Source organism: Pseudomonas sp. KB_15 (assembly GCF_052114525.1).
GTDB lineage: Bacteria > Pseudomonadota > Gammaproteobacteria > Pseudomonadales > Pseudomonadaceae > Aquipseudomonas.
The window spans coordinates 57,672-112,090 of record NZ_JBFREX010000005.1 but is presented as its reverse complement, the minus strand read 5'-3'; the positions used below and the strand labels follow the sequence as shown (position 1 = coordinate 112,090).

General features: G+C 57.2%; 59 protein-coding genes, 2 tRNA genes and 4 pseudogenes (1 of these 65 only partly in view). 44 read left to right on the top strand and 21 right to left on the bottom strand.

The features are described from left to right. Positions 1-303, top strand: partial view of a c-type cytochrome gene (locus tag AB4Z35_RS08755; RefSeq protein WP_442096692.1) — the final stretch only. 936 nt of this gene lie to the left of the window's left edge; 303 of the gene's 1,239 nt are visible here — the last part of the coding sequence; its start codon lies off the left edge, out of view; the stop codon is at positions 301-303. A 1-nt stretch (position 304) separates the two neighbouring features. Next, positions 305-1,276 carry an XdhC family protein gene (locus tag AB4Z35_RS08750; protein WP_442096691.1) on the top strand — a complete coding sequence of 324 codons (972 nt, stop codon included), beginning with the start codon at positions 305-307 and terminating at the stop codon, positions 1,274-1,276. 132 nt (positions 1,277-1,408) lie between these two features. Here AB4Z35_RS08750 and AB4Z35_RS08745 read toward each other — a convergent pair whose 3' ends face one another. Continuing rightward, complete coding sequence (locus AB4Z35_RS08745; RefSeq protein ID WP_007995106.1) at positions 1,409-2,692, bottom strand: NAD(P)/FAD-dependent oxidoreductase; 1,284 nt, start codon at positions 2,690-2,692, stop codon at positions 1,409-1,411. Between the two features lie 184 nt (positions 2,693-2,876). Between AB4Z35_RS08745 and AB4Z35_RS08740 the strand changes: the two genes are divergently transcribed. Then, positions 2,877-2,953: transfer RNA gene (locus AB4Z35_RS08740), tRNA-Val, on the top strand. A 91-nt stretch (positions 2,954-3,044) separates the two neighbouring features. Here AB4Z35_RS08740 and AB4Z35_RS08735 read toward each other — a convergent pair. Beyond that, positions 3,045-3,224, bottom strand: a complete 180-nt coding sequence (locus AB4Z35_RS08735; protein WP_442096785.1) for a hypothetical protein — start codon at positions 3,222-3,224, stop codon at positions 3,045-3,047. Between AB4Z35_RS08735 and AB4Z35_RS08730 the strand changes: the two genes are divergently transcribed. The 3 genes and pseudogenes from AB4Z35_RS08730 to AB4Z35_RS08720 all read left to right on the top strand — a co-directional run bounded on the left by AB4Z35_RS08730 (position 3,165) and on the right by AB4Z35_RS08720 (position 4,183). Next, positions 3,165-3,545 carry a tail fiber assembly protein gene (locus AB4Z35_RS08730; RefSeq protein ID WP_442096781.1) on the top strand — a complete coding sequence of 127 codons (381 nt, stop codon included), beginning with the start codon at positions 3,165-3,167 and terminating at the stop codon, positions 3,543-3,545. The two genes, AB4Z35_RS08735 and AB4Z35_RS08730, sit on opposite strands and share 60 nt — an antisense overlap. Beyond that, positions 3,455-3,805: pseudogene (locus tag AB4Z35_RS08725) on the top strand (glycoside hydrolase family 19 protein); the annotation flags it as partial. The gene AB4Z35_RS08730 and the pseudogene AB4Z35_RS08725, both read left to right, overlap by 91 nt. Positions 3,806-3,865: 60 nt before the next feature. Further along, positions 3,866-4,183 (top strand): DUF2514 family protein, encoded by a 318-nt coding sequence (locus tag AB4Z35_RS08720; protein WP_442096690.1) that lies wholly within the window; start codon positions 3,866-3,868, stop codon positions 4,181-4,183. A gap of 174 nt (positions 4,184-4,357) precedes the next feature. Here AB4Z35_RS08720 and AB4Z35_RS08715 read toward each other — a convergent pair whose 3' ends face one another. Then, the gene (locus AB4Z35_RS08715; protein WP_442096689.1) at positions 4,358-6,412 is read right to left on the bottom strand and encodes an acyltransferase family protein; all 2,055 of its coding nucleotides are present in this window, start codon (positions 6,410-6,412) and stop codon (positions 4,358-4,360) included. 67 nt (positions 6,413-6,479) lie between these two features. On the opposite strand from AB4Z35_RS08715, the pseudogene AB4Z35_RS08710 reads away from it, so the two are divergent. Then, a pseudogene (locus AB4Z35_RS08710) lies at positions 6,480-6,802 on the top strand (lysis protein); the annotation flags it as partial. Positions 6,803-6,833: 31 nt separating this feature from the next. Here the strand turns inward: AB4Z35_RS08710 and AB4Z35_RS08705 are convergent. Both AB4Z35_RS08705 and AB4Z35_RS08700 read right to left on the bottom strand, forming a co-directional pair. After that, the gene (locus AB4Z35_RS08705) at positions 6,834-7,241 is read right to left on the bottom strand and encodes a hypothetical protein (protein WP_442096688.1); all 408 of its coding nucleotides are present in this window, start codon (positions 7,239-7,241) and stop codon (positions 6,834-6,836) included. A 127-nt stretch (positions 7,242-7,368) separates the two neighbouring features. Beyond that, positions 7,369-7,551 (bottom strand): hypothetical protein, encoded by a 183-nt coding sequence (locus AB4Z35_RS08700; RefSeq protein WP_081501640.1) that lies wholly within the window; start codon positions 7,549-7,551, stop codon positions 7,369-7,371. A gap of 955 nt (positions 7,552-8,506) precedes the next feature. Here AB4Z35_RS08700 and AB4Z35_RS08695 point away from each other — a divergent pair. Then, complete coding sequence (locus AB4Z35_RS08695) at positions 8,507-9,163, top strand: serine protease (RefSeq protein WP_442096687.1); 657 nt, start codon at positions 8,507-8,509, stop codon at positions 9,161-9,163. Positions 9,164-9,324: 161 nt separating this feature from the next. On the opposite strand, the gene AB4Z35_RS08690 is transcribed toward AB4Z35_RS08695, so the two are convergent. Continuing rightward, complete coding sequence (locus tag AB4Z35_RS08690; RefSeq protein WP_442096780.1) at positions 9,325-9,528, bottom strand: DUF1254 domain-containing protein; 204 nt, start codon at positions 9,526-9,528, stop codon at positions 9,325-9,327. 571 nt (positions 9,529-10,099) lie between these two features. Further along, positions 10,100-10,306 (bottom strand): hypothetical protein, encoded by a 207-nt coding sequence (locus AB4Z35_RS08685; protein WP_007993362.1) that lies wholly within the window; start codon positions 10,304-10,306, stop codon positions 10,100-10,102. 251 nt (positions 10,307-10,557) lie between these two features. Between AB4Z35_RS08685 and AB4Z35_RS08680 the strand changes: the two genes are divergently transcribed. After that, entirely contained in the window at positions 10,558-10,752 is a 195-nt protein-coding gene (locus AB4Z35_RS08680; RefSeq protein WP_007993363.1) for a hypothetical protein, read from the top strand. 75 nt (positions 10,753-10,827) lie between these two features. On the opposite strand, the gene AB4Z35_RS08675 is transcribed toward AB4Z35_RS08680, so the two are convergent. Beyond that, positions 10,828-11,580: a carbonic anhydrase gene (locus AB4Z35_RS08675; protein WP_442096686.1), complete on the bottom strand. Its 753-nt coding sequence runs from the start codon at positions 11,578-11,580 to the stop codon at positions 10,828-10,830. A gap of 203 nt (positions 11,581-11,783) precedes the next feature. On the opposite strand from AB4Z35_RS08675, the gene AB4Z35_RS08670 reads away from it, so the two are divergent. Next, the gene (locus AB4Z35_RS08670; RefSeq protein ID WP_442096685.1) at positions 11,784-12,239 is read left to right on the top strand and encodes a DUF2214 family protein; all 456 of its coding nucleotides are present in this window, start codon (positions 11,784-11,786) and stop codon (positions 12,237-12,239) included. Positions 12,240-12,424: 185 nt separating this feature from the next. Here the strand turns inward: AB4Z35_RS08670 and csrA are convergent, their stop codons facing one another. Further along, positions 12,425-12,616 carry a carbon storage regulator CsrA gene (csrA, locus tag AB4Z35_RS08665; RefSeq protein ID WP_007975691.1) on the bottom strand — a complete coding sequence of 64 codons (192 nt, stop codon included), beginning with the start codon at positions 12,614-12,616 and terminating at the stop codon, positions 12,425-12,427. 250 nt (positions 12,617-12,866) lie between these two features. On the opposite strand from csrA, the gene AB4Z35_RS08660 reads away from it, so the two are divergent. Further along, positions 12,867-13,232, top strand: coding sequence for a hypothetical protein (locus AB4Z35_RS08660; protein ID WP_007993368.1), 366 nt, complete (start codon positions 12,867-12,869; stop codon positions 13,230-13,232). Positions 13,233-13,313: 81 nt separating this feature from the next. Here the strand turns inward: AB4Z35_RS08660 and AB4Z35_RS08655 are convergent, their stop codons facing one another. The 3 genes from AB4Z35_RS08655 to AB4Z35_RS08645 all read right to left on the bottom strand — a co-directional run bounded on the left by AB4Z35_RS08655 (position 13,314) and on the right by AB4Z35_RS08645 (position 15,547). After that, positions 13,314-14,003, bottom strand: coding sequence for an endonuclease (locus tag AB4Z35_RS08655; RefSeq protein WP_442096684.1), 690 nt, complete (start codon positions 14,001-14,003; stop codon positions 13,314-13,316). A 4-nt stretch (positions 14,004-14,007) separates the two neighbouring features. Continuing rightward, a complete protein-coding gene (locus AB4Z35_RS08650) occupies positions 14,008-14,277 on the bottom strand; it encodes a DUF1654 domain-containing protein (RefSeq protein WP_050548055.1) in 270 nt (89 codons plus the stop codon). A gap of 181 nt (positions 14,278-14,458) precedes the next feature. After that, positions 14,459-15,547, bottom strand: coding sequence for an asparaginase (locus AB4Z35_RS08645; RefSeq protein WP_442096683.1), 1,089 nt, complete (start codon positions 15,545-15,547; stop codon positions 14,459-14,461). A gap of 351 nt (positions 15,548-15,898) precedes the next feature. Here AB4Z35_RS08645 and AB4Z35_RS08640 point away from each other — a divergent pair, with 351 nt between their 5' ends. From AB4Z35_RS08640 to AB4Z35_RS08605, 8 genes are all read left to right on the top strand, one after another. Next, positions 15,899-16,360: a hypothetical protein gene (locus tag AB4Z35_RS08640; protein ID WP_442096682.1), complete on the top strand. Its 462-nt coding sequence runs from the start codon at positions 15,899-15,901 to the stop codon at positions 16,358-16,360. 190 nt (positions 16,361-16,550) lie between these two features. Then, entirely contained in the window at positions 16,551-17,507 is a 957-nt protein-coding gene (locus AB4Z35_RS08635) for a sugar ABC transporter substrate-binding protein (RefSeq protein ID WP_442096681.1), read from the top strand. A 54-nt stretch (positions 17,508-17,561) separates the two neighbouring features. Continuing rightward, a complete protein-coding gene (locus AB4Z35_RS08630; protein ID WP_442096680.1) occupies positions 17,562-19,115 on the top strand; it encodes a sugar ABC transporter ATP-binding protein in 1,554 nt (517 codons plus the stop codon). Beyond that, positions 19,112-20,089, top strand: coding sequence for an ABC transporter permease (locus AB4Z35_RS08625; RefSeq protein ID WP_007993379.1), 978 nt, complete (start codon positions 19,112-19,114; stop codon positions 20,087-20,089). The genes AB4Z35_RS08630 and AB4Z35_RS08625 overlap by 4 nt, the downstream gene beginning before the upstream one ends. Positions 20,090-20,092: 3 nt before the next feature. Next, positions 20,093-21,112, top strand: coding sequence for a LacI family DNA-binding transcriptional regulator (locus AB4Z35_RS08620; RefSeq protein WP_442096679.1), 1,020 nt, complete (start codon positions 20,093-20,095; stop codon positions 21,110-21,112). A gap of 76 nt (positions 21,113-21,188) precedes the next feature. Then, on the top strand, positions 21,189-22,106 hold the full coding sequence (gene rbsK / locus AB4Z35_RS08615) for a ribokinase (protein WP_442096678.1): 918 nt from the start codon (positions 21,189-21,191) through the stop codon (positions 22,104-22,106). After that, entirely contained in the window at positions 22,103-22,507 is a 405-nt protein-coding gene (gene rbsD / locus AB4Z35_RS08610; RefSeq protein ID WP_442096677.1) for a D-ribose pyranase, read from the top strand. The genes rbsK and rbsD overlap by 4 nt, the downstream gene beginning before the upstream one ends. A gap of 94 nt (positions 22,508-22,601) precedes the next feature. Continuing rightward, positions 22,602-23,579, top strand: a complete 978-nt coding sequence (locus AB4Z35_RS08605; RefSeq protein ID WP_442096676.1) for a nucleoside hydrolase — start codon at positions 22,602-22,604, stop codon at positions 23,577-23,579. Between the two features lie 21 nt (positions 23,580-23,600). On the opposite strand, the gene AB4Z35_RS08600 is transcribed toward AB4Z35_RS08605, so the two are convergent. Beyond that, a complete protein-coding gene (locus AB4Z35_RS08600) occupies positions 23,601-23,813 on the bottom strand; it encodes a hypothetical protein (protein WP_007993387.1) in 213 nt (70 codons plus the stop codon). Between the two features lie 132 nt (positions 23,814-23,945). Here AB4Z35_RS08600 and AB4Z35_RS08595 point away from each other — a divergent pair, with 132 nt between their 5' ends. Both AB4Z35_RS08595 and AB4Z35_RS08590 read left to right on the top strand, forming a co-directional pair. Further along, positions 23,946-24,251 carry a hypothetical protein gene (locus tag AB4Z35_RS08595; RefSeq protein WP_442096675.1) on the top strand — a complete coding sequence of 102 codons (306 nt, stop codon included), beginning with the start codon at positions 23,946-23,948 and terminating at the stop codon, positions 24,249-24,251. Positions 24,252-24,421: 170 nt separating this feature from the next. Continuing rightward, positions 24,422-24,742 (top strand): I78 family peptidase inhibitor, encoded by a 321-nt coding sequence (locus AB4Z35_RS08590; protein ID WP_442096674.1) that lies wholly within the window; start codon positions 24,422-24,424, stop codon positions 24,740-24,742. A gap of 71 nt (positions 24,743-24,813) precedes the next feature. Here the strand turns inward: AB4Z35_RS08590 and AB4Z35_RS08585 are convergent, their stop codons facing one another. Together AB4Z35_RS08585 and AB4Z35_RS08580 are read right to left on the bottom strand one after the other, a co-directional pair. Then, positions 24,814-25,026, bottom strand: coding sequence for a cold-shock protein (locus AB4Z35_RS08585; protein WP_003179963.1), 213 nt, complete (start codon positions 25,024-25,026; stop codon positions 24,814-24,816). A gap of 292 nt (positions 25,027-25,318) precedes the next feature. Next, positions 25,319-25,621, bottom strand: coding sequence for a hypothetical protein (locus tag AB4Z35_RS08580; protein ID WP_108229946.1), 303 nt, complete (start codon positions 25,619-25,621; stop codon positions 25,319-25,321). 367 nt (positions 25,622-25,988) lie between these two features. On the opposite strand from AB4Z35_RS08580, the gene thrS reads away from it, so the two are divergent. From thrS to AB4Z35_RS08535, 9 genes are all read left to right on the top strand, one after another. Continuing rightward, entirely contained in the window at positions 25,989-27,911 is a 1,923-nt protein-coding gene (gene thrS, locus AB4Z35_RS08575; RefSeq protein ID WP_442096673.1) for a threonine--tRNA ligase, read from the top strand. Continuing rightward, complete coding sequence (gene infC, locus AB4Z35_RS08570) at positions 27,911-28,462, top strand: translation initiation factor IF-3 (RefSeq protein ID WP_172435703.1); 552 nt, start codon at positions 27,911-27,913, stop codon at positions 28,460-28,462. Before thrS ends, infC begins: the two co-directional genes overlap by 1 nt. A 60-nt stretch (positions 28,463-28,522) precedes the next feature. Next, entirely contained in the window at positions 28,523-28,717 is a 195-nt protein-coding gene (rpmI, locus tag AB4Z35_RS08565; protein WP_002553160.1) for a 50S ribosomal protein L35, read from the top strand. A gap of 28 nt (positions 28,718-28,745) precedes the next feature. Next, positions 28,746-29,102 carry a 50S ribosomal protein L20 gene (gene rplT / locus AB4Z35_RS08560; protein ID WP_007905879.1) on the top strand — a complete coding sequence of 119 codons (357 nt, stop codon included), beginning with the start codon at positions 28,746-28,748 and terminating at the stop codon, positions 29,100-29,102. A gap of 109 nt (positions 29,103-29,211) precedes the next feature. Further along, on the top strand, positions 29,212-30,228 hold the full coding sequence (gene pheS, locus AB4Z35_RS08555; protein ID WP_007992477.1) for a phenylalanine--tRNA ligase subunit alpha: 1,017 nt from the start codon (positions 29,212-29,214) through the stop codon (positions 30,226-30,228). 26 nt (positions 30,229-30,254) lie between these two features. After that, entirely contained in the window at positions 30,255-32,633 is a 2,379-nt protein-coding gene (gene pheT, locus AB4Z35_RS08550) for a phenylalanine--tRNA ligase subunit beta (protein ID WP_442096672.1), read from the top strand. Between the two features lie 3 nt (positions 32,634-32,636). Next, a complete protein-coding gene (ihfA, locus tag AB4Z35_RS08545) occupies positions 32,637-32,939 on the top strand; it encodes an integration host factor subunit alpha (protein WP_002553164.1) in 303 nt (100 codons plus the stop codon). Further along, a complete protein-coding gene (locus AB4Z35_RS08540; RefSeq protein ID WP_003179985.1) occupies positions 32,920-33,276 on the top strand; it encodes a MerR family transcriptional regulator in 357 nt (118 codons plus the stop codon). The genes ihfA and AB4Z35_RS08540 overlap by 20 nt, the downstream gene beginning before the upstream one ends. Before the next feature lie 89 nt (positions 33,277-33,365). Then, positions 33,366-33,442 (top strand) — tRNA-Pro (locus AB4Z35_RS08535). Positions 33,443-33,524: 82 nt separating this feature from the next. Here the strand turns inward: AB4Z35_RS08535 and AB4Z35_RS08530 are convergent. Next, positions 33,525-34,554 (bottom strand): annotated as a pseudogene (locus AB4Z35_RS08530) (tyrosine-type recombinase/integrase); the annotation flags it as partial. 101 nt (positions 34,555-34,655) lie between these two features. Here AB4Z35_RS08530 and AB4Z35_RS08525 point away from each other — a divergent pair. Genes AB4Z35_RS08525 through AB4Z35_RS08515 form a run of 3 tightly spaced genes read left to right on the top strand, consistent with a single transcriptional unit; the run spans position 34,656 to position 38,238 of the window. Beyond that, positions 34,656-37,265 carry a hypothetical protein gene (locus AB4Z35_RS08525; RefSeq protein WP_442096671.1) on the top strand — a complete coding sequence of 870 codons (2,610 nt, stop codon included), beginning with the start codon at positions 34,656-34,658 and terminating at the stop codon, positions 37,263-37,265. Positions 37,266-37,321: 56 nt separating this feature from the next. Then, positions 37,322-37,747, top strand: a complete 426-nt coding sequence (locus AB4Z35_RS08520; protein ID WP_442096670.1) for a cell wall hydrolase — start codon at positions 37,322-37,324, stop codon at positions 37,745-37,747. Next, positions 37,747-38,238, top strand: a complete 492-nt coding sequence (locus AB4Z35_RS08515) for a lysis protein (protein WP_442096669.1) — start codon at positions 37,747-37,749, stop codon at positions 38,236-38,238. Before AB4Z35_RS08520 ends, AB4Z35_RS08515 begins: the two co-directional genes overlap by 1 nt. 69 nt (positions 38,239-38,307) lie before the next feature. Here the strand turns inward: AB4Z35_RS08515 and AB4Z35_RS08510 are convergent, their stop codons facing one another. From AB4Z35_RS08510 to AB4Z35_RS08500, 3 genes are all read right to left on the bottom strand, one after another. Continuing rightward, entirely contained in the window at positions 38,308-38,694 is a 387-nt protein-coding gene (locus AB4Z35_RS08510) for a hypothetical protein (RefSeq protein WP_442096668.1), read from the bottom strand. Positions 38,695-38,723: 29 nt separating this feature from the next. Continuing rightward, on the bottom strand, positions 38,724-39,068 hold the full coding sequence (locus AB4Z35_RS08505) for a hypothetical protein (RefSeq protein ID WP_442096667.1): 345 nt from the start codon (positions 39,066-39,068) through the stop codon (positions 38,724-38,726). Between the two features lie 473 nt (positions 39,069-39,541). After that, positions 39,542-39,751 (bottom strand): hypothetical protein, encoded by a 210-nt coding sequence (locus AB4Z35_RS08500; RefSeq protein WP_442096666.1) that lies wholly within the window; start codon positions 39,749-39,751, stop codon positions 39,542-39,544. A 625-nt stretch (positions 39,752-40,376) separates the two neighbouring features. Between AB4Z35_RS08500 and AB4Z35_RS08495 the strand changes: the two are divergent. The 5 genes and pseudogenes from AB4Z35_RS08495 to AB4Z35_RS08475 all read left to right on the top strand — a co-directional run. Then, positions 40,377-40,867, top strand: a pseudogene (locus tag AB4Z35_RS08495) (transposase); the annotation flags it as partial. Between the two features lie 491 nt (positions 40,868-41,358). Then, positions 41,359-42,183, top strand: a complete 825-nt coding sequence (locus AB4Z35_RS08490; protein ID WP_442096665.1) for an aspartate/glutamate racemase family protein — start codon at positions 41,359-41,361, stop codon at positions 42,181-42,183. Beyond that, complete coding sequence (locus tag AB4Z35_RS08485; RefSeq protein WP_442096664.1) at positions 42,180-43,559, top strand: FAD-dependent oxidoreductase; 1,380 nt, start codon at positions 42,180-42,182, stop codon at positions 43,557-43,559. The genes AB4Z35_RS08490 and AB4Z35_RS08485 overlap by 4 nt, the downstream gene beginning before the upstream one ends. Positions 43,560-43,561: 2 nt before the next feature. Beyond that, entirely contained in the window at positions 43,562-44,350 is a 789-nt protein-coding gene (locus AB4Z35_RS08480; RefSeq protein WP_442096663.1) for an electron transfer flavoprotein subunit beta/FixA family protein, read from the top strand. Then, positions 44,347-45,321 (top strand): electron transfer flavoprotein subunit alpha/FixB family protein, encoded by a 975-nt coding sequence (locus AB4Z35_RS08475; RefSeq protein ID WP_442096662.1) that lies wholly within the window; start codon positions 44,347-44,349, stop codon positions 45,319-45,321. The genes AB4Z35_RS08480 and AB4Z35_RS08475 overlap by 4 nt, the downstream gene beginning before the upstream one ends. A 76-nt stretch (positions 45,322-45,397) precedes the next feature. On the opposite strand, the gene AB4Z35_RS08470 is transcribed toward AB4Z35_RS08475, so the two are convergent. Beyond that, the gene (locus AB4Z35_RS08470; protein WP_008002741.1) at positions 45,398-46,348 is read right to left on the bottom strand and encodes a LysR family transcriptional regulator; all 951 of its coding nucleotides are present in this window, start codon (positions 46,346-46,348) and stop codon (positions 45,398-45,400) included. Positions 46,349-46,445: 97 nt separating this feature from the next. On the opposite strand from AB4Z35_RS08470, the gene AB4Z35_RS08465 reads away from it, so the two are divergent. The 3 genes from AB4Z35_RS08465 to AB4Z35_RS08455 are packed head-to-tail and all read left to right on the top strand — an operon-like array spanning position 46,446 to position 49,226. Next, positions 46,446-47,900 (top strand): FAD-dependent oxidoreductase, encoded by a 1,455-nt coding sequence (locus tag AB4Z35_RS08465; RefSeq protein ID WP_442096661.1) that lies wholly within the window; start codon positions 46,446-46,448, stop codon positions 47,898-47,900. After that, positions 47,897-48,628 (top strand): SDR family NAD(P)-dependent oxidoreductase, encoded by a 732-nt coding sequence (locus tag AB4Z35_RS08460; protein ID WP_442096660.1) that lies wholly within the window; start codon positions 47,897-47,899, stop codon positions 48,626-48,628. Before AB4Z35_RS08465 ends, AB4Z35_RS08460 begins: the two co-directional genes overlap by 4 nt. A 22-nt stretch (positions 48,629-48,650) precedes the next feature. Further along, on the top strand, positions 48,651-49,226 hold the full coding sequence (locus AB4Z35_RS08455) for a cysteine hydrolase family protein (RefSeq protein ID WP_442096659.1): 576 nt from the start codon (positions 48,651-48,653) through the stop codon (positions 49,224-49,226). A gap of 88 nt (positions 49,227-49,314) precedes the next feature. Here the strand turns inward: AB4Z35_RS08455 and AB4Z35_RS08450 are convergent, their stop codons facing one another. Next, a complete protein-coding gene (locus tag AB4Z35_RS08450) occupies positions 49,315-51,168 on the bottom strand; it encodes a sigma 54-interacting transcriptional regulator (RefSeq protein WP_442096658.1) in 1,854 nt (617 codons plus the stop codon). Positions 51,169-51,562: 394 nt separating this feature from the next. On the opposite strand from AB4Z35_RS08450, the gene AB4Z35_RS08445 reads away from it, so the two are divergent. From AB4Z35_RS08445 to AB4Z35_RS08435, 3 genes are all read left to right on the top strand, one after another. Further along, entirely contained in the window at positions 51,563-52,453 is an 891-nt protein-coding gene (locus AB4Z35_RS08445) for a VOC family protein (RefSeq protein WP_442096657.1), read from the top strand. An 81-nt stretch (positions 52,454-52,534) separates the two neighbouring features. After that, positions 52,535-53,071 carry a flavin reductase family protein gene (locus tag AB4Z35_RS08440; protein ID WP_442096656.1) on the top strand — a complete coding sequence of 179 codons (537 nt, stop codon included), beginning with the start codon at positions 52,535-52,537 and terminating at the stop codon, positions 53,069-53,071. Positions 53,072-53,126: 55 nt separating this feature from the next. After that, the gene (locus tag AB4Z35_RS08435) at positions 53,127-54,347 is read left to right on the top strand and encodes an acyl-CoA dehydrogenase family protein (RefSeq protein WP_442096655.1); all 1,221 of its coding nucleotides are present in this window, start codon (positions 53,127-53,129) and stop codon (positions 54,345-54,347) included. The last annotated feature ends 72 nt before the right edge of the window (positions 54,348-54,419 follow it).

The window sequence follows — 54,419 nt, the reverse complement described above, 5'->3', positions numbered from 1 at the left end:
GCTCCAGATGGCGAAGGCAAGCCGCACATCGCCGTGGCCATGCGTGGCAACACCACGTTGCGCCTGGAAGATCCGCGCAACCTGGTGCGGGTGATCGACGACGGTATCGGTGAGCAGAAGTTCTCCGGGTTCGAGCACATGCAACCGATGCCAGGGTTCGCCAGGAAATTGAGCGACGGGCAACTCACGGATCTGCTGAACTACCTGCGTCAGGGCTGGGGCGGTCAGCCGAATGATCTGGCGGTGAATGACGTGCAGAAGTTGCGGGCCGATGCGCCGCCGCTCGAGCACAAGGCCCACTGATATGCAGCATCTCGATCTGCAAGTGATACGCAGGGCGCTGGAGTGGTCGACGGCCGGTCAGCGCATCTGGCTGTGTACGGTGCTGGCCACTTACGGCTCGGCACCGCGCGCACCGGGGTCGCTATTGGCGGTGAACACGGATGGGCAATGGATTGGCTCGCTGTCTGGTGGCTGTGTCGAGGAAGACTTTCTCGAGCGAGTCGCCGAGGGCGCGTTTATGGAGCCGGTCAGCGTTGTTCGTTACGGTGAGGGCGACGATCCACGCTCCCGCGTCAGCCTGCCGTGTGGTGGGGTGCTGGATGTGCTGGTCGAGAAGCTTGACGCTGATTGCGAGGTGCAAGCGCATCTGCGGGAGCTGGAGTCGGCACTGTTAGGCCGGCGTCGGTTGATCCGCGAAGTTGATCTGCTCAGCGGTGCGCGCAGTCTGTTCGATGATCGTGAGCAGGGTGTGCGAATCGAGCGTGAAATCGACCGGGTGCGTGTGCGCGTCGGCGCGGCCCAGCGCTTGCTGCTGGCGGGGTATTCCAGTGTCGCTCAGGCCTGTGCGGAGTTTGCCGTGGGCCTGGGATTCGAGGTGATTCTGTGCGACCCGCGGGACGAAGTGCTGGAGGGCGTCGTGCTGGAAAACGTGGAGATTCGCCGCCAACTGCCGTCTGTGTTCATCGCTGATGGTGGTTGTCACAGCGATACGGCGGTAGTGGCGTTGACCCACGATCCACGTATCGATGACCTGGCGATGATGGAGGCGGTGCGCACCGAGGCGTTCTATATCGGTGTGATGGGCTCTATGCAGACCTCGCATAAGCGCTTCGAGCGCTTGCGGCGCATCGGTGGTCTGGGGGATGTCGAGTTGGGGCGGATCCATGCGCCAATCGGGCTGAACCTGGGCAGCAAGACACCAGCGGAAATTGCGTTGGCGGTGCTGGCCGACATACTGCGGATTCGCAGCGGTATCCCACGGGACCGGCTGTAACAGCACTCCCTTTGTGGGAGCGAGCCTGCTCCGGGCGGCGATCCGACGATGAGGCCGGCACGTCCAGCGTAGATGTCGCCTGCCAGTCCGCCATCGCGAGCAGGCTCGCTCCCACAATGTATTGCGTACTGCTTAGTACCCGAACCTGTCCCGCAATCCGTAATACCACGCACCCAATGCCGCAAACGGTGTGCGCAGCATTTGTCCGCCGGGGAACGGGTAGTGGGGCAGGTCGGCAAACGCGTCAAAACGCTCGGCCTGGCCGCGCAGCGCTTCGGCCAGCACCTTGCCCGCCAGGTGCGTGTAGGTCACGCCGTGGCCGCTGCAGCCCTGGGAGTAGTAAATGTTGTCGCCCAGGCGACCGACCTGAGGCAGACGCGACAGGGTCAGCAGGAAGTTGCCCGTCCACGCGTAATCGATCTTCACGTCCTTGAGCTGCGGGAAGGCCTTGAGCATCTTCGGCCGGATGATCGCTTCGATGTTCGCCGGATCCCGCGCGCCGTACACCACGCCACCACCGAAAATCAGGCGCTTGTCGCCGCTGAGGCGGTAGTAGTCGAGCAAGTAATTACAGTCTTCGACACAGTAATCCTGAGGCAGCAGGGTCTTCGCCAGTTCTTCGCCCAGTGGCTCCGTGGTAATCACTTGAGTGCCGCAAGGCATCGACTTGGCGGCCAGTTCCGGCACCAGATTGCCGAGGTACGCGTTGCCGGCGACGATGATGAACCTGGCTCTGACCTTGCCCTGTGGCGTGTGCACAACCGGGTTGGCGCCGCGTACGATGCGTACGGCCGGCGACTGCTCATAAATCGTCCCGCCCAGGGATTCAACGGCCGCCGCTTCACCCAGTGCCAGGTTGAGCGGATGAATGTGGCCTCCACTCATGTCCAGCATGCCGCCGACGTACTGATCACACGCCACCACTTCGCGGATGCGACGTTGATCCATCAGCTCGAGCTGGGTGTGCCCGAAACGCTCCCACAGGCGCTTCTGGGACTCGAGATGCCCCATCTGCTTGGCGGTCATCGCGGCAAACACGCCACCGTCCTTCAGATCGCACTGGATGTTGTACCTGGCGACCCGCTCACGAATGATCCGCCCACCCTCGAACGCCATCTGCCCCAGTAGTTGAGCCTGCTTGGGGCCGACCGTGCGTTCGATGACATCGATATCGCGGCTATAGCTGTTAACGATCTGGCCGCCATTACGTCCGGACGCCCCGAAACCCACCTTCGCGGCTTCGAGCACCGTGACCTTGAAGCCGTTCTCCAGCAGGAACAGGGCAGAGGACAGCCCCGTATAACCGGCGCCAATCACACAGACATCGGTCTCGACGTCATCCTGCAACGCCGGGCGCGGCGGCACCGCATTGGCCGATGCGGCGTAATAGGATTCTGGGTAGGGGGTGTTAGCCATCCTGCAGCCTCTGTTTAATATATTTTACGAGTGCGTTGATCCTACCCGAGTTGAAAATCGGCCGCCAGCCACCCGGAAAATCTTCTTTGTACCGCCAAAATTAAATATTTTGCATATTCATAGGGTTAGCTCGAAAAAAGGTGTTGACACCCCTCCGGAATTCCGTAGAATGCCGCCTCACAGCAGGCACGTAGCTCAGTTGGTTAGAGCACCACCTTGACATGGTGGGGGTCGTTGGTTCGAGTCCAATCGCGCCTACCAAACAAAATCCGCTCTGCTGGGCGGTCTGGAAGGGCTCACCGAAAGGTGGGCCCTTTTTTGTTGCCTCGTGTTTGGGCAAACAACCACCGCGCTACACCTTCAGGTCGGCTTTCACCTTCATGTAAACCACCGAGTCATCGCTGTGCCCTGCCTGGTAGTGCTCGGTCATCTTCACGTCCGCGTGACCGCCTTCCTCTATCCATTTTTTCAATTGTTGCAGACTCGGCTTGCAGCCGGCGTAACGCAGCTTCCTGTATTCGGCTGTGGACATACGACGGCACTGTTTTTGCCGCACCAGACCCCGTATCAGACACCGCCCGAGGAAATCGCCGCACTCAATGAAGCGCAGCGGCAGGCCTTTTTGGTCGCGGCCTCCCAAGCCATGGCGCCCATTCTTGTCTCGTTGCAATTGGGCGACGCCACGGATGACGAAACTCTCAACGCAAAGGCTTGGCAGGCGTATTACCGCGAGCTGAAGTTGGTTGATGTCACCGTTGCCAAACCAAGTACGACACCGGGTCGCTGGCCAAACGCCTGGGCAACACGCCGGAGGCTGACGGTGCCGGCCAGAAGTATCGCGGGCGCAGCCTGATCCAAATCACCGGGCACGACAATGACTTAGCCGGCAGCAAGGCGCTGTTTGGCGATGACCGGCTGTTGCGCACTCCTGAATTGTTGGAACTGGCCGAGTGGGCGGCCAAGTCGGCGGCGTGGTTCTGGAATTCTCGAAATCTGAACGCTTTGGCCGACGCCAAAGACTTCAACGGGATCACCCGGCGTATCAATGGCGGCCTGAACGGGTATGCCGAGCGGCTGGCCTTCTACAACATTGCGCTGAAGGTGCTGACATGAACTCCATCCTGCTGCGAATCCTTCCTTGTATAAGCTGCACTGGCTCTGGTCGCCGGAGCGTTGTTCGGCGCATACCACCATGGCGTGACGGTCACGGATGAAAAGTGGCAGTCGGCATGGAATGCCCGTGACACTCGGGACGCCGAGGCGGGGGTGCTCAATGAGGCCGCCGAGCGCGCCCAAGAGCAAGCCTGCCAACAGTCAATCAACAAGGCGGTTCAAGATGGGCAACGTATCATCGATCAAGCAACGGCTGATGCTGCTGCCGCTCGTGCTTCTGCTGGCGGCGTGCAGCTCGCCGCCGACAACCTTGCCGACGTGTTCAAACGCGCTGACCAACGAGCGGGCGATCTGGCTGCGATTGCTGACCAAGCCTGAGCCCGGGGACTGACCTGTCAGCAGGCTTACATTTCACTCGGCGAACATCAAAATACCACTGGCGAATACGGATTGATCGCCTTGGCAGCCTGCCAGGCTTGCGTGCGTGAAGTGACGCAGAGGCCGACTCAATAGCCGGCTTCTGCGAGCCCATCCTGTATGTGTAGCCTTAATTTATTGTTCTAAAATCCCTGGTACGTTTTTTTCTGCCCACTTCACAAACAATTTTGCTAGCTCTGTACTCGCGTACTCGGAGTAATGACTATATTCATCTCTAAATAGAGGCATCCCGTTTCTTGTAAAAGAGCAGCCAAGAAAGTTGCAAAATAATTCATTCTGATCAAAAAACAGTACGGCTGGGTGTTTGCTTGAAACTTTGTCGACTAATGGTTTGAAGTCGTTGAATGCTGTTTCTCTTGCATGTGGACTAACGTCGCAAGAGGGTGGTCCACTTTTAAGTGGACGAGAAAAGCAGCCTTTTAGGTCATGATTTGCTTTAATGTGAGGAACAAAAACTATGACTTTAATTCCATTGCCTTCAAGATAGCTTATCCGTTCTACAGTTGTTGCAATTGCATTGTCGTCTGGCTTTGGGGCGAGGCCATCTAGAATTGCATATTTTATTGTTTTGTCTTTTTCAATGATGCTGTTGATCAGGAGCTTCTGATGGTAAGCCCGATAACCAGAGCACGGATCCATCGTCGTTGGCGTATTTACATCAGAAGGGTTGCCCATGTTCGGTGGGCAGGTACCAATAGAGAGAATGGATTGATTTTTTATTTTGTTTTCCGCCGCAAGCCCAGGATACAAATGGTTTGCGTAGCTGTTGCCTAATAAAAGCAGGGTTGGTTTTTCATCTCTATTTGTAATGCAAAACCACCAGCCATACGACTCTGCTTCTTTAAACTGGTATCGATTTATACACGTGTCGTTTTTGGTGAATTTCCATATCGGCCCTACAAATTGGCTATTGAACTCTTCCGCGCCTTTGACTGCCTCGCGTTCAGGCAGTCCACCAAGATTGAAAGTTGCAAAACCCACACCTCCGATGCTCGCCATCAGGATAGCAAGAATAGGTGTTTTTAACTTGCTTTGGTTATTTCGTAAAGGGCGCTCAAGAAAGCGATATGTCAGCCAAGCTAAAATGATAGCGGTGAACACGGCCGCAATTCTGATTTCTCGGGATGGTACATCGCTCTGAATGATGCGGGCGAATGCCAAAAGAGGCCAGTGCCACAGGTATAGCGGGAAGCTGATCAGGCCAACCCACACCATCAGTTTGTTGGAAAGTATCGAGCGATTGAGCCATGACCGCGAGCCGGCGGCGATAATCAACGCCGTACCGACCGTTGGGAAAATTGCGCGCCACCCGGGAAATTGGTCGTCCTTGGTGATGGTTGCCAGGCCGTAGGCAATGAGACCCAGCCCGATAAAGGACAGGACGTTTCTGATTGTCTGGCCGCTCTCTACCGGAATCGGCTTGAGAATGACCGCGGCTAAAAATTGGTCAACTGCCTTAAAGGCTTTATCAAATGCCGAGATTTTATAGAGCGACAGGTAGGCCAGCACGGAGCCGATCAACAGCTCCCAGCAACGGGTCTGAGGCATATAGAAGGTGAACGCAGGGTTTTCCCTGATGTACTCCATGTTCAGGGCGAACGACGCGCCGAGCAACAACACCGCGATGGTCAGCAGGTTTAACTGTTTTTTCCAGGCGGCCCACATGATCACCGGCCAGAAGATGTAGTACTGCTCTTCAATGCCCAATGACCATAGATGCAGGAACGGCTTTATCTCGGCCGACGTGTCGAAGTACCCGCTTTCGTTCCACAGAACCAGGTTGGATATAAAGGCAGAGCCGCCAGCAATGTGTTTGCCGAGCTGCTGGAACTCATCGGGGAACAGTGTCAGCCAACCGAACGCGTAGCTGGCGATCATCACCGTCAGCAGGGCGGGAAAGATTCGGTTGACGCGTCGGGTATAGAAGTCGGGGATGCTGAACGTTCCGCGTGCCAGGCCTTCAAGCAGAATCGTCGTGATCAGGTACCCGGAAATCACGAAGAAGATATCTACGCCGATAAAGCCGCCAGTCACCCAGGCGGGGAACGCATGAAACCCGACCACGGACAGGACGGCGATTGCGCGCAAACCATCGATATCCGGCCGGTATTTCGTACTGTGTTTATTTTTGGTCAATAGCGAACTGGCCGGTTCGGCGAGAGACGTCATTGTTGCTCGTGCTCCATATTTATTATCTCGCCGGTTGCTGGCGCGCGCGTATCCTACGCGACAAACGCTCGGACCCGAGCAGCGGCGGTCGGCCAGCGACCAAACCCGCCGCAAGGAACTGAGCGACATTCAAACCAATCAGTCTCGCTCGCGCGATCGCCTTGCCACTGCTGATCTGCGGCTGTCAGTCCTCCTTGGCGAAGGTTCAGTTGGTGGCAGTGAAATGCCAGGCGGTACCGAAACCGGCGGCGTGGTTCATGGTGCCGTACGAGCCCAACTTGACCCAGCGCATGCTCAACGAATTATCGCCATCACCGACACCGGCGACTGATTGCGTTGCAGGCGTGCCAGGCCTACGTCAATGCGCTCTCGCTTACACATTTCGAATGAGTTCGCGGAGATTGCCGGGCGGGAATGGAAATCAGCTGTTGATTGGCTGGTGAATCTCTGTAACCGATGTCTGTGCTGCTGCGGACTCGTCAGCCAAAAACTGAGTTGAGTCGGTATTGCCGAGCTGTGCTTTCTTATGACGAACTCGCTCCTTTGCGCGGAGTGTTGAAAGCACAGGGAAGAAAAGTATCAGGCTGACCGGCCAAGCCAATATTGCGCTAATGATGAGCAGGCTATGAGTGAACCTGTCACCGTAATTGAGGGCAAAAAAATCCAGTGCACGATCCAGAACCGGATTGTTCTGGATTGGATCAGCGCTATCGTTGATCCAGTTCCGACGAATTTGAAGAAGCTGGCAACAAACGCCGACGAACAAAGCGGCTAGCCAAGCCGCGCTCAGAACGCAGCTGATGATTGCGATGCTACGCATGACTTCCATCTCAATAATTCCCGATCGGTGGTTGATACGGTAATTCAGCGCAAATTTTTGTAACAGCTGCGGAAATTTAGCAGGCTTTTCCGAACTCGTCGCACTGGAAGTTAAAAAATTTTGCTTCTGTTGACGGTCACTCCGGAGCCATCATCACCGCAAGCGGGATCTTGATGAATTCCTCATTGCGATCGATTGCGACCAGGGCGCCGCGGACGTTGTCGGCGACATCGGCCGCTCCGCGCTGCTCGACCCGGTTCGAAAGCTCAAGGATGGCGGCTTCGAGGGTGAGCCGGTTTTCGTTGATCTTGAACAGCAGGGAAGGGAGTAGGTCTCGCGAATCCTCCGTGGAGTTTTCAGCGTAGCAGGGGCGAGCTGTGGGCTTGGAGTGCAGGTCGGCAGAACGCCGCAGAAGGGTGGTACTACTGTAGGAATATACAACGCTAAGTTATTGATTCTTATAGGGGGATATGGCGGATTTGAGAGTGTTGAAAAAAGCTTGTGTTCTCTTATGGATCAAAGCGTTATGACTGTTTAACGGTCACCTCGACAAGATCGCGACAGATTTGCAAGCACAGGCCGGCAGGGGAAAGCGTCAACGCCTGGTGCAGTTGCTGAATTCGCAGAGCCGGCAATACCGGCAACCGGCGCCGCAATCCTATGTAATGTCAAGGCAAACAAATAACACTTCGATGGTCTACGACCAGGCAGTGAGCACTAACTGCTATCAAGGAATAAGAGAAGTTCCTTGGTCGGGATCAACCGGACCTTTTGCATGTGGATTAATTTCAGCTGGTTGAATTGATCCGCAACCAGTCATATTTACCTAAAGTCAGGTTGATCCCGAGACAAAGTGTTTTCTGCAAAGTTTCCTTCAGCTGGATGAACCATGTCCTACCTGGCGGAATATCAAGCCAGTTGCAGCGCCGCTGCAGTGCAGGACGACTGGACTACCATCAGGCTTCTTTTCGCTCTTGTGGCTGACGGGTATAGCGATTGATTCAGCTGGCGCCACTGACGAAACAGTCTATAGAAACTCTTGATTTTCTTTCTCGTCTTTAACATTTTTCAGGCGCCAAAGATTTGAACTTCCGGAGTTGATCGAAAAGCGATTGGCTTTAGCGCGATTTATTCATACGCGTCATTACAATCTCAGCCATAAGTAAGAAAACGTCCAACTAGAACAAGCGGCGAGGAGTACTGCAACCTGACAATAGCCAAAATACTGACAACAAAAAACAGTCACATTCTCCCAATTAAGTCGGTGATATATCATGATCAAGATCATGGCCTACTTTTTAATTGGAGCTGTAACTGCAGGATGCAACGGCATCGTAAAACCCGACTTTTCGGGTCCTGCCAATGATTCATACTTTTTAGTCCATTCGGGGTTTCCCGCACCGTATCTATACATGGCCTCGGCCGTGCAATGGAACGATGACTATGCGGTAACCACCCGCCACACTCCGTTCATCCCCAACGTGAAGTACAGCTGCAGCACAGGCTGTGATCTCGTCTTCATCCTGCACAAGGCCAACGGCCGCTACCCATCATGGCGCGCACCGCGTGTGGGCGAGAGCATAACTGCCGTTGGGACGAGTCCTTACCTCATGACCACTACCGGGAAAGGCAAGGTGTATCCAACGCCTTTCATCAATACCGATGAACACAGCGGTGATCTCTATGCCATCCATGATGCCCCGCTGATCAAGGGCATGTCGGGTGGGCCGGTCCTCACCAGTGACGGCTGTATTGTCGGCATCAATATCGGTTTCTACTCAACCACTCTGAACGACGTGAGCAATCACTCCGGCGTAAAGGGGGCTGAGAGGATCAGCATCTTTATTCCTTACTCGATCATTCAGCGCGAGTGGGGGATATTGCAGGCAAAACTTGACGATCCACACGGCGCGAGGTATGTCGCGAAGTAACTTTTAGCTATCAGCCAATTTGCCATCGTGTCCAGGCAAACAAAATCCGCTCTGCCGGGCGGTCTGGAAGGGTTCACCGAAAGGTGAGCCCATTTTGTTGTCCTGGATTTCTTGCAGAGCGTTCATGACATCGTAAATGGATCTTTACCACCTTCGGCAGGTCAGTCGGGTTGAAGATCTGGGTGCGAAAGAGCGCGAAAGGGAATTGCGTGCCGGAGCGAAACACCTTCTTGATGCCTGCCGGGGGCGCGCCTGCCGATGTAACCGTAGTTGCGGGTGTTACCGTCGATGAGTTGCACCGAGTAGTAGCGCGGTTTCTGTACCGCCGGCACCGATAGCACGATTGGCTCCGCACGCAAGTCCATAAATAACATGGAATAGGGCGTATCACTGTTCGGTGTTTTTGTCTGCGGCGTAATCGTACATGATCGCGTAGTTCAAGCATCATCGTGCAGCCAACGGCTCTCGTTAGTAGGGTTTTCATGAGCATGCATCTCCATTCGTCAAGTCGGATGAGTGAGTTGGTCAACTAACTACTAATCAGGCATTAGCGTTTGCTCAAAACATGAGTTCGCATAACGCACTTTGATTTATCTGAAGATGCTCACTGCTACAGACAGCGCCTGCTGTAGTAGGGGGGGCTGGCTGTGGAGTTATGTTTTGTCTATGGATTTTCAATCCACAAGTAACTGCGTGTTGTTTGTTGAGTCTATGGTGTGATTCACGCTTCGGGGAGGCGATGCCAATGACCGAGGGCAAGACCTGTATGCGCATGGTGGGAGTATTCGGGGGGATGGTTCTGAGACGTTGTATGGCGCTCAAAGGGTGGAGTTCGAGGTTGCTCGGGCCATCAAGGCGCGACGATTGCTGAACGAATGCGGGACAACCAGGGGTTGCCGAGTAAATCGCTCAGATCGTCGCCTGCCTCAATAGGCGTCAGAGGGCAAAGGTCGCCGCAAGGCCATGGTGGCCATCCTGCGCTCCAGCGATCAGGTGCAGTGGAATGTTCTGGTGCGCATCAATGGACGGTACCTCGAAGCTTCCTACAATCTGGAGGTGTCGCTCGCTCAGTTCGGTCGACTCTGCTGCTTTTTCCTTGGCCATTCTCGCGTGGTTCATTGCGATTTCGTTGAGCGTTGACACGTTACATCTCCCGGTGACTGACCAAGCGTATCGCTGGAGTCCTTAAGCATTGATTGAATGGCTGCGGCGTCAGAGTTATGTCGTTCCGGCGCTGCTACGCGCGTACTTTGCAATCCTCAAGCCACGGATGCGAGTGATTTCTTCCTTGGATTTTCGCAGGCGACGAATGGCGGGCCGCTGTGGGTGATAGCCCGGTTTCTTTGTCATTCCGGCGTAAACTAGTAGTGCTGCCTCATTGAAAGGAGCCGCTTATGAACGCCGATCAAATCATCAAGCAGGCATCTGTGGACAAGACTGTTTGGGATCAATACTTCTGCGCTGCATTGATTGCCGAAAGCAATTTGACTGCCCCGGTTGTTGGCGGGGCTACCCACGAAGACAGGCAAAACCTGTTGATCGAGAGGGCCAAAACCCTTGCTGACAAAATGATGGAAAACCGAAGATAAACAGAGCCCAGCCACCGCGCTGGGCTCTTTGCATGCGGGGTTGTGCTCCGATGCGGGCGATGTGCGTATTGAGGTTCAGGCGATCAGCTCTACCTTGCCGCTTGCCAGGCGATAAATGCCTCCCACGATCTTCAACATGCCCTTGCTCTGCGCATCGGTCAGCAATGGTGAGGCCTGTTTCAGGCTGTTGACAGAATTTTTGACGTTCTGCACGGTGGCGTTTTCCATCAAGCTCCCGGGTTGCTTCAGTACTGTCTCGATTGCCGACTTGAGTGCGTCAGTCAGTTTCGGGATATGGCCGGGGAAAATCGTCTGATCCTTGACGGCCTTGATGCCTGCCTCGATGGCGCCACAGCTCTCATGACCGAGTACGAGAATCAGCGGTGCGCCCAGTACGGCAACCCCGTATTCAAGGCTGGCCAAGCCTTCCGGGGTCACGAAGTTGCCCGCGACACGGATGGAGAAAAGATCGCCTCGCGCGGTATCAAACGCATATTCCGGGGCGATCCGCGAGTCAGAGCAGCTCAGTACTGCCACGAACGGATTTTGACCGGACACCAGGGCCTCTCGCTCAGCTTTGAAGTCGTGTGTCGTGGAAGTACCGCTTATATATCGTTCATTGCCCTCCATCAGTCTTTTCAACGCCATATCGGGACTGATTACGTTTTGAGGTTTTGGTGGGGCTGACGCTTTTTCGGCTGCCTGGATGATCTGGCCGGGCAGTGTGCCGGTCAGCAGCAGGGCGCCTGCGCTCAATCCGGCAAATTGAAGAAAACGACGACGGCCTGTTGTGTTTGAAGCAGAGCTTGAATCACATGATTCACACATGATTTTGTTTACTCAGTTCAATGCGGTGAGAGTGAGTTGCTGTTGTGGCTGGTAATGTCATGGACGCTCAATACCAGCGCAGTGGAGTCTAGTTGGTCTGTCATATTGTGTTCCGGGCATTGTCAGCAGATGCCGTGCAAGCAGCCATTTCATGGGCTACTACTGACAGGCTCATACAACTTCGACCCGGCAGGAGTTTCTCGATGCTGACTCACTGGTTACTAGCGGCGGTTCATCTTCTGGCAGTTGCCTTGGGGTTTTGGGCGGTGTTGGTTCGAGGCAGCGCTTTTCGGCGTTTGGCCGATGGAGCAGCAGAAGTGCGCAGTGTTCTGATGGCGGACAATATCTGGGGTATTTCAGCTGTCGTCTTACTGATCAGCGGGGGGATGCGAGCCTTTGGCGGGTACGAGAAAGGCACGGACTATTACCTGCATCAGCCGCTGTTTCATCTGAAGATGACGCTGTTCGTCCTGATCTTGCTGCTGGAGATTGCGCCAATGGTGACGCTGATCAAATGGCGGATAGCGCTTGCCCGTAAAGAGGCGATCGATACAGGCCGTGCGAAGCTGTTTGCACGGATCAGTCATATCGAAGCGCTGCTGGTGCTGCTGATGGTGGTGGCGGCGACTGGCATGGCGCGTGGGGTGATGACTGGTTAACTACGAAGTGAGCGCGACCTTCCTTGGGGTAAACCAGAAAAGTCCGACAGCCAGAGCGTTGAGCTTGTCGCTAGTATCGACCCTTGGGGGCTGGTGTGGGAAAGCAGGCGGACGCGATGCGATGCTGAATCTTTAGCCAGCCGTGATTCCGGACTGAACGGGCTGGCTACTGACTGCAACAGAATTCAGGATTGCGGCTTTTCCGGGGCGGTCAGGCCGGCCTGAATGCGCTGATAAATTTCTTCACGATGCACTGCAACGTCCTTCGGAGCGTTGATGCCGATCCTGACTTGCTGGCCGCTTACGCCCAGGATGGTGATCGTAATGTCATCACCAATGTTTATGCTTTCACCGACTTTGCGGGTGAGTATCAGCATGGTCTTCTCCTTGATTGCTATGTGGGGCACCTGATTCGGACAGTGCAGAGGTCGGTGGTATGTATAGATTAGTGCGAAGTCTCACGGTTTGGGTGCCTCTTTCTGACGCGCAGATGTGGCATTAATTCCCAAGGCGTAACTATACAGAGGCCGCAACCATCATTCTCCTTGTTTTGAGCCCATTTTACGGCACTCGTGAAGTATTCATGGATGTTAAAATCGCCGCTTTATGCATTTAGAGGGAAGCGCCGTGCGCAAAATGGTTCTGGTAATCGCGATATTGGCACTGGCGGGATGTGGTGAGGGTAGCAGTGTGGATGCACCGAAGCCTAAACCGGCTATGGCCGCCATGCCCGCGCCAGTGTCTGGCCCGCAATGGGATCTTGAAGTGCGAGGTGAAACCCCTCAGGCAGTCAGCGATTTGAGTGGCTGGCTGATCGAGCACAGTTTCATGTCCAGCGTCGTCAAGGAAAATGGCAATACGCGAATCCTGATGGGGCCGTTCAATTCCAAAGCCGAGGCCGAAGCCAAGCAGGATGAAGTCCGTGCAGCGCTCACTCGCGCGAAGAAACAGAACATCGAATTGCTGGTGCTTGAGCGTCCGGCCGCTCAATAACATTCTGTAGCGACAGACAAACAAAAAAGGCCTCGGTTGTTTAGCTCCGAAGCCTTTTTTTGTTTCAGGTGTTGCCTGGGTTCAGCCGCAGGCCTTCATGTCTACCGGGCCGACGAACTCGTTGCCACGCCCCATGACGCACCCCACGCTCTGGTTGCGTTGCCGCTCCCAGGCCTGTACCGGATAGGTTTTGTCCCAGGCTTCGTACAGTTGCCGATCCTGTTTCGACAGGCGCAAACCATACTGCTTGCTCATGTAGAAGTAGGTCCGTGCGATCATGCCGCGAATGGAAGGGCGGGGCATGACTTTCCTGGCCTTGAAGTCGATCTGGGTCAGGCACGAACCATATTGCCCCGACTGCTCGGGCAGCCAGCCAAAGCTGAAGTTGCTGCGATCGCCATTGACCTCGCCAATGCTGGGCACCAGGTTGTGCAAATCAGCTTCGGCCTTCTGGTAAACCGGATCGTAGCGGGTGCAGTTCTTGCGGCCGCCCTCTTGCCAGCACTGGCGTTGATGACCGATTTGCCAGGCCGGAACAATATGCTCCCACTCGATGCGGGCTGCGCGTTTGGCATTCTTGCGTGGCACATAACCGCAAGCGGCAAGGTTCACCCGGTTGCCGGTGTACTTGCAGCCACAGTAAAACTCGGTGGATTGGGGAGCGTAGAGTTTCCACGCCACCTTTTTCGCTTCGGTGAAGGTGCGCGGAGCGTCGGCTTGCGCGCCCACGACAAAAAACAGGAACAACAAAGCAAGCCAGCGGACACTCATCGACTCAATCTTCCTTCGGCAAAACCCAGAAAATCTGCACGCCGCCATCGTCGCGATAGGCGAGGGTGACGTTGTCGTTCTCGTCGATTTCTTCCAGCAAGCGTTCCCATTCATCCACCGGCTCGTCAGGCAGGCGGAAGATCAGCGCTGCCCTGGCCTTTTGTGCGGTGGGAGAGTTGATGATTTTCTGAACGCGCAGGCCCATGCGTACATAGGTGTCAGGAGAGGCAGAGGTGGTGTCCACGGAATTATCCTTATTAAGCTGTACGTGCATACAGTATTTAACTGTAGGCCATTTCGCAACTGCTTAAAAATCAAGAAAATCCTCTGACAGCGGTTTGTTCCATTTGGCGTAAGGCGAAGTGAGTTTTTTTGTCAGATCCAGCGGCAGCCAATCGCCAAGGCTGGCGAATGGCGCCGGGGTGCCCGACCGGATCCGGTCGGGCGATGGCGAATCAGTATTCCCAGAACATCCGTTGCAGCTCTTTGCTGTCGTTGGTTTTGGTCAGCGCGACCATCGCCAGGATCCGGGCCTTTTGCGGGTTCAGATCGTGGGCCACGACCCAGTCGTATTTATCGTCAGGCTGTTCGGCGTTGCGCAATACAAAGCCGCCGGCATTGACATGGGAGGAGCGAATGATCTGCACGCCGTCCTTGCGCAGGGCTTGCAGGGTGGGGACCACCCGCGACGATACCGAGCCATTGCCGGTGCCGGCGTGGATGATGGCTTTGGCGCCAGATTGAGCGAGCGCCTTGTAGGCGGTATCGCTGACGTTGCCATAGGAATAGGCAATTTCGACGTCAGGCAGGTTCTTGATGGTCTTGATATCGAATTCGGAATCCATGGTGTGGCGCTTGGCTGGCAAGCGGAACCAGTAGGATTTGCCTTCCACTACCATGCCCAGCGGACCCCAGGCACTTTTAAACGCTTCGGTCTTGATGTTGATCATTTTACTGACGTCGCGACCCGACTGGATTTCATCGTTCATGGTCACCAGCACACCTTTGCCCCGCGCATCTTTGCTGCTGGCCACGGCCACCGCGTTGTACAGGTTCAGCATGCCATCGGCAGACATCGCGGTGCCTGGGCGCATGGAGCCCACGACGATGATCGGCTTTTCGGTTTTTTCCACCAGGTTCAGGAAGTACGCCGTTTCTTCCAGGGTGTCGGTGCCGTGGGTGATCACGATGCCATCAACGTCTTTGCTGTCGGCCAGCTCAGCTACGCGGCGACCCAGTTGCAGCAGGTTTTCGTTGGTGATGCTTTCGGAAGCGATTTGCATGACCTGTTCGCCGCGAACGTTAGCCAATTGGCTCAGTTCAGGAACGCCGGCGATCAACTGTTCAATGCCGACTTTCGCCGCTTGATAGGTCGCGCTGTTGGCGGCGCTGGCACCCGCGCCGGCAATGGTGCCGCCGGTGGCCAAAATCACCACGTTGGCCAGTTTCTGTTGGGTTTCGGCTTCTTTGGCCTGAAGGGCGGTGGGCAGAAGCAGCAGGAGGGCCAAGGCGCCCGGAATAAAGGTCTTGAGTGCAGATGTCATTATTTTTCTCTTCTAGTTGTGAGACGGTGCTGATGCAAGTTCATCTAGATACGCCCCAGGCGAATCTGAACGCTGGGGGTGCAAGGGGAAGAGCAGGATCCGTACCAGTAACACCTTGAATCGAAAAACACGCTTAACTTAATGATTTGTAACGGTATTGCTGTTTGTGTCCGGAATGGTTTCAGGTCCGGGCGTCCGGATTGCCGAACATGTTTAACTTTCGCGTTCGGCTCTCCGAAACGGATTGCAGTCATGTTTAAGATTTCAACGGGTCAAATCATCAGTAATGACTAAAGAAACGCGCGCGTCGGTCGATGCTCCTTCAAGGGATCTGTTTCTTCAGGAGTTCACATGTCGTTATCCGTTGGTATTCCAAACGCCTTCAGCATCACCATCGGTGGTAAATCGGCCACTACCCTTCGTGCTTTAGGTGACGAGACAACTGATGCGGCCACTCAAGCGCCGGGTGCAAAGGAAAGCGACGGTACCCAGGTCAAAACGGGCCCGGCAGGACTGGGAGAAAGTGCCGGCGCACAGGCCAAATCGGAAACTGGCGATAACACCAGCGTAACGGTGAAGGTCTTGCTCAAGCGTCTGAAGGAGCTGCAACAGCAATTGCGCGAGCAACAGCAGCAACTGGCGCAAGCCCAGGCGGCGTCCTATCCGACTCCGGAAGCCAAGACCACCGCGATAGCGGCCATTCAGGGGCAGGTTGCCGAAACCAACGGCGCCATCCTGCAAGTGAGCGCGAGTCTGATCAAAGAGCTGACCAAGGGTTCTGGCACCGGATCGGTGGTCAACACCACGGCATGAGCTGAATGCCGTTTTTCGCTGATCATCCGTGAAAGCACTTTTCCTGTCGTTGACAAATACCGGCAGGATTCGCATAGTTTGGCTCTCGCAAACGTTTGCGCGGCTCCAGTGATGACTCTTCATCGCAGGGCCGTGAAGCTTACGTCAGCGCAAGCGTTGCTCACAATAATCATAAGATCGGAGTGAACCCATGAAGCTGCCATTCGCTGGACGTCTTCTCGCTGTCGCTATGCTGGCTGCCGCATCCGCTGCACTGCCTGTCTCTTCGGCCTTTGCTGAATCCACTGACAAACCCAAAGTCGCGCTGGTCATGAAATCCCTGGCCAACGAGTTCTTCCTGACAATGGAAGACGGCGCCAAGGCCTACCAGAAAGATCACTCCGGCGAATTCGACCTCATCTCCAACGGCATCAAGGATGAAACCGACACCGCGGGCCAGACGCGCATCGTCGAGCAGATGATCCTGGCCAAGGTCAATGCACTGGTGATTGCGCCGGCGGACTCCAAAGCGATGGTTCCGGTGATCAAGAAAGCCATCGATGCCGGTATCACCGTGATCAACATCGATAACCAGCTGGACCCCGCCGTCGTCAAAAGCAAAAACATCGATGTTCCGTTCGTAGGCCCGGACAACCGCAAGGGCGCACGGCTGGTGGGCGACTACCTGGCCAGGCAGCTGAAGGCCGGTGACGAAGTCGGCATCATCGAAGGTGTGTCCACCACCACCAATGCGCAGCAGCGGACTGCGGGTTTCAAGGATGCGATGGAGGCGGCGCAGATCAAGGTCGTGTCCCTGCAATCCGGTGACTGGGAGATCGATAAAGGCAACAAGGTAGCCGCGTCGATTCTCAGTGAATACCCGCAAACCAAGGCCCTGTTGGCCGGCAACGACAGCATGGCGGTCGGCGCGGTGTCTGCCGTGCGCGCCGCGGGCAAGGCCGGCAAGGTACAAGTGGTTGGCTACGACAACATCAATGCCATCCAGCCAATGCTCAAGGATGGTCGCGTGCTGGCCACGGCGGACCAGTTCGCGGCCAGGCAGGCGGTGTTCGGCATCGAGACTGCGTTGAAAATTCTCAAGGGTGAAAAGGTCGACGGCGGCGCCAATGGCGTGATCGAAACACCGGTAGAACTGGTCACCAAGTAGCCCCTGGCGACACAGCGGCGCTCGTCCAGCCGGACGGGCGCATGGAGAGTTTTTATGTCAGTTTCCGTCCCGAACGCTGTCCTCTCGGTCGGTGGTATCGGCAAGACCTACGCCCAACCGGTGTTGACCGGCATCGACCTGACGCTCATGCGCGGTGAAGTGCTGGCGCTGACCGGCGAGAACGGGGCAGGCAAAAGCACGCTTTCCAAAATCATTGGCGGACTGGTGACGCCAACCACCGGTCAGATGCAGTTTCAGGGGCAGGACTATCGTCCCGGAAGCCGGGCTCAGGCTGAAGCGCTGGGTATCCGCATGGTCATGCAGGAGCTCAATCTGTTGCCGACCTTGTCGGTGGCGGAAAACCTGTTTCTTCACAACTTGCCCAACAACGGCGGCTGGATCAATCGCAAGCAGTTGCGCAAGGCTGCCATCGAGGCCATGGCTCAGGTCGGGCTCGACGCCATTGACCCGGATACCCTGGTCGGCGAACTGGGCATCGGCCATCAGCAAATGGTGGAGATCGCCCGCAACCTTATCGGCGATTGTCATGTGCTGATTCTCGATGAGCCGACCGCGATGCTTACTGCACGCGAAGTCGAAATGCTGTTCGAGCAGATCATCCGTCTGCAGGCTCGCGGCGTATCGATCATCTATATCTCTCATCGCCTCGAAGAGCTGGCGCGGGTCGCGCAGCGCATTGCCGTGCTGCGCGATGGCAACCTGGTCTGTGTCGAGCCGATGGCCAACTACAACAGCGAGCAACTGGTCACCTTGATGGTCGGGCGCGAGCTCGGCGAACACATCGATATGGGGGCGCGCAAGATTGGCGCTCCGGTATTGACGGTCAAGGGCCTGAGCCGTTCCGACAAGGTGCGCGACGTGTCGTTCGAAGTCCGTGCCGGCGAGATTTTCGGGATTTCCGGTTTGATCGGCGCGGGGCGCACCGAGTTGCTGCGTCTGATTTTCGGAGCTGATATCGCTGACAGCGGCACGATTGCCCTGGGGTCGCCGGCGCGGGTCGTCAGCATCCGTTCGCCGGTGGATGCGGTGGGTCATGGCATCGCGTTGATCACTGAAGATCGCAAGGGCGAAGGCCTTTTAATGACGCAGTCGATCGGCGCCAATATCGCCTTGGGCAACATGCCCGGCATCTCCAGTGCTGGCCTTGTCGACAATGATAACGAGAACGCCCTGGCCCAGCGTCAGATCGACGCCATGCGAATCCGCAGTTCCGGCCCGGCACAGTTGGTGTCCGAGCTGTCCGGCGGCAATCAGCAGAAAGTTGTCATTGGGCGCTGGCTGGAGCGCGATTGCTCGGTACTGCTGTTCGACGAGCCGACGCGCGGCATCGACGTCGGCGCCAAGTTCGATATCTACAACCTGCTCGGTGAGTTGACCCGCAAAGGCAAGGCGCTGGTGGTGGTTTCCAGCGACTTGCGCGAGCTGATGCTGATCTGTGACCGGATCGGTGTGCTGTCGGCGGGGCGTCTGATCGATACATTCGATCGCGACAGCTGGACCCAGGATGAGTTGCTCGCCGCTGCTTTCGCCGGCTACCAAAAACGTGATGCGCAGCTCTTTGAAGCCGCGCCTAGGGATCTTCCATGAAAACCGCTTCTTTCGCCGGCACTCGCAGTGGCAACTTCTACGGCCTGGGTACCTATCTGGGCCTGGCAGGTGCATTGTCGGCGATGATCGTGCTGTTCTCGATGCTGAGCAGTCATTTCCTGTCCTACGATACTTTCAGCACCCTGGCCAACCAGATTCCGGACCTGATGGTGCTGGCAGTCGGCATGACCTTTGTGTTGATCATTGGTGGCATCGACCTGTCGGTAGGCTCGGTGCTGGCGCTGGCAGCCTCGACCGTGAGCGTGGCGATTCTTGGCTGGGGCTGGGGCGTGCTGCCGGCGGCGCTGCTCGGCATGGCCATTGCGGCGCTCGCTGGTACCATCACCGGCTCGATCACGGTGGCGTGGCGGATACCGTCGTTCATCGTGTCCCTGGGTGTGCTGGAAATGGCTCGCGGGGTGGCGTACCAGATGACCGGTTCGCGCACGGCCTATATCGGCGATGCGTTCGCCTGGTTATCCAACCCGATTGCCTTCGGCATTTCACCGTCGTTCATCATTGCGTTGCTGATCATTTTCATCGCCCAGGCCGTGTTGACCCGCACGGTGTTCGGGCGCTACCTGATCGGTATCGGCACCAACGAAGAGGCCGTGCGGCTCGCGGGGATCAATCCGAAGCCTTACAAAATCCTGGTCTTCAGCCTGATGGGATTGCTCGCCGGTATTGCCGCGTTGTTCCAGATTTCTCGCCTGGAAGCTGCGGACCCGAATGCCGGTTCCGGTCTTGAGTTGCAGGTGATCGCAGCTGTCGTGATCGGCGGGACCAGCCTGATGGGCGGGCGTGGCTCGGTGATCAGCACGTTCTTTGGCGTCCTGATCATTTCCGTACTGGCCGCGGGGCTGGCGCAGATCGGCGCAACCGAGCCAACCAAACGCATCATTACCGGCGCGGTGATCGTGGTGGCGGTGGTGCTGGACACCTATCGCAGTCAACGCGCAAGCCGGCGGACCTGAGTCATGGCGACTATCAAAGATGTGGCAGCCCTTGCCGGCATTTCCTACACCACGGTTTCCCATGTGGTGAACAGGACCCGCCCGGTCAGTGAAGAAGTCCGGATCAAGGTCGAGGCTGCAATCCAGACCCTCGACTACGTCCCCAGCGCCGTGGCCCGTTCGCTCAAGGCCAAGACCACGGCGACCATCGGCCTGTTGGTGCCCAACAGCCTCAACCCGTATTTCGCCGAACTGGCCCGGGGTATCGAGGATTACTGCGAGCGAAACGGTTACTGCGTCATCCTGTGCAACTCCGACGACAATCCGGACAAGCAGCGCAGCTACCTGCGTGTGCTGCTGGAAAAACGCATCGACGGCCTGATTGTCGCCTCGGCCGGCGGCGACAGTGGCCTGGTACAAGGCCTGAAAGGCGTCCGCACCCCCATGGTCATCGTCGACCGTGGACTGGAAGGTGTCGATGCGGACCTGGTGCGCATCGACCATGAATACGGCGCGTATCTGGCGACCCGGCACCTGTTGGAGTTGGGGCACCGGGATATCGCCACGATCAGCGGGCCGGAAAACACCAGTGTGGCGCAGATGCGTTTGGCGGGTTATCGCCGGGCCTTGAAAGAGGCGGGTGTCGAAGTCTCTCCCGAGCGCATGCTGGAAAGCGATTTCACCAGCACCGGCGGTTACAGCGCCGCCGCGATTTTGCTGGAAAGCAATCCGCCTAGCGCCATTTTTGCGGCCAACGACATGATCGGCATCGGCGTGCTACGGGCCGCTGCCGAGCGCAATATTCGCGTACCGAGCGAGTTGTCGGTGATCGGCTTCGACGATATCCAGATGAGTCGGTATGTCTATCCGTCGTTGACCACGGTCGGGCAATCGATCCTGCAACTCGGCGAAATGGCCGCCGAAGTGCTTTTACGACGGATCGCCACGCCAGACCTGATGACCGATCAGCGGATCGTGACGCCGAGTATCGTCATACGTGAATCGACGGCGCCGCTGGCCGGCGTGTTTGCCCAATTCCGTTGAAAAACAGAGAGCCGTTGAAAACAGAAAGCCGCTGAACCAACAGCGCCGCCGAAACAGAATCGATGAGTAGCAATGTATGCCAGCAAAAGTAGTGGTGATAGGCAGTTTGAATATGGACCTGGTGACCCGGGCGCCGCGCTTGCCCAAGGGCGGTGAAACGTTGATTGGCGAATCGTTTGCCACCGTCTCCGGTGGCAAGGGCGCCAATCAGGCCGTGGCTGCGGCGCGGCTGGGAGCACAGGTGTCGATGATCGGGTGCGTGGGCAATGACGCTTATGGTGAGGCACTGCGCGGGGCGCTGCTGGCCGAGCAGATCGATTGTCAGGCAGTCAGCACCGTTGACGGTTCCAGCGGCGTGGCGTTGATTGTGGTCGACGACAACAGTCAGAACACGATCGTGATCGTCCCCGGTGCCAATGGTGCATTGAGCGCTGAAGCCATTGACCGTTTTGACTCGGTGATACAAGCGGCGGACGTGCTCATCTGTCAGCTGGAAGTGCCCGATGCCTCTGTTGGCCATGCGCTCAAGCGCGGCCGTGAACTGGGCAAGACGGTCATCCTCAATCCGGCACCGGTCAGCCGTCCGCTGCCATCGGACTGGTATGCGTCTATCGATTACCTGATTCCCAACGAGAGCGAAGCATCGGCCCTGAGCGGTCTGTCGGTGGGCTCTCTGGAAACCGCACAAGCCGCGGCGACCCGTCTGATTGCCATGGGTGCCGGCAAGGTGATCATCACACTCGGCGTGCAAGGCTCGCTGTTTGCCGATGGCCAACGCTTCGAACATTTCCCCGCACCCGTCGTAAAGGCTGTCGATACCACGGCGGCCGGCGATACGTTTGTGGGCGGTTTCGCTGCGGCGCTGGCCGCGGGTCAAGATGAGGTGCAGGCGATCCGCTTCGGGCAGGTGGCTGCGGCGCTGTCGGTTACCCGTGCGGGTGCGCAACCTTCAATTCCTGTCTTGAGCGATGTACAGGCGTTTAACACACCATGAAAAAGACACCACTGCTCAATATTGCACTGTCGCGGCTGATCGCCTCATTGGGGCATGGCGACATGGTCGTCATCGGGGACGCCGGTTTGCCGGTTCCGCCGGGTGTTGAATTGATCGACCTGGCCTTGACCCATGGCATTCCGGATTTTGTCAGCACCTTGAAGGTGGTGCTCAGTGAAATGCAGGTCGAAAGCCATGTGCTGGCTCAGGAAATCTTCGATAAAAAGCCGTCGGCCCTGGTTACGCTGGATGAGCTGGACGGCGCAGACGCGTTGGGTCGGCGTGAGGTGCTCACCCATGAACAATTCAAGGCCCTGAGCCGACAAGCGAGAGCGATTGTTCGTACAGGCGAGTGCCAGCCGTACTGCAACATTGTGCTGGTCGCCGGTGTAACGTTTTGACTGGCTGTCCGCGTTTTGATTTCCCCGGTACAAGGAGTGCGCCACATATCGCTATGCTCAGAAACTGCACCCACTGCTCCGGAGTCTGCTGCTTTTGTCCCTGATTACCGCAACGAACGCCCAGGCGGCGGAAAAAATCGACTTGATCATCGACACCGATCCAGGGGCTGACGATGTCGTTGCCCTGTTGTTCGCCCTGGCATCGCCCGACGAACTGAATGTCCGGGCATTGACCACCGTTGCGGGCAATGTTCGCCTGGACAAGACCTCGCGCAATGCGCGATTGGCCCGGGAATGGGCGGGGCGCGAAGAGGTTCCGGTCTATGCGGGGGCGCCGAGGCCCTTGATGCGTACTCCCATCTACGCTGAGGACATTCATGGCAAGGAAGGGTTGCCGGGCATTGCCGTGCATGAGCCCAGGCAAGGCCTGGCCAAGGGCAGCGCCATCACTTATCTGATCGAAACCCTGAAATCTGCTAAACCCCACAGCATCACCATCGCCATGCTTGGCCCGCAGACCAACCTGGCCCTGGCGCTGATCCAGGAGCCGGAGATCGTTCAGGGCATCAGGGAAGTGGTGGTCATGGGCGGTGCGCACTTCAATGGCGGCAACATCACGCCGGTGGCCGAGTTCAACCTGTTCGCCGATCCGCAGGCGGCCGAAGTGGTACTCAACAGTGGCGTGAAGCTGACCTACCTGCCGCTGGATGTGACCCACAAGATCCTTACCAGCGAAGCGCGCCTGAAACAGATTGCCGCGCTGAACAACAACGCCAGCCGATTGGTGGGCGATATTCTCAATGAATACATCAAAGGCGACATGGAACACTACGGCATTCCGGGCGGCCCGGTGCATGACGCCACGGTTGTCGCTTACCTGCTCAAGCCGCAATTGTTCAGCGGTCGTTCGGTCAATGTGGTTGTCGACAGCCGCGAAGGCCCGACCTTTGGGCAGACCATTGTCGACTGGCATGACGGCTTGAAAGCGCCAAAGAATGCCTTCTGGGTCGAAAGCGGCGATGCCCAGGGCTTCTTCGATCTGCTGACCGAGCGCCTGGCTCGCCTGAAGTAAGCATCATCTCCCGTAGGTGTTTCACTCCCGCCCGCTGACCGCTTCGGCCTTTTGGTCCGACAGATGTTTCTCGAAAATCTGCTCGATGAACGATTGGGCGGCTTCGGTTCCAAGGTCCCTGACCAGAAGGTCGATACCGATAATGGCGAGCTCTTCCGTGCTGCCTGGACTGTAGGAGCTGTGGCCGTCTTGCCACTTGGCCTTGATGTCAGCGTCGATGCTTACGGTGGTCATGATGGCACTCGTCAAGTCGGGGAAGTCTGAGTGCCGAGTTAACCATTTTGCGGGGCTTTTGACACGTCGACTTAGGCGTGAAAGGAGTGCTGTGCGACACTTGGTCTCTGACGAATATTCAAGGAGTGCGCAGTGCAGATCGATTTGAACTCCCCGGATGGCCTGACCCTTGAGGCGGTGCGTCAGTTGCTGGCCAGCGCCAGTGACGATGAGCACACCCAGTTGCGGGTCACTAAAGGAGGCATTGCCTATATCTCCTCGGGTGTCGTGGGCGGTACCGATATCGACGGCTTGCTGTTTCGACTTGAAACCTGGGCCAAGGGCTCCGGTTATGTCGGGCGGGTCGCGGCCAGCGATGAGGTCTGGGTCATGCAAATCTTCAATGCCTTGAAAGAGAACTGGCCCAATCCGCCTTACGACTATATCGACATCTATTGAGCGTCGTTCATATTCAGTCACGATTGAGTGGTTAAGGGGAGGGCGATGCTCAGGCAAAATCGCGGCTCGTCCGGAATGCGGGCAGGGTGCTGGCACTGCCTGCCTGTGAAACCAAATGCCAGTCTGGTTGTCGCACGATCTCAGCTCAATCATTGAAATAAGGAGGCTTCATGCCTTGGAAGCTCGCGTCATTGGGTACTTTGCTGGCCGTTGCCACGCTGGCCGGTTGCAGCACTACCTCTACGGAGTCGGCAACAGTTGATGTTGCGACGACTGACACGGGTCACAGCCGCTGTGAAGCGAAGGCTGCCGAGTTCGCCATCGGCAAACAGGCATCGCCGCAACTGCTTGAGCAGGCGCGTACCCGCGCTGGAGCGCAAAGCGCGCGGTTCCTGCTGCCAACCGATATGGTGACGCTGGAGTACCGTTCCGATCGCCTGAACCTGAACACCGATGCCAGCAGGGTGGTCACCCGGGTCAACTGCGGCTGATCCTCAGCTTTTTTGTTTCACCCATAAAAAACCCCGTCACATGGACGGGGTTTTTCTAGTGCGCCTGGAAATTACTCTGGGCGAACTTGAGCAGCTTGCATACCCTTTTGGCCTTTCTCAGCCACGAAGGAAACAGTCTGGCCTTCTTTCAGGCTTTTGAAACCGTCGCTTTCGATAGCTTTGAAGTGTACGAACAGGTCGTCACCGCCACCTTGAGGAGTGATGAAGCCGAAGCCTTTTTCATCGTTGAACCATTTAACGGTGCCGGTTTGGCGATTAGACATGGTGTATCTCCAAGAAACATATATTTTCAGTAGTACTGTGCTGCTCAGGCCAACTGGGCACACCCGAGTATCATAGTCGAAATGTTCGGTTTGGGAGCCCCCCGGGCGAGCTGTTTGCCGATCAGTCGTGGTTTCTTTATGTCTTGAAATGGCTGGAGGCCCCGTTTTATAAGGCTTCTAGCCGAAAGTAAAGACGATAAAAAAAGCTGTAAAACCTGCATAATTTGTACGGAATGGCCTGTTTTGGGGACTTTTTGCCAGTAAAACAGGGTTTCAGAACGCAGATCTGTGCTTATTTTTTGGCTTTGTTCTCAGCCTTGCAGGCTGCAATTTGGCTAAAGGCTTTCTGTTTCAGGGCGTCACTGGCTTTGTTATCCATCAATGCCTGAATGTCGCTGGCCGGGAACGACTTGATCGCATCAGCACCACAAGCGCAGTGGGATTTGGCCGCAGCTTCACCGATTTGTTGCGCGGCCGCAGGAACGCACTGAGACATGTACTTCTCGCGCTCACCTTTTGGCCATTCGGCGTGGGCGGCCAGCGGCAGCAGCAGAACGATTGGTGCGACTACAGCGAATATACGATTCAGATGCATGCCAAGATGCTCCTTTGAGGTCAATGTCTTGTTATCTGAGCGCTAACGCGCGGCTCAAGTTCATCACTCTGGCATAAAAACGCCTGATTTGCCGCGTTGGAAAGCCTCTGCGCAGCTACCACCGTTCATCTGTGCTAGCATGCCCCGCTCGGGCGTTTGCAGGCACCCTTCAGTCCCGGTAGCGGCAGATGCTCGATTAACCCTGATTTGAATCCCAGTCACTCTGGTTCGGTTTTCCGGTTGGCCGCAAGGCTCCTGCCGCTGTAAGGCAGGCGTTCGTCATTGAATGGCCTGGACCGGATCTTGTACTGGCTCATCCCAACCCACGTGACCTTTGGTAGGGGTCACCACTAGGAGAGGAGGCGCCATGCCAACTATTACTCTTCCCGACGGCAGTCAACGTTCATTCGATCACCCGGTTTCCGTAGCCGAGGTCGCCGCATCCATTGGTGCTGGCCTGGCCAAGGCCACCGTTGCCGGCAAGGTCGATGGCAAGCTGGTCGACGCCAGCGACATCATCGACAGCGACGCGTCGCTGCAAATCATCACGCCAAAGGATGAAGAGGGGCTGGAGATCATTCGCCACTCTTGCGCCCACCTGGTTGGCCACGCGGTCAAGCAGCTGTATCCGACCGCCAAAATGGTCATCGGCCCGGTCATCGACGAAGGTTTCTATTACGACATCGCCTTCGAGCGTCCTTTCACTCCGGACGACCTGGCGGCCATCGAACAGCGCATGCAGCAGCTGATCGAGAAAGATTACGACGTGATCAAGAAAGTCACTCCGCGCGCCGAAGTGATCGAAGTGTTCAAGGCCCGTGGCGAAGACTACAAGCTGCGCCTCGTCGAAGACATGCCGAACGAGCAGGCCATGGGCCTGTACTATCACGAAGAATACGTCGACATGTGCCGCGGTCCGCACGTGCCGAACACCCGCTTCCTGAAATCCTTCAAGCTGACCAAGCTGTCCGGCGCCTACTGGCGCGGCGATGCCAAGAACGAGCAACTGCAGCGCGTCTACGGCACCGCATGGGCGGACAAGAAGCAACTGGCGGCTTACATCCAGCGCATTGAAGAAGCCGAAAAGCGCGACCACCGCAAGATCGGCAAGCGCCTGGGCCTGTTCCACACCCAGGAAGAGTCGCCGGGCATGGTGTTCTGGCACCCGAACGGCTGGACTTTGTACCAGGTGCTCGAGCAGTACATGCGCAAGGTTCAGCGCGACAACGGCTACCTGGAAATCAAGACGCCGCAAGTCGTTGACCGCAGCCTGTGGGAGAAATCCGGGCACTGGGCCAACTACGCCGACAACATGTTCACCACGCAGTCGGAAAACCGCGACTACGCAATCAAGCCAATGAACTGCCCTTGCCACGTGCAGGTGTTCAACCAGGGCCTGAAAAGCTACCGCGAGCTGCCGATGCGCCTGGCCGAGTTCGGTGCATGCCACCGTAACGAGCCATCGGGTGCCTTGCACGGCATCATGCGCGTGCGCGCATTCACCCAGGACGACGCCCACATCTTCTGCACCGAAGAGCAGATGCAGGCCGAGTCCGCCGCGTTTATCAAGCTGACCATGGACGTCTACGCCGATTTCGGCTTTAAAGATGTCGAGATGAAGCTGTCCACTCGTCCGGAAAAACGCGTCGGTTCCGACGAGCTTTGGGATCGCGCCGAAGCTGCACTGGCCGCAGCCCTTGATAGCGCGGGCCTGCCGTACGATCTGCAACCGGGCGAGGGGGCTTTCTACGGTCCGAAGATCGAGTTCTCGCTGAAAGATTGCCTCGGTCGCGTCTGGCAATGTGGTACCCTGCAGCTCGATTTTAACCTGCCTGTCCGTCTGGGAGCCGAATACGTCTCCGAAGACAACAGCCGCAAGCACCCGGTGATGTTGCACCGGGCGATCCTGGGGTCCTTCGAGCGGTTCGTCGGAATCCTGATCGAGCACTACGAAGGTGCGTTCCCTGCGTGGCTGGCTCCGACCCAGGCAGTGGTGATGAATATCACTGATAAACAGGCTGATTTTGCCGCCGAAGTGGAAAAAACTCTCAACGAAAGCGGGTTTCGTGCCAAGTCTGACTTGAGAAATGAAAAGATCGGCTTTAAAATCCGCGAGCATACTTTGCTCAAGGTTCCTTATCTCTTGGTTATCGGAGATCGGGAAGTCGAGATGCAGACTGTCGCTGTGCGTACTCGTGAAGGTGCTGACCTGGGCTCGATGCCCGTCGCCCGGTTCGCTGAGTTCCTCGCCCAAGCGGTTTCCCGGCGTGGTCGCCAAGATTCGGAGTAATTATTATTAAGCGTGAAATGAGACAAGATAAACGAACTGCACCGAAAGCCCCGATCAACGAGAATATCTCGGCACGCGAGGTTCGGTTAATTGGGGCTGAAGGTGAACAGCTCGGGATTGTGTCAATCGAAGACGCGCTTCTTAAGGCTGAAGAGGCCAAGCTGGATCTGGTGGAGATTTCCGCCGATGCAGTACCACCTGTTTGCAAACTGATGGACTACGGCAAATCGATCTTCGAAAAGAAGAAGCAGATTGCTGCGGCCAAGAAAAACCAGAAGCAGATTCAGGTTAAAGAAATCAAGTTTCGTCCAGGGACGGAGGAAGGGGATTACCAGGTAAAACTGCGCAACCTGGTACGTTTCCTGAGTGACGGGGACAGGGCCAAGGTATCCTTGCGATTCCGCGGCCGTGAGATGGCCCACCAGGAGCTGGGGATGGAACTCCTCAAGCGAGTTGAAGGTGACTTGCTCGAGTACGGTTCGGTCGAACAGCATCCTAAGATGGAAGGACGCCAGCTGATCATGGTCATCGCCCCGAAAAAGAAGAAGTAATCAACAGGGCACGGCAGGCCTTCTGATTATGTTTATCAACTGAATGCGGAGTATCCGAACATGCCAAAAATGAAGACCAAAAGTGGTGCTGCTAAGCGGTTTCTGAAAACTGCTAACGGTATCAAGCACAAGCACGCTTTCAAGAGCCACATCCTGACCAAAATGTCGACCAAGCGTAAGCGTCAACTGCGCGGTAGCAGCTTGCTGCATCCGTCTGACGTGGCAAAAGTCGAGCGCATGCTGCGCCTTCGTTAATTTTAGTCAAGAATAGAGGAAGTAACTCATGGCTCGTGTAAAGCGTGGCGTCATTGCCCGTAAGCGTCACAAAAAAATTCTGAAACTTGCTAAAGGCTACTACGGCGCACGCTCCCGCGTATTCCGTGTTGCCAAGCAAGCGGTAATCAAGGCAGGCCAATACGCCTACCGTGACCGTCGTCAGAAAAAACGTCAGTTCCGCGCTCTGTGGATCGCTCGTATCAACGCTGGTGCTCGTATCAACGGTCTGTCCTACAGCCGTTTCATCGCCGGCCTGAAAAAAGCGTCCATCGAGATCGACCGTAAGGTTCTGGCTGATCTGGCAGTGAACGAAAAAGCGGCGTTTGCTGCGATTGTCGAGAAAGCTAAAGCCACCTTGGCTTAAGTACCCCCGACAGTCACCCGGCCTCGCATCTGTGGGGTCAGGTGTTAAACGTCATAAATAGGGGAAGAGCCTTCAAGCTCTTCCCCTATTTTGTATCTGGAGTCTGTACATGGAAAACCTGGATGCGCTCGTCTCTCAAGCACTAGAGGCTGTGCAAAGCGCTGAAGATATCAATGCCCTGGAGCAAATCCGGGTTCACTACCTTGGCAAGAAGGGTGAATTGACTCAGGTGATGAAGACCCTGGGGAATTTGCCGGCAGAGGAGCGTCCGCAGGTCGGTGCGCTGATCAACGTTGCCAAGGAACGTGTCACAGAGGTCCTTAATGCGCGCAAGGCATTGTTTGAAGAAGCCGACCTGGCTGCCAAACTCTCTGCCGAGTCCATTGACGTGACCCTGCCTGGCCGTGGTCAGACCTCCGGTGGTCTGCATCCGGTTACCCGCACTCTGGAACGCGTCGAACAGTTCTTCACCCGTATTGGCTACGGCATCGCCGAAGGCCCTGAGGTCGAAGACGATTATCACAACTTCGAAGCGCTCAACATCCCAGGCCATCACCCGGCCCGGTCGATGCATGACACCTTCTATTTCAATGCGAACATGCTGTTGCGCACCCATACCTCGCCGGTACAGGTCCGCACCATGGAGTCCAAGCAGCCGCCGATCCGCATCGTCTGCCCAGGCCGCGTATACCGCAGCGACTCCGATATCACCCACTCGCCGATGTTCCACCAGGTCGAAGGCCTGCTGGTCGATCGCGACATCAATTTCGCCGACCTCAAAGGCACCATCGAAGAGTTCCTGCGGGTGTTCTTCGAAAAAGAACTGGCCGTGCGTTTCCGTCCTTCGTACTTCCCGTTCACCGAGCCATCCGCTGAAGTCGACATGGAATGCGTGATGTGCAGCGGTAAAGGCTGCCGCGTCTGCAAGCAGACGGGCTGGCTGGAAGTGATGGGCTGCGGCATGGTTCACCCGAACGTGTTGCGCATGTCCGGTATCGACCCGGAAGAGTTCTCGGGCTTTGCCTTCGGCATGGGCGTAGAGCGTCTGGCCATGCTGCGTTACGGCGTGAACGACTTGCGTCTGTTCTTCGACAACGACTTGCGGTTCCTCGCGCAATTTCGCTAGTCGTAACGAATTCTTAGGAGAGCAGGATGAAATTCAGTGAACAATGGCTGCGTGGCTGGGTTAGCCCGCAGGTAAGTCGCGACGAGCTGGTTGCTCGTCTGTCGATGGCCGGTCTTGAGGTCGATAGCGTTACGCCGGCCGCCGGTGTTTTCAATGGTGTAGTAGTTGGCGAGGTGCTGAGCACCGAGCAGCACCCGGACGCCGACAAGCTGCGCGTGTGCCAGGTCAGCAACGGTTCGGAAACCTTCCAGGTTGTTTGCGGTGCGCCAAACGTGCGCCCGGGCCTGAAGATTCCTTTCGCCATGATCGGCGCCGAGCTGCCGGGTGACTTCAAGATCAAGAAGGCCAAGCTGCGTGGCGTTGAGTCCAACGGCATGCTGTGCTCGCAATCCGAGCTGCAGGTCGGTGAAGGTAATGACGGTCTGATGGAGCTGCCGGCCGATGCGCCGGTAGGTGAGGATTTCCGCGTTTATCTGGATCTGGAAGACGCCAGCATCGAGGTCGACCTGACCCCGAACCGTGGCGACTGCCTGTCCCTGGCCGGTCTGGCTCGTGAAGTCGGCGCGCTGTATGCCGCTCCGGTCACCCGTCCGGTAGTGGCTTCGGTTCCTGCCGCGCACGACGAAGTGCGTTCGGTAGAAGTACTGGCGCCCGCCGCGTGCCCACGTTATCTGGGTCGTGTGATTCGTAACGTCGACCTGTCCCGGCCTACGCCGCTGTGGATGGTGGAGCGTCTGCGTCGTGCAGAAGTGCGCAGCATCGACGCTGCCGTCGACATCACCAACTACGTGATGCTGGAGCTGGGTCAGCCGTTGCACGCCTTCGATCTCGCCGAAATCAACGGCGGCATCCGTGTGCGCATGGCCGAAGACGGCGAGAAGCTGGTGCTGCTCGACGGTCAGGAAGTCAGCCTGCGTAGCGATACGCTGGTGATTGCCGACCATTCCCGCGCGCTGGCAATTGCCGGTGTCATGGGTGGCGAGCACAGCGGCGTTTCCGCGACCACACGTGATGTGTTCCTTGAAAGCGCCTTCTTCGACCAGATCGCCGTAGCGGGCAAAGCCCGTTCCTATGGCCTGCACACCGATGCATCCCATCGCTATGAACGTGGTGTGGATTGGCAACTGGCCCGTGAAGCCATGGAGCGCGCGACTGGCTTGCTGCTGGAAATCACCGGTGGTGAAGCGGGTCCGGTCATCGAGACCGTCAGCGAACAGCACCTGCCGAAAATTGCTCCGGTCACCCTGCGTGCCCAGCGCATTACCCAGATGCTGGGTATGGAAATGGATTCGGCTGAAGTGGAGCGTCTGCTCAGCGCTTTGGGCCTGTCCATTACTGCTGACGGGGCAGGGCAGTGGCGTGTAGAAGTGCCAAGCCATCGCTTCGATATCAGCCTGGAAGTCGACCTGATCGAAGAACTCGCACGCCTGTACGGCTACAACCGTTTGCCGGTTCGTTATCCGCAAGCGCGTCTGGCGCCGCAAGCCAAGGCAGAAGCGCGTAGCGATCTGCCTGAACTGCGCCGCCTGCTGGTTGCCCGTGGTTATCAGGAAGCAATTACCTACAGCTTCATCGATCCGAAACAGTTCGAACTGTTTAATCCGGGTGTTGAGCCGTTGCTGCTCGCCAATCCAATCTCCAATGACATGGCTGCGATGCGTTCGTCCTTGTGGCCAGGTCTGGTCAAGGCGCTTCAGTACAACCTGAACCGTCAGCAGGATCGCGTGCGCCTGTTTGAAAGCGGCCTGCGTTTCGTTGGCCAGCTTGAGGGTCTGAAGCAAGAGCCGATGTTGGCGGGTGTCGTTTGCGGTAGCCGTTTGCCTGAAGGTTGGGCGCAGGGTCGCGATACCGTCGACTTCTTCGACGTCAAGGCCGACGTCGAAGCGGTGCTGGGTTTTGCCGGTGCACTGGATTCCTTCACGTTCGTGCCGGGCAAGCACCCAGCGCTGCACCCGGGTCAAACTGCGCGCATCGAGCGTGACGGTCGTCTGGTCGGCTTCATCGGCGCTATCCATCCTGAATTGTCGAAAACCCTCGGTCTCGACCGTCCGGTCTTCGTCTTCGAACTGGTTCTGGCGGAAGTCGCGTCGGGCAAAATGCCAAAATTCCACGAGTTATCGCGCTTTCCTGAAGTGCGTCGTGACCTTGCACTGATTGCACACAAAGACGTTGCAGCCACGGCTGTACTGGATGTAATCCGTGAAAATGCAGGCGAATGGCTGACAGACCTCAGGCTATTTGACGTGTATCAGGGTAAAGGCATTGATCCTGATAGAAAAAGCCTCGCAGTCGGCTTGACCTGGCAGCATCCATCGCGCACTCTTAATGACGATGAGGTGAATACCGCAACGCAAAACATCCTCACCTCGCTCGAACAAAGGTTGAACGCCACGTTAAGGAAGTGACGTATGGGGGCTCTGACGAAAGCTGAGATGGCGGAACGTCTGTATGAAGAGCTGGGCCTGAACAAACGGGAGGCCAAGGAATTGGTCGAACTGTTTTTTGAAGAAATCAGGCACGCTCTTGAAGACAACGAACAAGTCAAATTGTCCGGTTTCGGCAATTTCGACCTTCGGGACAAACGCCAGCGGCCTGGCCGCAATCCGAAAACGGGGGAAGAAATCCCGATCACGGCTCGCCGTGTGGTCACCTTTCGTCCAGGGCAGAAGTTGAAGGCCCGAGTTGAGGCTTATGCTGGAACCAAGTCATAACGACGAGCTCCCCGTCATCCCGGGCAAACGCTACTTCACCATTGGTGAAGTCAGCGAGCTGTGTGCGGTAAAACCACACGTGCTGCGCTACTGGGAGCAGGAGTTTCCTCAACTCAACCCTGTCAAACGCCGCGGAAACCGCCGGTATTATCAGCGCCAGGACGTGCTGATGATCCGGCAGATCCGCGCGCTTCTTTACGATCAGGGGTTCACCATCGGCGGAGCGCGCCTGCGCTTGTCCGGCGATGAAGCCAAAGACGACACGACCCAATACAAGCAAATGATCCGCCAGATGATCGCCGAACTCGAAGATGTTCTGGTGGTACTCAAGAAATAAATTCCTGCTTTTAAATACTTCCAGTTTTCAAAAGCTTGCGATATATTCTTGATCGTTCCTCGAGATGAGTAACAGGTTTCACGCCTAGTCGGGGCGTAGCGCAGTCCGGTAGCGCACTAGCATGGGGTGCTAGGGGTCGAGTGTTCGAATCACTCCGTCCCGACCATATTATTCAACGACTTAGCCGCTTTCGAGCGGCTTTGTCGTTTCTGCCATAGTGACTTTCCGAGTGACCCTGGCGTTTTCCATCATGCTTCTCTCCTTTTCAGAATCGTCAGCGCTGGTGCGCGCGAGTCGGTTGCCGATACCTTGTTTGCCGCCGCGATCAGCTGATCCAGTTCTGCCGCCGAGAAGTGACTGGTGATGCTGCCGTTCTTGTGGCCGAGAAGCGCTTTCCGATCCTCCTCTGTCACACCTGCCGCACGTAGTCTTCTCCCAAAGGTGTGCTTCAAGTCGTGAATGCGGATTCTGGCAAAGCCGTCATGTGCCGGCCGCAGGAACTTCTCCTGCCATTTCTTCGCCGCTCGAATCCGCGCCTTCTTCCACGCCGAGTCATTCATGCGGTGAACCGTCGTTTCATTCCCATCGCCATCAGGCTTGCCAAACGGAAACACGTAGAGCGGATGACTGCCGCGCTGCTTCTCGATCACCGACTTGGCCACGTCATTCAAGACGACCAGACGCTCGTCTCGGTTCTTCACACCAGACCGGGCACTTCTTCCCCCGAATCCAGCTGGGGATCAGGAACACACTCGTCCCCAATTCCGGTACCGCAATCTCCCAATTCCACTGAAGCTTGCAAACTTCCTGCTCCCGGCACCCCGTGTTGACCTTGACCTTGACCTTGACCTTGACCTTGACCTTGACCTTGAACATGGCCATGGTCTGAAGGTGCGCCGGGAGTTCGGCGAACAGGATCGACTGCTCTTTCCATGAAGGCGGGTATGGCTTCCGGCTATTCGTGTTCTCGTCCAGCAGAGAGATCATCGGCACCACGTCGAGCAATGGCCGGCGCTCTTCATCCCGCCACTTTCGCGCACAAAGGTTCAACACTCGGATCACCCTTTGCAGCGCGATGTTCACAGTACGGTTTGTGACGGGCCTTCCTTCAACCGGGTGTAACTTCGACTGGATGTACGGCGCGAGCGCGTCGTCGTCGATGTGTGTGAGCGGCATATCACCAATAAACGGGTCGAGCTGCTCCATGTGGGTGGCCGAAATGTGGATAGAGGCCTGGTCCTTGACCTCCAGCAGGAAGCGAGTCGCCGCCTCCCGCCACGCGCTCCGACCCATCAAACGGCAACGTCGCACTCAAAGGCATGACCTATGACGCCCGCGTTTACACCTACGACAGCGCCACGGCGCCATAAGGACGGCACATGATCCAGTATCCGGAAGGCCTGCCGTATCCGCTGCGCGATGGCTACGACATGAACACGACGGACCCGGCCGCTCACACTCCACTTGGGAATGGAAAGATCATATCGCGCCGGAAGTTCAGCAATGTTCCGACCTTCCCGACAATCACTTGGGAAATGGACGACGGCCACGCGCAGCTTTTCATGGCCTGGCACCAGTACACCCTGAACGAAGGTGTTGAGTGGTTTGACTGCCCGCTCAAGACGCCGCTCGGCATTGTTAGCTATCAAGCCAAATTCAAAGAGATGTACAGCGGGCCAACTCTCGTTGGAATTTCCCGCTGGCGCTTCAGGGCCGTCCTGCAACTGCTCAAGCGCCCTGCTGTATGCGCTGGAATACGTGCTGCATTCCAGCATCTTCGACTGAGCGATGAATCAGGAGTGGCCTCGCCACATCGACTGATCGTACACCCCGTGAGCGCCAAACCTGGCCTTCATGAACACATGACATCTCCACCGGTATACTGCCGGCCTTTTCCGTCCCTAGGTTTGGTCGTCATGGTTAATCGCCGGCAATTATTAAAAATCAGCGCTCTCGGTACCGCCTCCTTTGCGGCGCCGTTGACGTACTCTGCGAGCAACATAACCATGGCCTACAACACCGGCAACGAGATCGGCTCAACCTCACCTAAAGACCTGTCCGATAACGCTCGGAATTTGGATCATTTGGTCAACGGCGATAATCCGTCTTACCTCGATCGTAAGGGAGTGCCCCGCAAGTCGTGGAAGGGAATGGAGAGCGAGTTCAGTGCGGATCAGGCTGACCGGATAGTCCAATTCCATGCCTTCATGGATGCCAGTGGTTATGAGGAGGCCATTCCGTACGCTCCAGGCATTCTCTTGGATCGAACAACAAAGACTGTCAAATATGATGGTGACGAATATAGGGTTAAGAGACAGTTCCTTCCACTGACAACCACCGACTGGGCCACTGATGGTCCAAAGCTGAAGCTAATTGGCGACGACTCTCTTCGGCAAGAAGCCGCCAATTTTACGGATCCGAGTAAAGGGGCTGGCCTCTTTGGTCGTGCAACCCGCCAGATCAACAGTATGACCGAGCTGCTCACGGTGCCAGGTCGCTACCATGGCGACTGTATTGACTTAATCTCGTTTCATGCCGACTGGGCGCCGCAAGCAACGCCGTCTGGAGGTGGTCGTTTTGTATGGTTGTCCGGGATAACTACACCTGCGCGGTTAGGAACTGTAGTTGCAGTAGGCGGCCTCAGCGCAGGACGCTGGATTCGCCTTGTTCCCGATTCTGAGCTTTTCGGTGAGATGTTCGGGGCTCGCGGCGACGGAGTTTCGGACGAATTCGTTCCCCTTCAAGGAATGCTTACCGAGGCTACTTTAACCAAGCGAAACGCTAACCTTGACGGGCGAGATTACCTTATCACCCAGGCGCTGACGCTGCGTACATATGCCATCACAATGGCAGGATCTTATCCATTTCAGGGAATTCCAGACTTCAAGGGTCGCAACGCTAACCAAAGCCGACTTCGTTATCCAGGCATAACCAATGGGCCGGCACTTATTGTTGAGAACGTTGTAGGGCAGCGCTATTCGCCACTCAAGGCCGAAGTGGGCAGTCGGATAACCTTCGAAGGAAGCGCTACGTCATGGGCTATCGAGTACCGTGGTGTTGGGCAGCTAAACACAACTGGAGCAATATTTTCGACTAACCGGTGGGCGCAAGTATTTCACAATAAGGATACGGGGCAGTATACAGAGTTCGTCATCTCAATTGATTGTCGCTACACGCGTTACTGCCAAAGCAAAGGTCGGATGATGAAGACTAATGGCGATGACAGTTTCCACGGCATCCGCTGGGAGCGCTGTGCGATGGAGCAAGACTCCGGCGATGTCATTGTTATTGAGAATAATTGCATCTGGTACGGCGCCCATTTCGATGTTCAGTTGTTCTCAAATGGCGAAATAACCGTATTCAAGAACAATAATTCCAACGTCAGGTACGTGGCGGACTGCCATTTAAATCTTACCTACGAGGCTAGCACTAACGCTCGAGCCATCCTTTGCGATGCCCCAAATATCAATCGCGGCTTGTACTTCACTGGCAATATCCGTGCTCTGCAGAAGCCAGTCCTGCTCAAAAAAGCATATCGGGTCAACAGCCTTGAGCGTGATCCATTTAGCACGGCAACCAACAACCCCAGCCTCGCCCCGAGATCCTTTGTCATAAAACCAGTGGTAGATGGGCAGATGGATATTACTGATCTAGTGGCGGAACTGGCGAAATGGGGAGGGTGCTTGATGCAGGTTATGTATTCCAGTACCAGCAATATTGGTAACCATTTTTATAGTGATCTCGTAGCCATTGGACCGTCAGGGAATTTCAACGCCGAAGCGGGGGCGCCAACATTAGTGGCTCGCTTATTAACCAAGAACAATATCAACCATGGCCCGGCGACTTATAGCTATATCGGGACAAGCTACCAGGTCAGGATGACAAATCCCAACTTTACCGTCGCCAATGGCTCCCAGGCGAGCGTGACCCTGACCCCGTTAGGGAATGTTTGGGGGAGCACGCCTGACAACAACATGATCAACGGATAATGTTGGTTATTCCCGATCCCGCCGAGTGCGGGATTTTTTTTGCCCGGAGAAAAGTGATGACTTCAAACCAAAAGGACCGAGACATCCTTGTTCGCACGTTGTGGGGCGAGGCTCGTGGCGAGAGCTTGGCCGGCCAGATTGCTGTTGCCTGGACGATCCGCAACCGCGTGAACGACGGCAATGCCAAGTCGTGGTGGGGGGAGGGCTATGCCGGTGTGTGCCAGAAGCCGTACCAGTTCAGCTGCTGGAACAAGAACGACCCGAACTACGCCTACCTGAGTGGCGCCAAGCAGATTCCGTTCCGCGAGCTCGCGCAGGCGCGGATTGCCGCTGACCAGGTGATCGATGGAAAAGTACCGGATCCCACCGCTGGTGCCACCCATTACTACGCGACCACCATGCCGAAGCCACCGGCCTGGGTGAAGGGCGTCACGCAGACGCTCGCGCTTGGCTACCACGTCTTCTTCAAGGATGTGCCGTGATGCCGTCTGTATGGCGGGTTGCCCTGGTGCTGGCGCTGCTTGCACTGCTAATGATCGGCAGCGGGACGGCGGCCTGGCGCTTGCAGGCAAACAGCTATGACAAGCAACTGGCGGATCAAGCCCGGCTCCCCGCCGACGACCTGACCGCTATCAGTAACGCGGCCGCCGCCCAGGTGCGTGCCGATCAGGACAAGCGTCTGGCGCTCGAGCAGCGCCTGTCGGCCAGCGAACAAATTCACTACAAGGAACTGAGCGATGCTCAAACGTACCAGGCTCGCCTGCGTGATCGCCTTGCCACTTCTGATTTGCGGCTGTCAGTCCTTCTCGACACCTCGGATTCAGCCGGTGGCTGCGCAGTGCCAGCCGGTACCGCCGCCGGCAGCGTGGTTCATGGAGGAACACGCGCCCGACTTGACGCAGCGCATGCTCAACGAATTGTCGGCATCACCGATGCCGGCGACCAAGGACTGATAGCGCTGGCGGCGTGTTAGGCGTATGTGAGGGAGTTAAATCGATAGGTTTTCGGGCGGAAGTATTAGGACAAAAAAATGGCAGACAAGCTACTTCTGTCCATTGGCATCAGACGTTTGCTCGTAATAGAACTCATATACTCGGGCTGCGTCTGCACACGCCTTCACGTATTGTGCAGTAGTCATTCCGAGCCTTGCTGATTCCATGCCCAGGAATCTCTCAAGGAACTCATCGCCACCCGGCATCTTGGTCGATTTTTGGAACTCAGCCATCTGCACTAGAGTTGAGCATCCACCAGTAAACTTTGCAGATATAAAGGCGCCGTGAATTTGCTGCAATTCAGTTTGATCGGCAACTGCCGCGCAGGTACTTAGCAGAAAAATGCCGGCCGTCCCGATGTAAGCTAAGACATTTGACATGCTCAGTGCCTCAACGAAGTTATGAATGCCTCGGTGCAGGGAGAGACGTCCGTACATTTGCTTAACCCTCATGCTGAGACATGAGTTTAGATGATCGTTTTCGTCTGCGGTGTCAGACCGTTCAGGATTCCACGAAGCCGCTCGGCATCGCGCTGGTATGCCATTGCCGATATGTCCAGGTCGTACATTCGCTTGCGGAGTTTGGCCGATTCACCGGAACACTCCCGTAAATTGGTCATGGCTTCATCGCGCTGATTGATCGCTTCAGTGTGCATCTCAACCAGTTTGAAGATCTTTTCCCGAGCCTGGCGCAATTGCAGGGTCAGTTCCTCAACTTCGTTTTCATAGATTCGGAGCTGATGTCGGCAGGTTTCGAGCGGCGTCGGGCTACCGAGCCACTCGCTGGTGCCTTCGATTTCGTAGGGGGCCATGGTTGTGTCTTACAAATACTGTTTTTATATACAGTAAATAAGGTCTGGCTGCCACGCGAGCGTGCGACGACGAGTTGCGGAGTTTCGGGTGATACTCGGTCGGCAGCACCGGAGAGGGCAGGGCCAATTCTTCAGCCAATTTATTGAGGCTGTTACTGGCAGTTTACTGGCATCTGACGATTGCTTTACGATCAGGTCCAATTCAAAGGTGGGGAATTTGATCTTGAAGGGATTTTACATTGCGGCTTTTTTTTTACTCGTAGCCACCTTGGTCGTTGGTGCAGTACTGGCGAAAGATGGCGTTCAATTGGTCAAACCGTTGTCCTCCATCAATGAGACCCGCTGTAATCGCCTTCAAGGAGTCGAACTAGAACAGTGCTCCAAACAGCTTGAGCAAAAGATGAAAGACGTTGTCGACGCGGCTGCCCCGATGGTGAAATAGCTCCTTAGAACTCGAGCTCCAACCCGAGAAGTCACTCCGGCGCCGTCATCACCGCGAGCGTCATCTTGATAAACTCTTCGTTCTTGTCGATGGCTTCCAGGGCGCCGCGTACGTTGTCGGCGACATCCGCCGAACCGCGCTGCTCGACCCAGTTCGAAAGCTCCAAGATCGCGGCTTCAAGGGCCAGTTGGTTTTCGTTGATTTTGAAGAGCAGGGAAGGGAGCAGATCAGAGTTTGGCATCGTGAATCCTCCGTGGAGTCTTCTGCGTAGCAGGGGCGGATCGCTGGTGAATTGTGTGGGGGTGAAGGTCGGCAGAACGTCGTGAGAAGTGTGCGCAAAACCTCCGCTGAAAGCCGCGGTTTACCGTTTGCGAAACCACAAAAATGCGGATTTTTTGCTGCTCTAATTAGGGGCTGTATTTTTTATAAAACAATGGGTTAGATCGCTTCAGTCCCCAGCATGGGGTGCTAGGGGTCGAGTGTTCGAATCACTCCGTCCCGACCATATTATTCAAGGGGTTGCGAGATTTTATCTCGCGACCCCTTTTTATTTTGTGGCGTTTTTACCCCTACAAAACCACTGGCTCTAGGTGGAATCATCAGCGGGTACCAAGGGCGAAATTTGCTTATTTTCGGCGCTTTTGGTCGATAGCCGCTCGTCAGGATGGGCTGCTCCCGTATCCAGGTGGCCCGCTCGGATACATATGTGTCAATGTGAGCGGTCAAATTGGACGCGCGGCCAAAATGAAAAATTCCTGATTCGCCATACTTCGAATGGCCCTTTACGGCCGATTCTGTTGAAAAAGTAGCTCCCCTGTCTGGCCTCCGGCGAAATCCCTGCATAGGCCGGCGGGGGATCACACAGCATGATGGGGCAGTTATCGAGTGGGCAGGAGCGACTGTTTTACTCCTTCAACCTTGAAGGTCACATCCCGGCCAATCAACTTCTGCGCAGTATTGATCAGCGTCTCGATCTGAGCGACCTGCGCCATTAGCTCGCCGATTTCTATAGCCCGATTGGGCGTCCGTCGATTGATCCTGAACTGATGATTCACATGCTGATCGTGGGTTATTGCTATGGCATTCACTCAGAGCGGCGGCTGTGCGAAGAGGCCCATTTGAACCTGCTGTATCGTTGGTTTTCCGGTTGAGCCTTGAAGATGAATTACCCAATCACTCGACGTTTTCCAAAAAACGACACGGCCGTTTTCGGGACAGCAATCTGTTTCGCTGGTTATTGAATGAAGTGCTGAGTCGCTGTATGGACACAGGTCTGGTCAAAGGCGAAGGCTTTGCCGTGGACGGCAGCATCATCACAGCGGATGCGAGTCGGCAGTGCGGCGTACCGGGTGATGACAAGTTATTGGCCGATGCCTATTCGCTAAATCGGCGCAATTCGCAGATCGGAATATTTTTGCTCAATTGCCTCCTATGAGTACGACCAAAGAATGCATTTGCAGGTCATGAGCCGACGCGCTGCCTATGTATTCCTGGTCCAGAGTGATGCTCGCGCATCCCGATATGGGAATTGTGCGTCCAGACAACCACCTTGGCATTGCGATCAAAGCGTGATCACAAAGTTTGCGGGTTCTCGAACATATGGCGGTTACGCAGGTTCCATGAGGCAGTATTGCTGTGACGGGCGCAACAAAGTGCTGTTTTTTACTGTAATCGAACATGGCCACTCGCCGATATTGCAGTTTTTCTGAAAAGCCCCTTCAACGTCAGCGCCTACTCCCCGCTGCGATGCTCTGCCGATAATTCCTCATCGAATATTCGCCATGGTTACTTGGTGAGCCGACCGCCAGGTTGGCGCTCTCAGTGCCTGGCTCTTGAATGAGGACACACATGAGCATTCGTATCTGGCATCAAAGTTTCACTGTACTGAGCGACCTGGGTGCGTACGACGAGGCCTTGCGTGCGCATTTTCGCAGGGTGGCCCGCCCCGACACCGAGATCCATATGCACGGCATGCGCCCGGGCACCTACCGCAGTCATTATCCGGGCGACGACATCAAGTATTCGGCCCTGCAGTACCTGCATGGACTGCAGTTCATGGCGGCGGGCATCAATGCCCAGCGTCAGGGTTTCGACGCCTACGCCATCAGCACCTTGCCAGAGCCGGCTCTCAAGGAAACGCGCAGCCTGCTGGATATTCCGGTGGTGGGCTATGGCGAATCCGCGATGCTGACCGCGTGCATGCTCGGGCGTACGTTCGGGGTTCTGGTTTTCATAGATGAGTTGGCTGAGCAGGTTACTGAAAACGCTACACGCCATGGCCTGGCTGGGCGGCTGACGGAGGTGCGACATGTCGGCTTTCGCTTTGCCGATGTGCTGGCAGGCTTCGCCGATCCCGCTGAGCTGATCGAACGTTTTCGCAGTGCGGCACGCGGCCTGATCGCCAAAGGCGCTGAGGTAATCATTCCCGGTGAGGCCCCGCTAAACGTACTGCTGGCCACCCACGGTATCAACGAGGTGGACGGTGTTCCAGTGCTCGACTCGCTCGGTGCATGGGTCAAGCAGGCGGAAAGCATGGTGGACTTGCATCGTGCCAACGGCACACGCACCTGCAATCGTGGGTATTTTTCGGCGCGACCAGAACCTGAGCGGGTTCGGGAGATCTTCGAGTTCTATGGCTTGGGCTCGTTTTTACAAGCAGGAGATCAGGTATGAATCGTTATGATTGTGACCTGCTGGTAATCGGCGGCGGGCTGGCGGGTTTCAGCGCGGCCCTGGCAGCTGCCCAAGCGGGCTTGCAGGTGATAGTGCTGGAAAAAACCGCACACACCGGTGGTTCATCGGCCATGAGCGGCGGTTGCCTGGCGTTCGCCGGCACCGACCTGCAGCGTGCGCACGGTATTGAAGACTCGTCCCAATTGCTGTTCGACGACCTCGTCGATGTGGGCAAGGGCGAATGCGACGAGGCACTGGTGAAGCTGTACACCGATCACCAACTGCAGACCTACCAGTGGCTCAAGGACAACGGCGTGGTGTTTACCGATGTCATCGAGGCCGCCTCCGGGCAGTCGGTACCACGGGTGCACAACGTTGACCCGGCCGACATGGTGCGCCAACTGCAATTGGCGGCGCTGGCAACGCAACAGGTAGAGGTTTGGCTACACAGCCGTGCCCGCCGTCTGTTGCGCGAGGACGAAGGCCGGGTGTTGGGGGCGAGTGTCGAGCGCAACGGCGAAACGGTCGAGGTCATGGCCCGTAAAGCGGTGCTGCTGGCCAGCGGCGGGTTTGTTCAGGACCGCGCGTTGATTCACCGCTTTGTCCCGCAATACGACAATGCGGTGTTTATCGGTGGTGAAGGCAATGAAGGCGACGGCCTGCGCATGGCTTGGGCCCTGGGCGCGGATGTGCGCGATCTGCCCTACATCAAAGGCACCTTCGGCAAACACCCCATGGACGAGCACAACCACCACGCTTGCCTGGCGGTTTACAAGGGCGCTATCGCGGTGAACCAGGAGGGTCGGCGATTTGTCGACGAATCACAGTCCTACAAGTTGCTCGGCGATGCAGTGATGCAACAGAGCTACGGTGTGGGCTACCAGATCCTGGATCAGGACATCATGCTCAGCGGTGACAATCAGGTACGTATCCTGGACTTCACCCGGCGCCTGGAAGAGGGGCTGTTCGTCGAGGCGCAGACGTTGCAACAACTGGCGCGTCTGATCGAAGTGCCCGAGGACGTATTGCTCGCCGAAGTCGCTGCCTACAACGATGCCGTGCGCCAAGGGCAAACACCGGCGTTCGGTCGTCAACACCTGGTACATCATCACGGTCAACTGCGCACCATCGAGCGTCCACCTTTTTATGCCTACCCATCGACGGCGGCGGTTTTCGGCACCTACTGCGGTGTGATCGTCGACATGGATTTGCGCGTACTCGATGTGTTCGCCGAGCCGATAGCCGGGTTGCTGGCGGCGGGCGAGATGATCGGCGGCTTTCACGGCGCCGCCTACATGACCGGTTCGGCCCTGGGCAAGGCGGCGGTATTCGGGCGCCTGGCCGGTGCCAGCCTGGGCAATGCGAGTGAGGGCTGAACATGAAAATTCTGATCCTGCTGGCGGGCGTGGCAGATACCCGTTTCCCGTTACATCCCATCAGTTTAAGTAGCGAGGCGTTGATCCAGGAACAAGGATCGCCCCGACGCCTGCTGAGCCCGTTCGACGAGGCCGCGTTGGAGGTGGCGCTCAAACTGCGCGATGCCCGGCCTGAAACACAGATCGACGTGTTACTGCTCGACGGCTGCAACAGTGAAAACCTGTTGCGCAGTGTTGCGGCGTTTTGCCCAGATTCGTTGCAGTGCCTGCAGCTTCAACCCTGCCAACTGTGGGATGCACGCCAGACAGCAGCGCAGATCGCCGGGCTGATCAAGCATGATTACCCAGGACATGAATTGATATTGCTGGGGCGTGAAATGGGTGATCTGGACGAAGGCAGCATCGCCGTCTTGCTGGCGCGCCGGTTGGGTCGACCGCAACTGGCAATGGCCCAGTTTGGCCAGTGGCAAGACGAACAGTTGTGGCTGATGCGCGAGCGTGGCACCGGCGAAGAATGGCTGCAGGTCGATCAGCCGTTGTTGGCCAGCGTGACCAATGATCGGCGCAACAAGCTGCGTCACGCGCTGATGAAAAACGTGATGCTGGCCAAGCGCATGACCTTCCCCCAGGTCACGGCATCGGTGCCGGCGCGCGTCGGGCTGTCGTTGTCGCAGCTTGAGACCGCGCCGCTGATTGCGCGAGGCGGGCAGTGCCGGCTACTGAGCGGCGACGTTGCTGAGCAGGCCAAGGCGCTGGTCGGTTGGTTAAAAGAACAAGGGGTCAACTCATGAGCAGACTGTTAGCGGTCATTCCTCAAGCCTGGGGTGCCCAGGCACTGGAAGCGGCGCTCGGTGCGGCACAGCAGGTCAGTGCCGGGGAGGCTTTTGCGGTTGTGCTGGTCAGTAGCCAGCCGAGTGCCGTGCACGCGCAACTGGCGACAAGGGCAGGGGCTCAATTGGTTTATCAGGCTGTGCACGCGGCATTGGGCGAATGCGACGAGCCGCAGGTGCTGGTGGCTGCTATTGGCGAAGCACTGCGGTCGATTCCCCGTCTGGGCAGTGACGTGCCGCTAGTGTTGCTGCCACCCGGTCCGTTAGGTGAGGAGCTGGCAGCGCTGTTGGCCGACTGTCTGGACGGGCAGGCGTTGGGCCGTTGTGTCGCACTGCGGCTTGAGGGCGATTCGGTAGTGGCTGAGCGCGCGGCCTGGGGCGGGCGTATGCGCATTACTCTGCGGGCCGCCAGAGGACCTGCGTTTGCCTGTCTGCGAGCTAGTCGGCCGCAACTCAAGGCTGAAGCCTCGGCCGATATTTTCAACCTCGAACTGCATGGCAGCCTGCCCAAGGCGTTGACTCTGGATAAACGCGAAAGCGGCCAACGCCTGCCGCCTCTGGAGGGCGCCAAGCTGGTGGTGTCCGGTGGACGTGGGGTCAATGAACAAGGCTTTGCCTTGCTTGAGGAGTTGGCGTTGAACCTCGGTGGAACCTTGGGCGGCAGTTTGCCGGCCGTGGATGCGGGTATGGTGCCAGTGCTGCGGCAGGTCGGCGTGTCAGGCAAGTTTGTCAGCCCGCAGATCTATCTGGCGGTGGGTATCTCCGGCACGTTGCAGCATCTGGCCGGGGTCAGCCTCGACAGCTGCATCGTGGCCATTAACCAGGATCCCGAGGCGGACATTTTCAAGGTCGCCAGCCTGGGTATCGTTGCCCCTTGGGAAACCTTACTGCCGGCGTTGCTTGATGGCCTGCGTCAGTCGCTGCCCGAATAGAGTCAGCTGCAAGCGTTGAACAAAAAATGCCAGCCACCAAGTGGGCTGGCATTTTTTTATCGCCTTCATCTGTGCGTCAGTTCAGCCCGCGGCGCCCTTGCCGAACTGCGATGCTGGCGTCTGAGGGGGGGCGGCGCTGAGCGTCCAGGGTGGCCAGAATGAATTCGATAAAGGCCCGGGTACGCGGCGCAACAAAGCGCGCCTTGGGGGTCACGGTGTAGAAGTTGCGGCTGCCGGTACTCCAGTCGGGGAACAATTCCACCAGCTCTCCGCTGCGGATCAGCCCGTTGACGAATACGTCCAGTACGTAAATGACGCCTTGCTCGGCCAGGGCGGCCTGGATCAATGCGTCGGTGCTGTTGAAGTGCAGTTCGCCCCGCGGGGTCAGTTGGTGATGTTCGCCCTCGCAGGCAAACGTCCAGTCCGACACGGTATAGCGACCAGCGCCAAAAATGCCCAGGCAATGCTGCGGCAACAGCGCCTGCGGTTGGTGTGGCGTGCCGATGCGCTTGAGCAGACCGGGTGCGGCGCAGGCCACGTAGTGCGCCTGATAAAGCGGTCGGGCGACGAGGTCGGCGTCATTGACCGAGTCAATGCGAATGGCCACGTCGGTGCCCGTGGCGATCAGGTCTTCGGCATGGTCGGTCTGGCGCAGCGCCACGGATAATCCGGGATGTTGCGCGGTAAAGGCCGGTAACGCCGGGCACAGCAGGGCGCGAGCGAAGGCAGCCGGTGACTCGATGCACAACTGCCCGCTGATCTCGCCTTTCTTTTGCCTGACCTGGGCCTCCATGTCAGCAATTTGCTGCAGTACCTGATTGCACTGCTCGAAGTAACCTTCGCCGTCATCGGTCAGGCGCAACGAGCGGGTGTTGCGCGACAACAGAGTCACCCCCAGGTAGTTCTCCAGGTTGCGCACGCTGGAGGTCACGGTGGCATTGGCGATATCCAGCGACTCGGCGGCGCGGCTGAAACTGCCGCATTCCACTACACGCACGAACACCTGCATTGCCCAGAGTCTGTCCATCGGTTTTCACCTTTTTCTAATAGCCCATTAGCCGCGTCACGCTCGAACCCTGGGGCAGCGATTTCTATAGTACCAGCCACCAAGTGAGGAACTACCTATGGCTGAGTTGAATTTCGATCTGATTGTGCTGGGCTGCGGAGTCGCCGGTTTGTCGGCAGCGGTGGCGGGGGCCGAACGTGGCTTGCGCGTGGCGGTTCTGGAGCGGGCCTGCCGTGAAGAGCGCGGCGGACAGAGTCGCTTTACCGAGGCTTATCTGCGGATGAAAAGCCATTCGCAGGTGACCGATGATTTCGACACATTCCTGGCCGAGCATTCCGGGTATTACCAGGACCCTGATTTCGTCGCTGAGACTCTCGCCGATCGTGCCGACTGGTCGGCGCAAACTCGCGCGCTGGGTTCGGTCGATGCGTCGGTGATCAGTACCTTTGCCGAGCAAGTGCCGGGCACCATCGAATGGTTGAAGGGCAACGGCGTGAAATTTGACTTTCTGCCCACTCAGTTTTTGACCAGCACCCAACCGCGTCTGTTGCCGGTAGGCGGTGGTGAAGCCATTGTCGAAGCTCTGGCGGCAAAGGCTGAGGCCCTGGGTGCGGAGTTTTTCTACGAAACCTCCGGGCGTCAGTTGTTGACCGAAGGCTTCGCCACGGTCACCGGCATCCGGGCGCTGTCACGTCAGTATGGCGATCTGGTCTTTCACGGTGCGGTGGTATTGGCCAGTGGTGGTTTTGAAGGAAACACCGAAATGCTGGGTCGCTACCTGGGACCGCGATCGGTGTACCTGCGCCCAGTGTGCAAGGGTGCCTATTACAACCGCGGCGAAGGCATCCAGATGGCGCTGGACATGGGTGCGGCGCCTAGCGGTGAATACGGCAGTTATCACGCCGAACCGGTAGACCCGCGCTCGGGCATCTCCGAACCGTCGATTTTTGTCTTCCCTTACGGGGTGCTGGTCAACAAGCAGGGGCGACGCTTCACTGACGAAGCACCGGGAACGGTCGATGCCTGGTACGAGCGCGTGACGCGGCAGATTTACCAACAGGATGAAGGCATTGCCTGGGTGATTCTCGATCAGAAGGTAAAGGACGTACCCAACTACCGTCTGGCGATCCGCACCGATCAGGCCGCAGTCGAAGGCGCAAGCCTGGTCGAGTTGGCCGATAAATTGGGGATCTGCGCGAACACTTTGCAGGACACGGTTAGCCGCTACAACGCTGCCTGCCGTCCCGGCGATTACCAACCCTTGCAGCTCGATGGCGTGGCCACGGTCGGTCTTGAACCGCCCAAAAGCAACTGGGCCCTGCCATTGGATGCGGGACCGTATTTCGCCTACCCGATCATCTCTGCCAACGTCTTCACCTTCGGCGGCCTCAAGGTCGATGAGCGAGCGCAGGTGATCAACGCCGATGGTCAGCCGATCGGCAACCTTTACGCAGCCGGTGAAACCGTGGGCTTGTACTTTGGCAACTACGCGGGCGGCACTTCCGTGCTCAAGGGCTTGGTGTTTGGCCGTCTGGCCGGTCAGGCCGCAGCGCAGCAGCGGGGTATGCAATGAACGTCGCGGTAGTGACCGGCGCCGGCGGCGCCATTGGCAGCGCCGTGTGCAAACTGCTGACCAGTGAAGGCTGGCAGGTAGCGGCGCTGGACCTGGCTGAGCCGCGGGTGCTCGGCCCGAACATGCGCTTCTACTCCTGCGACGTGGCCTCACGCATCGCTGTGCGCGATGTGGTCGAAGACATCGAGGATCATATGGGCCCTATCACCGCGCTGGTCAATGTCGCGGGAGTCTTGTCCACCGGCAGTGCGCTGGAACTCAAAGTCAGCGAGTTTGAACGGGTGATGCGGGTCAACGTGCAGGGCACGTTGATTCCTTGTCAATTGATCGGCCAACTCATGGCCGAGCGCAAGCAGGGCTGCATCGTCAACATCGGTTCGGTGGTCGGCAAGAACGGTGGCAACGCCCGTCCATGGCTGGATGCCAACGAACAGACGCGGGCCGGCGGCGTCGCCTACGGGATGTCGAAAGCGGCGGTACACAGCATGACCCTGTTCCTGGCCAAGGAGCTGGCAAGTGCCGGTGTGCGGGTCAATGCGGTGGCGCCGGGACCGATCGCTACCGAAATGACCACTGCCTTTCCCGAGAATTTGCGGGCTCTGATCCCCTTGGGGCGCATGGGGCGCGCGGACGAAGTGGCGGCGGCCGTCAGCTTCTTGCTGTCGGACAAAGCCGGATTTATCAGCGGGGAAATCCTCGACATCAACGGTGCACTGTGGTGCGACTGATTCAAGCCAAGGGAAACACACAATGAAAAGTATTTATCTGGTGTTGGACATGCAGAACGATCTGGTTCACCCCGACGGTGCCAGCGGTAAAGGCCCGCTGGGTGAGCAAGTGCGCAGCCGCGAAGTGATTGCCCGCACGGTGGCGGCGATTGCCAAGGCGCGAGCCAAAGGCATTGCCGTGGCCTATGTGCGGGTGGCGTTTTCCGATGACCATCGCGAAGCCAACCCCAACTCGCAGGTATTCGGCGCGATCGCCAGGAACGGCATTCTGAAAAAGGATGCCTGGGGTGGCGCGGTGCACGATGACCTGGCGCCATTGGCTGACGAATGGGACATCGTCAAACACCGGGTCTCGCCGTTCTACGCCACCCGCCTTGAAGTGCTGTTACGCGGTCAAGGCATCGAGCGCATTTACTGCAGCGGCGTAAGTACCCAGGCCGTGGTTCAGGCCACGGTGCGCGATGCTCATGATCGTGACTTTGATGTGGTGGTGCTGGAAGATTGCTGTGCTTCGCCAACAGCGCAGGAACATGAAAACTCCATGGCCAGCATCGCACGCTTCTGCACCAGCATTGACTCCGCCAACGCGTTCAACTGAGGTCGCCGGTTGATCACACCCTGGCCACGGCCGGGGCGTTTCGTTAAGTGAAATAGCCAGCACCGGGTCTTAACCCGGTGTTGGTCATTCATGGGGAAACGCTGGAGTCGTCCAGCGACATCTTCTTCAGCCGATAGTCCAGTTGCGCCCGGCTCAGCCCCAGTAAGACAGCGGCACGGGAGATGTTTTTTTCACTCATCTGCATGGCCACCTCAATGTACACCTCTTCAATCTCGCTCAGGCGCACCGGTCCTCGCTGTAGCGTGCGTTTTACCAAGGCCAGCAACTGATCGTGACTGGCATTACCCTGCTGAGCCGCTCCCACACTAGGAGGAGCCTCAGGCATGCGAATGCCGATGGCCGGACCGGTATCCCAACTCACCGTGCCGATGCGTTCGAGTTGCCCGCCCAGGGCGTCGAGCCCCGAAAGATGGCGTATATCCAGCAAGTCGCCGTCATCGGCGAGGATGATTGCACGCTCGATCACGTTCTCGAATTCACGAATATTGCCCGGCCAGTGATAATCCAGAATCACTTGCAGGGCGCGCGGTGTCACACCGGCCAGTTGCCGGCCATGCCGGGTGCTCAGCCGGCGCATGACGCTGTCGAGGAGCAGCGGCAGGTCGTCCTTGCGCTCGCGCAGCGGGGCGATGGTGATCGGGAACACATTCAAACGATAGAACAGGTCGCTGCGAAAGCGCCCGGCCTTGACCGCGCTGGCCAGGTCTTCGTTGGTGGCCGCGATCACCCGTACATCGACCTTGATCGTTTTGTTACTGCCCAGACGCTCCAGGTGACCGCTCTGCAGTACGCGCAGCAGTTTGCCTTGGGCGGTCATGCTCAAGGTGGCGACTTCATCGAGGAAAATCGTACCGCCATCGGCAATTTCAAAGCGCCCGGGACGCGGATCGGTCGCCCCCGAATAAGCGCCACGCTGCACACCGAACAACTCTGACTCGATCAACTGCTCGGGGATCGCCGCGCAGTTGATTTCAACGAACGGCGTGTTGGCGCGCAGGCTGTTGCTGTGCAGTTCGTGGGCGAACATGGTTTTACCCACGCCACTCTCACCCAGCAACAGTACCGTCGCGTTGGTGCCCGCCACCCGCAAGATCTTGTGCATGGCGATGTGGTAGGCGGCGGAGCTGCCCACCGGGCGGTCGAAATCGGTTTGCGCGGTCCGGCTGTCCTCCAGGCCGAAGGGCGAAGGTGTGGGCAGGGTGGTGGCCTTGACCGGTTTGGTCGGCTGCGCTCGGCGATGATCGGTGACCCGTGGCTGAAAATACTTGAGATCGTCTTCAGTGTTGTCCCAGTCCTCAACCGGCTTGACGATGACCCTGCAGCGGTTATGTCCGCAGCCTTGACACTCCATTTCCCGGGCCAGCAAGTGGCGCCCCATCAGGCGGCTCATGAAACCTGAGCTGTAGCCAACTTCCATCCAGCAAATGGGGTCAGTGCTGACGCCGTTGGCGGTGATATGCACATCACTCTCGACCGAACGTTTCCAGGTGAACTCACCGTACTTGAAACCCTTGGCCTGATCGAACTCGATGCACACCGGTTCGACTTCGACGATACCCGATAGGGCGTGCAACTGGCCACCTGCGGCGCAGATATCCAGTTCATTGCCAGTGCCACGGGCCTGGATCGCCAGATCAGCATCACGTTGACCCGTCAGGTAACCGACCCGGGTCAACAAACCGCGGGTGAATTCCACGCCGTTGCTTTCCAGCAGTTCCTGACGCAATGCGCCAAAGGCTTCGACGTGCATGAGCATCATGCGTTTATCGCCCAGCCAGATCAGACCTTCCTTGGGGTTGAAATAGAGTCGATCGACCAAGTCCTGCATGTCCGGAAAACGCAGGTCAGTGATGATGTTGATGCCCTGTCGGCTTCGTGATTGGCGGGGGCGCTCGGTGTCATCGATCGGGGAAGTAGTCATCTGATGAGCCCATGTTTTTTATTTATTGAAGGCAAAATCGATGCCGGACGGTCGCCAATGGCCGCCGGCGCTGATGCTTGAGGTGGTTGCTACGGTATCGCTTACTGGGGTTCTCGCAAGGTTTTTCTTTGCACAACGGCGATTCACGAAAATCCTTACATGAAATTCATAACATTCTGAATTTTCGTATGTCGCGGGAGGTTCGCTCGCAGAGCACTTGGGGTGTCTAAAGTTCGCAATGCCATAAATAACGCCTTGAATATAAAGGAGTATTTATTTGGTTTGAGTGAGTTTCAACGTCTGGCACAGCGCTTGCTCTTGTCCTGTCAGCACTGCTCATCAACGGGTACACCCCGTAGAGCAGCAAGACAAAAACAACAAGAGGTACAGGCAAGTGGCAGAAATTCACTCGTTGGCCTATGCAGGATTTGGTGTAAGCGACCTCGATAAATGGCAGTGGCTGGCCACGGACATTATCGGCATGCAAGTCGCCAGCCGCGATGAGCAGGGTCTGACCTTGCGCATGGATGAATACGCCCAGCGGTTCTTCCTGGAGAAGAATCCGATTGACGACATTCTGGTGGCTGGCTGGCAGCTGCGCTCGGAGCAGGAGCTGGAAAGCTATGTTGCCGAGCTGCGCGACAAAGGCGTCCAGGTTGAGCAACTGTCCAGGGAGCTGTTGCAGCGTCGCCGGGTTGAAAAGGCCTACAGCTGCCAGGACCCGAACGGTTTTACCCACGAGTTTTTCTTTGGCCATGCCGAAGCGGGCCTGAACGATGTGTTCCATTCAACTGTGCTCAAGGGCGGATTCGTCACTGGCGAACTGGGCATTGGTCACATCCTGCCGTTTGCCAAGAACGGCCCACAGACCGTGAAGTTCTATACCGACGTGCTGAAGCTGCGAGTCAGCGACTACATTCGCGAGGATGTGCAGCCGGGCATGGTGGTCGACGCCACCTTCTTTCACACCGCCACTGGCCGTCACCACTCCATTGCCACCGCTCAGGCCCCCGCGCCGAAGGTGCTGAACCATTTCATGGTGCAGGTCCAGAACATGGACGACGTTGGCATGGCCTACGACCGCTGCGTCAAGGCGGGTATCCCGATCATTCTTGAATTGGGTCATCACCCGAACGACAAGACCTTTTCTTTCTATGCCCAGACCCCTTCGGGTTTCAACTTCGAAATGGGTTGGGGCGGCGTGGTCATCGACGATCAGCATTGGGAAGTCAAGGCGTTCAGCAAAATGAGCGACTGGGGTCACAAGCGCAACATCGTTCTCTGATCAGCAACGGACTGCCGGCCTGGCCGTGCAGTGAACAGCATTGAAGGCCACCCGTGCCTGCGCCATAGCGAGGTTTTCCAGATGTTAAACGCCATTCAATCGAGCGGTACGCCGGGCGTGATTGCGCCGCCGGTCGCTACCGCTGACTTCTGTAAAGGCATGCGCCATCTGGCCGGTGCCTGTGTCGTGATCGCCAGCGGCAGTGACAGCGAAAGAGCCGGGCTGACTGCCACGGCGGTGTGCTCGATCACCGCCGACCCGCCGCGCCTGCTGATTTGCGTGAACCGCAATGTTCGCGCCCATGAAGTGATTCAACGGTCCGGTGCGTTCAGCATCAATGTACTTGCCCATGACCAGGAGTTCATTGCCAAGCGCTTTGCCGGGATGGTCGAGGGGGTCAGCGGCGAGGCGCGTTTTGCCGAAGGATGCTGGGAGTCGGGGGTTACCGGCGTGCCGTTGCTCGAAGACGCACTGGTGAGTTTCGAGTGCCGGTTGGAGCAAGTGATACCGGCCAGCACCCACGACATGTTCATCGGTGAAGTGGTTGGCGTCCGGGGGCTGCAGGAACAGGACGGCGCCTTGATGTACTTCAACAGCAGGTTCGCCGCGCTCAAGTGAAACCCTGACCGCTTGCGACATGCAAACACAACAATAAACAAGAGAACACAGACCTATGAACAACTTCGTCACGCCAACCGAGCCTGTGGATACCCAAACGATTCCGAGCGAAGCGCAATTGCTGGAGCGTGCGCGCGGATTGATCCCGATGCTGATGGAAAAAGCCGACTCGGTGGAACAGAACCGCATGGTATCCAGAGAGACCATCGCCGCGTTCGTTGAAGCCGGTTTCTTCAAGATCCTCCAACCCAGCCAGTATGGTGGCTGGGAGATGAATCCCGCGGTGTTCTACAAAGTCCTGATGGAGTTGGGTCGTGGCTGCGGCAGTAGCGCCTGGAACATGATGATCCTGGGTATTCACCAGTGGGAATACGGCTCCTTGCCAGAGCAGGCTTGCCTGGATGCGTGGGGCGAAGACAACGCGGTGATCACCGCCTCGTCCTACCCGCCGTTCGGCAAGGTCGAAGAAGTCGAAGGCGGCTTCAACATCAGTGGCACCTGGAAGACCTCCAGCGGTTGCGACCACGGCCAATGGGCGTTCCTCGGCGGCTTGCGGCGCGATGCCAACGGTCAGGTGATTGATCGCATGTCGATGCTGGTGCCCGGTTCGGCGTGGGTGATCGAAGACGACTGGCACGTATTCGGCCTGGCCGGCACCGGCAGCAAGAGCCTGGTAATCAAGCACGCGTTCGTGCCTTATCATCGTGCCCACAGCTTGATTCAGTACACCTACAGCGAGCGCCCGGCGAACTACCTGTATCCGTTCAACCAGATCTTCTTCGGTGCCGTCTCGGCGCTGATCGTGGGCATCGCCCAGGGCGGGATCGACGAGTACGTGCGCCAGATGAGCGTGCGCACCAACACCACCGACGGCGGCGGCGCCGCACTGAGCCCGTACGTCAAGGATCGCCTGGGCAACGCAGTGGTCCGCGTGCGATCGGCACGTGCCCGATTGCTGCAGATGCTCGCCGAGAGCAGCGAATACGTCGAACGTCGCGAACTGGTACCAGTGCCTGACCGTGTCCATTACATGCTCGACATCGCCCGCGTCGGTCGCGACTGCGAAGAGGCGGTGATGCTGCTGTTCAAGGCCACCTCGGCCCGTGGCATTTACTTGAACAACCCGCTGCAACGCATCCTGCGCGACGTGATCGCCGCCGCCAACCACATTACCCAGAACGCCGATGACACCGCGGGCATGCTCGGGGCTTATCTGTTGGGGCAGCCATTGCCACCGATGCTGTTTGGGCTGGAGCCCGTGTCGCTCAACGACTGAGTCGCTGGACCGGGAGGGCCACGTTCCTCCCGGCAAGACCCGACTTCCGCTAACTCGGCGGTCACTCATAAA

Excerpts from the sequence above, each read along its gene's own strand:
- AB4Z35_RS08625 (WP_007993379.1), top strand. The coding sequence starts at position 19,112 with ATGAAAACCGCTTCTTTCGCCGGCACTCGCAGTGGCAACTTCTACGGC.
- AB4Z35_RS08695 (WP_442096687.1), top strand. The coding sequence starts at position 8,507 with ATGATCAAGATCATGGCCTACTTTTTAATTGGAGCTGTAACTGCAGGA.
- ihfA (WP_002553164.1), top strand. The coding sequence starts at position 32,637 with ATGGGGGCTCTGACGAAAGCTGAGATGGCGGAACGTCTGTATGAAGAG.
- AB4Z35_RS08585 (WP_003179963.1), bottom strand. The coding sequence starts at position 25,026 with ATGTCTAATCGCCAAACCGGCACCGTTAAATGGTTCAACGATGAAAAA.
- AB4Z35_RS08490 (WP_442096665.1), top strand. The coding sequence starts at position 41,359 with ATGAGCATTCGTATCTGGCATCAAAGTTTCACTGTACTGAGCGACCTG.
- AB4Z35_RS08715 (WP_442096689.1), bottom strand. The coding sequence starts at position 6,412 with ATGACGTCTCTCGCCGAACCGGCCAGTTCGCTATTGACCAAAAATAAA.
- AB4Z35_RS08600 (WP_007993387.1), bottom strand. The coding sequence starts at position 23,813 with ATGACCACCGTAAGCATCGACGCTGACATCAAGGCCAAGTGGCAAGAC.
- AB4Z35_RS08635 (WP_442096681.1), top strand. The coding sequence starts at position 16,551 with ATGAAGCTGCCATTCGCTGGACGTCTTCTCGCTGTCGCTATGCTGGCT.
- AB4Z35_RS08485 (WP_442096664.1), top strand. The coding sequence starts at position 42,180 with ATGAATCGTTATGATTGTGACCTGCTGGTAATCGGCGGCGGGCTGGCG.
- AB4Z35_RS08590 (WP_442096674.1), top strand. The coding sequence starts at position 24,422 with ATGCCTTGGAAGCTCGCGTCATTGGGTACTTTGCTGGCCGTTGCCACG.
- pheT (WP_442096672.1), top strand. The coding sequence starts at position 30,255 with ATGAAATTCAGTGAACAATGGCTGCGTGGCTGGGTTAGCCCGCAGGTA.
- pheS (WP_007992477.1), top strand. The coding sequence starts at position 29,212 with ATGGAAAACCTGGATGCGCTCGTCTCTCAAGCACTAGAGGCTGTGCAA.
- AB4Z35_RS08475 (WP_442096662.1), top strand. The coding sequence starts at position 44,347 with ATGAGCAGACTGTTAGCGGTCATTCCTCAAGCCTGGGGTGCCCAGGCA.
- AB4Z35_RS08515 (WP_442096669.1), top strand. The coding sequence starts at position 37,747 with ATGCCGTCTGTATGGCGGGTTGCCCTGGTGCTGGCGCTGCTTGCACTG.
- AB4Z35_RS08675 (WP_442096686.1), bottom strand. The coding sequence starts at position 11,580 with ATGTGTGAATCATGTGATTCAAGCTCTGCTTCAAACACAACAGGCCGT.
- AB4Z35_RS08680 (WP_007993363.1), top strand. The coding sequence starts at position 10,558 with ATGAACGCCGATCAAATCATCAAGCAGGCATCTGTGGACAAGACTGTT.
- AB4Z35_RS08640 (WP_442096682.1), top strand. The coding sequence starts at position 15,899 with ATGTCGTTATCCGTTGGTATTCCAAACGCCTTCAGCATCACCATCGGT.
- AB4Z35_RS08505 (WP_442096667.1), bottom strand. The coding sequence starts at position 39,068 with ATGGCCCCCTACGAAATCGAAGGCACCAGCGAGTGGCTCGGTAGCCCG.
- AB4Z35_RS08630 (WP_442096680.1), top strand. The coding sequence starts at position 17,562 with ATGTCAGTTTCCGTCCCGAACGCTGTCCTCTCGGTCGGTGGTATCGGC.
- rbsD (WP_442096677.1), top strand. The coding sequence starts at position 22,103 with ATGAAAAAGACACCACTGCTCAATATTGCACTGTCGCGGCTGATCGCC.
- thrS (WP_442096673.1), top strand. The coding sequence starts at position 25,989 with ATGCCAACTATTACTCTTCCCGACGGCAGTCAACGTTCATTCGATCAC.
- AB4Z35_RS08650 (WP_050548055.1), bottom strand. The coding sequence starts at position 14,277 with ATGCACGTACAGCTTAATAAGGATAATTCCGTGGACACCACCTCTGCC.
- AB4Z35_RS08645 (WP_442096683.1), bottom strand. The coding sequence starts at position 15,547 with ATGACATCTGCACTCAAGACCTTTATTCCGGGCGCCTTGGCCCTCCTG.
- AB4Z35_RS08455 (WP_442096659.1), top strand. The coding sequence starts at position 48,651 with ATGAAAAGTATTTATCTGGTGTTGGACATGCAGAACGATCTGGTTCAC.
- AB4Z35_RS08480 (WP_442096663.1), top strand. The coding sequence starts at position 43,562 with ATGAAAATTCTGATCCTGCTGGCGGGCGTGGCAGATACCCGTTTCCCG.
- AB4Z35_RS08510 (WP_442096668.1), bottom strand. The coding sequence starts at position 38,694 with ATGTACGGACGTCTCTCCCTGCACCGAGGCATTCATAACTTCGTTGAG.
- AB4Z35_RS08500 (WP_442096666.1), bottom strand. The coding sequence starts at position 39,751 with ATGCCAAACTCTGATCTGCTCCCTTCCCTGCTCTTCAAAATCAACGAA.
- rplT (WP_007905879.1), top strand. The coding sequence starts at position 28,746 with ATGGCTCGTGTAAAGCGTGGCGTCATTGCCCGTAAGCGTCACAAAAAA.
- AB4Z35_RS08580 (WP_108229946.1), bottom strand. The coding sequence starts at position 25,621 with ATGCATCTGAATCGTATATTCGCTGTAGTCGCACCAATCGTTCTGCTG.
- AB4Z35_RS08745 (WP_007995106.1), bottom strand. The coding sequence starts at position 2,692 with ATGGCTAACACCCCCTACCCAGAATCCTATTACGCCGCATCGGCCAAT.
- AB4Z35_RS08670 (WP_442096685.1), top strand. The coding sequence starts at position 11,784 with ATGCTGACTCACTGGTTACTAGCGGCGGTTCATCTTCTGGCAGTTGCC.
- AB4Z35_RS08750 (WP_442096691.1), top strand. The coding sequence starts at position 305 with ATGCAGCATCTCGATCTGCAAGTGATACGCAGGGCGCTGGAGTGGTCG.
- AB4Z35_RS08435 (WP_442096655.1), top strand. The coding sequence starts at position 53,127 with ATGAACAACTTCGTCACGCCAACCGAGCCTGTGGATACCCAAACGATT.
- AB4Z35_RS08620 (WP_442096679.1), top strand. The coding sequence starts at position 20,093 with ATGGCGACTATCAAAGATGTGGCAGCCCTTGCCGGCATTTCCTACACC.
- csrA (WP_007975691.1), bottom strand. The coding sequence starts at position 12,616 with ATGCTGATACTCACCCGCAAAGTCGGTGAAAGCATAAACATTGGTGAT.
- AB4Z35_RS08655 (WP_442096684.1), bottom strand. The coding sequence starts at position 14,003 with ATGAGTGTCCGCTGGCTTGCTTTGTTGTTCCTGTTTTTTGTCGTGGGC.
- AB4Z35_RS08520 (WP_442096670.1), top strand. The coding sequence starts at position 37,322 with ATGACTTCAAACCAAAAGGACCGAGACATCCTTGTTCGCACGTTGTGG.
- AB4Z35_RS08540 (WP_003179985.1), top strand. The coding sequence starts at position 32,920 with ATGCTGGAACCAAGTCATAACGACGAGCTCCCCGTCATCCCGGGCAAA.
- AB4Z35_RS08450 (WP_442096658.1), bottom strand. The coding sequence starts at position 51,168 with ATGACTACTTCCCCGATCGATGACACCGAGCGCCCCCGCCAATCACGA.
- AB4Z35_RS08735 (WP_442096785.1), bottom strand. The coding sequence starts at position 3,224 with ATGTCCACAGCCGAATACAGGAAGCTGCGTTACGCCGGCTGCAAGCCG.
- AB4Z35_RS08470 (WP_008002741.1), bottom strand. The coding sequence starts at position 46,348 with ATGGACAGACTCTGGGCAATGCAGGTGTTCGTGCGTGTAGTGGAATGC.
- AB4Z35_RS08465 (WP_442096661.1), top strand. The coding sequence starts at position 46,446 with ATGGCTGAGTTGAATTTCGATCTGATTGTGCTGGGCTGCGGAGTCGCC.
- AB4Z35_RS08525 (WP_442096671.1), top strand. The coding sequence starts at position 34,656 with ATGATCCAGTATCCGGAAGGCCTGCCGTATCCGCTGCGCGATGGCTAC.
- rpmI (WP_002553160.1), top strand. The coding sequence starts at position 28,523 with ATGCCAAAAATGAAGACCAAAAGTGGTGCTGCTAAGCGGTTTCTGAAA.
- AB4Z35_RS08440 (WP_442096656.1), top strand. The coding sequence starts at position 52,535 with ATGTTAAACGCCATTCAATCGAGCGGTACGCCGGGCGTGATTGCGCCG.
- rbsK (WP_442096678.1), top strand. The coding sequence starts at position 21,189 with ATGCCAGCAAAAGTAGTGGTGATAGGCAGTTTGAATATGGACCTGGTG.
- AB4Z35_RS08690 (WP_442096780.1), bottom strand. The coding sequence starts at position 9,528 with ATGGACTTGCGTGCGGAGCCAATCGTGCTATCGGTGCCGGCGGTACAG.
- AB4Z35_RS08460 (WP_442096660.1), top strand. The coding sequence starts at position 47,897 with ATGAACGTCGCGGTAGTGACCGGCGCCGGCGGCGCCATTGGCAGCGCC.
- AB4Z35_RS08705 (WP_442096688.1), bottom strand. The coding sequence starts at position 7,241 with ATGGAAGTCATGCGTAGCATCGCAATCATCAGCTGCGTTCTGAGCGCG.